This window comes from Roseateles sp. YR242, assembly GCF_900109745.1.
In the GTDB taxonomy this organism is placed as follows: domain Bacteria; phylum Pseudomonadota; class Gammaproteobacteria; order Burkholderiales; family Burkholderiaceae_C; genus Roseateles.
The window spans coordinates 344,431-400,748 of record NZ_FOAV01000002.1; the positions used below are offsets into that span (position 1 = coordinate 344,431).

The window sequence follows — 56,318 nt, forward strand, 5'->3', positions numbered from 1 at the left end:
AGGGCGCACCAGCCAACCGCCCCTCGATCCGTACATCGCCCTGGGGGTTGATCAGTGCCGGCAGATGTTCGCGGTTGGCGGCATCGCGCGGCACCCAACCCCGTTGCACCAGCAGGGCCTCTGACCGACCGGTCAGTTGGAATAGCGTCAGCACCAGAAAGCCGACACGGCCGTCCATCGGACGGTTATCAAGGTAGACGGTGTGGCGGGGGTCCGGGTCCCAGCGCCCTTGCAGCGAAGCACGCCGATGCAGCAGTGCCTCGGCCGGGGGGTCGTCAGCAGAGGGCAGGTCGCCGGTGGCCAGCGGCGCCAGGTTCCCCCGCAGCGTCAGCGCCTGCTGCAGCGCGATCTTTTGCGCAGCGCGGTCCAGCTGCCAGGTGCCCAGCGCGGCCGCCACCACCACGCCCAGCAGGGTCGCTACCAGCACGGGCCAGCGCGGCCTATGCATAATCACTTGTCATGAAGATCATCGTCATCCTGGCGTTCGTCGGCATCCTCGCCGCCCTCTTTGGGGCCGGCGTGCTGATGCTGCGCCGGAACAAGGGCAAGGCCAGCATGGCCCATGCCCTGGCGTGGCGGGTGGGGCTGTCGGTGGCGCTGTTCCTGTTCCTCATGTTCAGCGCCTACATGGGCTGGATCAAGCCGGGCGGCGTCCCCGTCGCCAACTAGGGAACCCACCAGCGAAGCGCCGGTGGGATCGGCCACGGGCTCAGAACCAATACACGATGACGTAGAGACCGAGCCAGACCACGTCCACAAAGTGCCAATACCAGGCGGCGCCTTCAAAGCCGAAGTGCCGGTCCGGTGTGAAGTGGCCCTTCATCAGCCGCAGCGTGATGAACAACAGCATCAGCATGCCGACAAACACGTGGAAGCCGTGGAAGCCGGTCAGCATGAAGAAGGTGGAACCGTAGACGCCGGAGGAGAGCTTCAGGTTGAGCTCCTGGTAGGCGTGCATGTATTCATAGCCCTGGAAGCCCAGGAAGGTGATGCCCAGCAGCACCGTGAGCCACATGAAGCCGATGGTCTTGGCGCGCTGGTTGGCAATCAGCGCATGGTGCGCGATGGTCAGCGTCACGCCCGACGTGAGCAGCAGCGCGGTATTGATGGACGGGATGGGCCACGGACCCATGATGTGGAAGGGCTCCACCGTGCCGGCCGGCGAACCGGTGGCGCCAGGCGCAGTGCTGGGCCACAGGCCATTGAAATCAGGCCACAGCAGCGCGTTATCCAGGCTGCCCAGCGTGGGAATCGAATACCCGCGTGACCAGAACAGCGCGCCGAAGAACGCAGCGAAGAACATCACCTCCGAGAAGATGAACCAGCCCATGCTCCAGCGGTAGCTGGCGTCGATGCGGTCACTGTAGAGCCCGCCCTCGCTTTCATGGATGGCCTGCCCGAACCACTGCTTGAGGACAAAGGCCCACCACAACAGGCCGAACAGCAGTGACCAGGCGCCCCAGTCATGCCCATTGACCCATTGCCCCGCGCCCAGAATCACCCAGAACAGGCCGAAGGCGGCCATGGCTGGGTGGCGCGATGGCGCCGGCACAAAGTAATAAGGGGTCTTGCCGTGAGTCGTTGCCGACATACCTTGTTCTCCTCGAATGCCTGTGATGCTCTCGTCGATTCCGGTACTGCGTTCTCAATGCCTGAAGCGGCGTGCCGCGATTGCGCCGGCGGGCGTCATGACCCGGCCACGCCGCTGGCCACCACCCAATTCACCAGCAGCAGCAAACCCACCACGAAGATCGCCGCGCCCAGCACGCCCGCGACGATGACATGCAGCGGGTTGAGCTGCGACACATCCTTGTCGTATTCCGATCCCTTGCGCACACCAAAGAAGGACCAGAGCACGGCACGCACCGTCCCCCAGAAGGAGCCGGTGCGCCGCATCGCTTCCTTCAGATCGTCGCCGGGGCGCGGCGTGGTCATGTGCTGGGCTCCTTACCCGGCTCTTTACCTGGCTCCATGACCGGCGCCTTGCCCGGCTCCTTGTGCTTCCCCGCCACCTCGAAGAAGGTGTAGCTCAGGGTGATGGTCTTCACATCCTTGGGGATCTTCGGGTCGATCACGAACACCACTGGCCAGGCCTTCTGCTCGCCAGGCTGCAGCGTGTATTCATTGAAGCAGAAACACTCCAGCTTGTTGAAGTAGGGCGTGGCCTGCTTGGGGGCATAGCTGGGAATGGCCTGCGCCGACATGCTGCGGTCCTGCACATTCTGGAAGGTGTACATCACCGTGGTGAGCTGGCCCGGGTGCACGTCCATGTGGCGCACCGCAGGCTTGAAGTCCCACGGGCCACGCGCATTGGTGTCGAACTCCACGCTGATGCTGCGGCTGTAGTCCACCTGCGTGTTGCGCACGTCCTCGCGCTTGACCACATGCTGGCGCTCGCCCAGGGCCAGCACATTGATGCCCAGCGCCGTGCAGACCGCGCGGTAGATGGGCACCAGCGCATAACCGAAGCAGGACATCATGGCCACCACCACCACCAGCTTGCCGGTCATCCGCAGGTTGTCCCTGCGGATCCAGGCGGCCAGTGGACGGCGGCTCATGGCGGGCCCCTCAGTGGCTCAGCCAGACGATCTTGGCCACGAAACCCAGGCCGAACACCAGCGCCACGCTGAACAGGATCAGCGCCAGCTTCAGGTTGCTCTTCCGCTGCTGCTTCGATGTGCTCATACGTCTGTTCCGGACCCCAGTTTCAGCCGATCACCTTGGTGGCGGTCACGTCCAGCTTGGGTGGGTTCTCGAAGGTGTGGAACGGTGCCGGCGACGGCACTTCCCACTCCAGGCCTTCAGCGCCTTCCCAGGGGTTCTGCGGCGCCTTTTCGCCCTTGCCGCGCATCATCGGGATGACCACGAAGACAAAGAAGTAGACCTGCATCAGGCCGAAGCCGAAGGCGCCGATCGAGGCCACCATGTTGAAGTCGGCGAACTGCATGGGGTAGTCGGCATATCGACGGGGCATGCCGGCCAGACCCAGGAAGTGCATCGGGAAGAAGGTCAGGTTGAAGGTGATCAACGAGCCCCAGAAGTGGATCCTGCCGCGCGTCTCGGAATACATCACACCGGTCCACTTCGGCCCCCAGTAGTACACGCCGGCAAACAGCGCATACAGGGAACCGGCCACCAGCACGTAGTGGAAATGGGCCACGACGTAATAGGTGTCCTGGATCTGGATGTCGACCGGCGCCACCGCGCAGATCAGGCCGGTGAAGCCCCCCATGGTGAACACGAAGATGAAACCGACCGCCCACAGCATCGGGGTCTCGAAGGTCATCGAACCGCGCCACATGGTAGCCAGCCAGTTGAAGATCTTCACGCCGGTGGGCACCGCGATCAGCATGGTCGCGTACATGAAGAACAGTTGGCCCGTCACCGGCATGCCGGTGGCAAACATGTGGTGGGCCCACACAATGAAGGAGAGGATGGCGATCGAGGCGGTGGCGTACACCATCGATGCATAACCGAACAGCCGCTTGCGGGCAAAGGCCGGCACGATCTGGCTCACGATGCCGAACGCCGGCAGGATCATGATGTAGACCTCGGGGTGGCCGAAGAACCAGAAGATGTGCTGGTACATCACCGGGTCACCACCGCCGGCGGGTGTGAAGAAGCTGGTGCCGAAGTGGCGGTCCGTCAGCGTCATCGTGATGGCACCGGCCAGCACCGGCATGACCGCGATCAGCAGGTAGGCCGTGATCAGCCAGGTCCAGGCAAACATCGGCATCTTCATCAGCGTCATGCCGGGGGCCCGCATGTTGAGGATGGTCACGATGATGTTGATCGACCCCATGATGGAGGAGGCGCCCAGGATGTGCATGGCAAAGATGCCGGCATCCATGGAGGGGCCCATCTGCAGGGTCAACGGCGCATAGAGCGTCCAGCCGGCGGCGGGGGCGCCCCCCGGCATGAAGAACGAACCCACCAGCATCAGCGCTGCGGGGATCATCAGCCAGAAGCTGAAGTTGTTCATCCGCGCGAACGCCATGTCGGAGGCGCCGATCTGCAGCGGGATCATCCAGTTCGCGAAGCCCACGAAGGCCGGCATGATGGCGCCGAACACCATGATGAGGCCATGCATGGTGGTGAACTGGTTGAACTGCTCCGGATTGAAGAACTGCAGGCCGGGCTGGAACAGCTCGGCACGGATGCACAGTGCCAGGATGCCGCCGATGATCAGCATCGTGAAGCTGAACAACAGGTACAGCGTGCCGATGTCCTTGTGGTTGGTGGCGAACACCCAGCGGCGCCAGCCGGTCGGGGCGTGGTGATCGTCATGATGGTCATGAACGTGACCAGACGGGTGGTCAAGCACTGCACTCATGGGGATTCCTCGGTTCCTCGGATGGGCGTCCGGATTATTTGGCGCGCTCGGCCACGACTTCGGCGGGCTGAACGATCTGGCCAGTCTTGTTGGACCAGCTGTTCTTGGTGTAAGTGACCACGGCAGCGATCTCGCTGTCCTTCAGGATGGACTTCCAGGCCGGCATCTGGTTGCGGCCGTTGAGCACCACATGCAGCTGCTCGGCATGGCTGTCGGCCAGCACCACCTTGGAACCATCCAGCGGCGGGAACTGCCCGGCGCCCTTGCCATCAGGCCGGTGGCAGACCGCGCAGTTGCTGTTGTAGACCTTCTCGCCACGGGCCAGCAGCTCTTCCAGCGACCAGACCTTGGCGGGGTCGTCCGCCTTGGCGGCCAGCTTCTTCTGCTCTTCCTGCACCCATGCGGTGTAGGCCTGCGCACTCAGCACCTTCACATGGATGGGCATGTACGCATGCTCCTTGCCGCAGAGCTCGGCGCACTGGCCGTAGAAGTCGCCTTCCTGCTCGGCCTTGAACCAGGTGTCGCGCACGAAACCGGGGATGGCATCCTGCTTCACGCCGAAGGCCGGCACCATCCACGCGTGGATGACGTCCTGCGCCGTGGTGATGATGCGAACCTTTTTGTTGACCGGCACGATCAGGGGGTTGTCTACCTTGAGGAGGTAGTTGTCCACATCGCCGGGCTTGCCGGAGTCGGACAGGGCCCGCTGCGACGCATCCAGGGTGGAGACAAAGCCGATGCCTTCGCCTTCTCCCTTGACGTAGTCGTAGCCCCATTTCCACTGGTAGCCGGTAGCCTTGATGGTGAGGTCGGCATTGGTGGTGTCCTTCATGGCCACCACCACCTTGGTTGCCGGCAGCGCCATGAGGATCACGATGATGAACGGCACCACCGTCCAGGCAATTTCCACCTTCACGCTTTCATGGAAGTTGGCCGGCACCGCGCCCTTGGACTTCCGGTGCTTGAAGATGGAATAGAACATCACGCCGAAGACGGCAATGAAGATGGCCAGGCAGATGACCAACATCATGTTGTGCAGCCACGCCTGCTCATGGGCGATCTTGGTGACCGCCGGCTGCAGGTTGAGCTGGTTGACCGCCGGACCACCCGGCAGGTCATTCACCGCCAGGGCCGACTGGCTGGCCAGCGCGACCACTGCGGTCAACGCCAGCTGGCTCCATCGGCGCCCCAGCTGATGCACATCACTGTTCATCATCGTCATGGTTCGTCTCTTTATCCAGTCTCTCTCAAGCTCTCGTCACCCGGATCTCCACCAGGGTTGGGGCCAGCAGACGTCTTCCAGTCGGGGGCGGATTTTAGCCCACGCCCCTTTTTGGCCCTTCCCGCGCCTTCACTCGCGGAGAACCGTGCACCAAAGCCGGACTATGACTGCCACCGGGGGCGCCAACCGCCCAGGATTACCCTCAGAGCGCACCCGGGTTTCGCTGTACGCATCACTGGTGTTGGTGCGACGTTCGCACGGCCAGGGGTCAGTGCTTGCCTTGCCCGCGCACCATGGCCCGCATCTGATCCAGCGAGACCGCCGTCTGCGCCGCCATCTTCAGCCGCGGTTGCGGCTTGAAGGCATGGCCATACACCAACTCGACACTCAGCCCCAGCCGTCCATCCGCCCCGCGCAAAGACTCCAGGGCCGCCAACAGCCGCTGGCGCCAGGCGCGGCTGCGCAAGCCCGCGCCCCGCAGTACCGACACATTGCCCCCCAGTGCCCGCAGGTCCGCCAGCAAGGCGTCCGGCGTGCCCCAGGTCAGGCGCAGGTGTTCCTGATCCATCACCGGGTCGGCAAAGCCGGCGTGCACCAGCATGTCGCCCAGGTCATGCATGTCCACCCATTCCGGGGTGGGCACACCGAGGCCTTCGCGCTCGTACAACGGGCGCAGCTCGATGAAGCTGTCCGGCCCGAAGCAGGAGAACATCAGAAATCCGTCCACCGCCAGCGCGTCATGCCACTGATGGATCAGCGCGGGCTTGTCCGTCTCGGCATGCAGTTCCATGTTGGACCACAGCAATTGCGAGGCGCCGGCAGGGGCCTGGGCCACCAACTCGGGCGTGAAGGTGCCGCGCAGCTTGTCCATCATCGTCTGCATGGCCGATGGCAGCACCGATTGCGCCACCGAGCCTATCCAGCCCCGCTTGAACCGTTGCTGCAATTGCGCGCGCACGCGGTCGTCCGGCTCACACCAGACCTGCGTGGCCTGCGGATACTGCTGCCGCAGCCCGGCGTCGCCGCCGCCCACGGAAGGCCGCCGTTGCAGCACCTGGGCGGGCTGCAGCTTGATCACCGGCAGGCGCTCCAGCATGCGTTGCGCCACCTCCTGGTACAGCCAGGGCGGTTGGTCGGCCAAGGCCAGTCGACGGCGCTGCCGCCGTGCCGCCGCCGCATCAATCTGCTGTGTGCCAGGCGGCTTGGCCTCGTTCCCACTCATGGGGCCGAATTGTAGGCGGCCATGCGAAATCTCGTCCGCCGCTGGGGTTTGTCGTCGCACGGGTCTGTGGGGAACTGGTGGGAATGGGCCGGTCCGGCGGGTTGGCCGGGGCAATGCCTGTTGTGCCGGCAGTGGTGCCGGGGCCGGTGGTGTGCAGCCTGCCGAGAACGTTTTGCAGCGGCGGACGTCTGGCGCTGTGCGACCTGCGGGCTGGCGTTGCCCGTACCGACCCACGCAGACCCCAACACCCCTCTCGAGAGGAAGCGCAACGCCACCACAGCCCGGCCCCGGTGCGGCAAGTGCCTGGTCCATGCGCCGCCGCTGGCGCACTGTGTTGCCGCGCTGGACTACGCCTTCCCCTGGGACCATTGGCTGCAGGCGCTCAAATTCCACGCCCGGCTGGAGGTCCTGCCCTTGCTCGGTGAATTGCTGGGCGGAGCGTTAGCCCGGGCTCACTTACAGTGGCCGCAGCTCCCCCCACCGGACCTGGTCCTGCCCATCCCGCTCTCCACCGAACGGCTGCGAGAGCGTGGTTTCAACCAGAGCCTGGAGATCGCGAGGCACCTGCCGACGCAGCGACAATACCGGCTGTGCGCCCACACGCTGGTCCGTGTACGCCACACGGGCCGCCAGTCGGACCTGCCCCTGGTGGATCGCCGGGGCAACCTGCGGGCAGCCTTTGGCGTGGTCCGTCCGGTGCAAGGCCTGCGTGTCGCCCTGGTGGACGATGTGATGACCAGCGGGGCCACGCTGTTCGAGGCCGCGGCCACGTTGCACGAGGCGGGCGCCTTGGCGGTGCAGGCCTGGGTGGTGGCGCGCACGCCCTGAAATCAAGGAAGGTCTGCTGTCCCATGTTCAACATCGTGCTGGTGCATCCGGAAATCCCGCCCAACACCGGCAATGTCATCCGCCTGGCCGCCAACACCGGCTGCCGGCTCCACCTGATCGAGCCCCTGGGCTTCTCGATGGAAGACCGGCTGCTGCAACGCGCCGGGCTGGACTATCACGAGTACGCGCCGGTGATGCGCCACGCCCACTGGAATGCCTTCCTGGACGCCGAGCAGCCCGAGGCCTCGCGGCTGTTTGCGTTCACCACACGCGGCAGCCGCCTGCTGCCAGAGGTGGCCTTGCAGGCCGGTGACTATCTGGTGTTTGGTTGCGAGACCGCCGGCCTCCCGGCCGAGCTGCGCGATCAGTTTCCGCTGGCGCAACGGGTGCGGCTGCCAATGCGTGCCGGCCAGCGCAGCCTCAATCTCAGCAATGCGGTGGCGGTGGCCGTCTTCGAGGCCTGGCGACAGAACGGCTATGCAGAAGGCGGCTGAGGCTGGGCAGGACGCTGGCGCCTATCCAGAACTTCAACTCGGCTTCTGCCGAGCCCTTGGCGTACTCACCGCACCTACCACTCGGACTTGGCTTGCCGCCCCATCAGCGCTTCCATGGCGCCATGCGCGTCCATGCGACCTTCCAGCACGTCGACCACCGCTTCGGTGATCGGCATGTCCACGCCCAATGAGCGGGCACGGGCCAGTACGGTCGGGGCGCTATAGACGCCTTCGGCCACATGGCCCAGGCGTTGCAGGATGGCCTCCAGGCTCAGGCCCTCGGCCATCAGCAAGCCGACGCGGCGGTTGCGGGAGAGGTCACCCGTGGCCGTCAGCACCAGGTCACCCAGGCCGGCCAGACCCAGCAGGGTTTCCGGCTGAGCGCCCAGCGCCAGCGCCATGCGCTGCATTTCCGCCAGGCCGCGCGTGATCAGCGCGGCGCGGGCATTCAGGCCCGGGCCCTTGCGCCCGGCCATCTCGGCCGCCAGGCGCAGGCCATCGGCCATGCCCACGGCAATGGCCATGACGTTCTTGACGGCGCCGCCCACCTCCACGCCCACAGGGTCGGCAGACGAATACACACGCAGGCGCTCGCTGTGGAAGGCCGTGACCCCCAATTGCGCCAGCGCGGCGTCTTCGGATGCGGACACCAGGGCGGTCGGCTGGCCGGCAGCCACCTCCTGCGCAAAGCTGGGGCCGGAAAGTACCCCAGTGGCCAGTTGCGGCACCACTTCGCGGGCAATTTCATGGCCGAGCCGGCCGGTGCCGGCCTCGAAGCCCTTGCACAGCCACAGGCAACGTGCCCCTGCGGGCAGCGTGGCCAGCATGCCGCGCAAAGCGGCCATGGGCGTGGCGATGACGATCAGCCCGCCGCGGCCATGGGCCAAGGCGGCCTGAAGGTCGCCCGTCAGGCCCAGCGAATCCGGCAGGGGCGCATCCGGCAGGTAGCGTGCATTGCGGCGCTCGGCCTGCATGGCAGCCACACCGTCGGCATCACGGGCCCACAACAACACCTCGTGCCGCGCACTGGCAGCAATGGCCAGCGCCGTACCCCAGGCGCCAGCGCCAAGCACACTGATCTTCATGCGCAGGACTTGATCGGACATGGATGACGGGAAGATGTCAGTCCCCACCGGACCCGAGGGTTCCAGACAACGACGCCGGCCAAGCGGAATCCGCGGGGCCGGCGCACTGTGGGGAGGCGACGCTCAGTTGGGCGCGGATTCGCCGTTGATCTGGCTTTGGGCCTGCTGGGCTTCAAACATGGCCTGGAAGTTGACTTCCGTCAGCAGCACGGGCGGGAAGCCGGCGCGGGTGCACACGTCGGAGACGATGGCGCGCAGGTAGGGGTAGATCATCTGCGGGCAGACGATGGCCAGGATGCCTTCGAGCTGTTCCTGCGGCACATTGCGGATCTCGAAGATGCCGGCCTGCTTGGCCTCGATCAGGAACAGGGTCTTGTCCTGGACGGAGGTGGTGACGGTGCCGGTCACGCTCACTTCGAACAGGCCTTCAGCGACCGGTTCAGCGGCCAGGGCCAGCTTGATGTCAACCTGCGGCTGTGCCTGCTCCAGCAGGATCTGCGGGGCATTGGGCTGCTCCAGCGACAGATCTTTCAGGTACATGCGCTGAATCTGGAACACGGGGGTGCTGTTGTCGTCGGCCATGGTTATTCCAAAAATGAGAAGGCCCGCAGGCGCGGGCCGTGAAAGCATTATGGCAGGGTGCGACGGCACCCCGGCCGGTGACAAAAAGCCTCAGACGCCGTTGAGCAGCGGCTGCAGCCCGCCGCGCTGATCCAGCGCGATCAGGTCGTCGCACCCACCGACGTGGGTGTCACCAATGAAGATCTGCGGCACGGTGCGGCGGCCGGTCATCTGGATCATGGTGTCCCGCTGGGACGGATCCAGGTCCACCCGCACTTCTTCGATCTGGTCAACGCCACGCTGCTTGAGCAGCGACTTGGCCCGCACGCAGTAGGGGCAGACCAGGGTGGTGTACATCTTCACGGCGCGCATCGCCAATTCTCCAAAGTGTCAGGTCGAGGGGTCGTTGCAACCGGCCAGGGCGATCAGGCTGCGGACTTCTCTACCGGCAAACTTGCCTCCCGCCAGGCGGCGAGACCGCCCCCCAGCGCAACGGCATTTGCATAGCCCTGTTGGCGAAGAATGCCAGCTGCGCGCGAGGCGCGTGCGCCGCTCTTGCACATCAGCACCAGCGGCAGGGCCTTGTTGGTGGGCAGTTGCTTGATGGGGCCACCCGTGTTGAGCAGCGCCAGCGGCACATTGCGGGCGCCGCCGGCATGGCCCTGGGCGAATTCCTCGGGCTCGCTCACGTCGATGAGCACACCCTTTTCACGGTTGAGCAGGCGCACCGCTTCAGCGGTGGACACACCACCGGCCTTGCCACGGAAGGTTGTCCACAGCAGCAAACTGCCGGAAATCACCGCCGTCAGCACCAGATACCAGTTGTCGATCAGGAATTTCAAAGCCAGGGCCCAACCAAAGAAAAACGCGATTATAGGTTTCGACCTGAAAGGCCAAGGGCCCGCCGGCGGTGAGGCGGGCGGGCCCTTGGGGAACGCTGCGACGTTCAGAGACGGAAGGTCGACACCGAGGTCTGCAAAGCCCGCGCCTGTTGCTCCAGGCTGCTGGCCGCCGCGGCGGCTTCTTCCACCAGCGCGGCATTTTGCTGCGTCATCTGGTCCAGCTGCAGCACCGACTCGTTCACATGGCCGATGCCCTGGCTCTGCTCGGCCGAGGCGGCAGTGATCTCGCTGATGATGTCGGACACCCGCTGCACGCTGGCCACGATCTCATCCATCGTTGCGCCGGCGTTCTGCACCAGGCGCGAACCGGATTCCACCCGTTCCACGCTGGCACCGATCAGCGTCTTGATCTCACGGGCGGCTTCGGCGCTGCGCTGCGCCAGCGAACGGACCTCGCCCGCCACCACCGCAAAACCGCGCCCCTGCTCACCAGCCCGGGCCGCTTCCACGGCCGCGTTCAGCGCCAGGATGTTGGTCTGGAAGGCGATGCCGTCGATCACGCCGATGATGTCGCCGATCTTGCGCGAGCTGGCGGTGATCTCATCCATCGTCGAGACCACCTGCCCCACCACCTCGCCGCCCTTGCGGGCGACCGTGGCGGCGGAACCGGCCAGCTGGTTGGCCTGGCTGGCCGCGTCGGCACTCTGGCGCACCGTCTCGGTCAGGTGCTGCATGTTGGAAGCCGTCTGCTCCAGCGAGCCGGCCTGCTTTTCAGTGCGGGTGGAGAGGTCCTGGTTGCCCACGGCGATCTCGCGGGAGGCCACCGTCATGGAATCCGTGCCGTTGCGCACTTCGCTGACGATCGCCTTGAGCCCCTGGGCCGTGTCGCGCACGGCGGCCAGCAGGCTGTTGTTCGCGCCCGGCGCCACCACGATGTGCTGGGCCAGGTCGCCCTCGGCCATTTGCTGCATCACGTGACGCGCATATTCCGGCTCACCGCCGAGTTGGCGCCACACGCTGTTGATCAGCAGCCAGGAACCGAAGCCCAGGCACAGGACCACGATCACCCCGCTGCTCACCGTCACCCACACGCTGGCCGACACCCCGCCTTCGGCCTTGGCCAGGGAGGCGTCGAAGCTGCCGCGCGCATCCTTGGCGGATTCGGCCAGCAGGTCGGACAGCACCTTTTGCGCTGCCTGCATCTTGGGGATGGCACCGGCCTGGTCGCCCTGCTTGATGCCCAGGAACAGCTGCGCGGTGTCCACCGACGCGGCGTAGTAGGCCTCGAAGGCCGACGCCAGCTTGCCGCCCACGTCGCGCCGGCCAGGAATGGCCTGGATGGAGGCGATCACCTTGCGCATGGCTGCGGCGCGCTCGCCGGCTTCGTCCAGGCGTTTCTTCTCGCCTTCGGCGACCGCACTCTGGATGGTGCCGCTCAGGTTTTCCAACTGCGAGGACAGTTGGTTGGTGGCCACCAGATAGGGATAGTCCGCCTCGCCCAGCGCATGGATCGCGCCCGAGGTGCGGGTGGAATAGAACAGCACCACCGCGATGCCGACGGCAAAGATCAGCGCCGCCAGTACCGGCAACATCGCGATTCGGGTCTTCAGGTTCATCTTCAGTCTCCAGCAACGCCACAGGCGCCACCCCGGCATGGGGAGGCGCCTGCCAGTCTTACGCCGTGGTGGGCGTATCAGTCAACGCTGAGCACCACCTTCACCGAGCCGTCGACCGCCGACTTCTCGATGTAGCCAATGGCATCGGGATTGCCCGCCACGAACTTCTTGACGTCGGCGGCACTGCCCAGTTCCTTGGGCGGCGTGCCCTTGCCCGAGAACACCAGGCGCGACCACGCGGCCTTCACCTGGGCCGAGGACTTGCCCGTGGCCTTGGTGTAGAAGGTTTCACGGGCAGCTGCCGCTTCCGGCAGGTCCACCGCCACGGCGGCGCTGCCATTGGGCAGCGCATTGCTCTTGCCCAAGAAGATGGCGGAGACCTGGTCGGCCGTCATGTTGCCCACCGGGCTCTTCGCGCTCACCACCACGGCCACCTGGGCCTGCGCGGCAACACCTGCCACCATCAGGGTGGCGCCCATCAGCATCTTGTTCATCTTGAATTGCATATCTGCCTCGCCCGCTTAGAACACGAAGTCAACGGCCAGGCTGTACACGCCCACACGCTCGTTGCTGAAGCCGGTCTGCACGTTGTAGAACTGGCCGCCACCGGTGGTCTTGATGCTGTCGTACTGTGCCTTCACCGCGATGTTGCGCCAGGCGTCCCAACGCACGCCCAAACCGATGGTCTTTTGCGGGGTGCTCTGCGAGTTGGCCGCGATGTCGACCAGCGAATGCAGCGTCGAAGGCGACGGCACGGTGTTGTTGACGTTCAGGCTGTCGGTCTTTTGCTGCGACAGCGTGGCGTACGGCGTGAACTTGCCAACGCGGTAACCCAGCGTCGTGTACCAGCCGGTGGTGTCCGGCACGAAGGTGTCGGTCTTGCGCTTGGTGTATTCCGCCGATGCCACCCAGTTGCCTTCATCGTAGGTCAGGCCGATGCTGGAGAAGGTGGCGTCCTTGCTGTTGGGGTCCAGCTGGTCGCCCACGCTGGCGTAAGGCGTGCCGCGCAGGGTCGCGACCAGGGTGTTGAGCGACGCGTTGTTCACCGTCAACTTGCCCATCACGTGGCCCAGGCGCAGCGTCAGGCCGTCCATCAGTTCGGCCGAGGCGTTCAGGCCGTACATGTCCTTCAGCTCGATCTTCACGTTGCGCACGTAGGAGGAGCTCTGGCCCGCGAAGCCACCCAGGGTCACGGCGTGGCCGGCGACCTGGGTCGTCCAGTTCACGTCGGCACCGTCGAAGTGGCTGACCGGCACCTGGCCGTAGACGTCGATGGGCGGGCGCAGCCAGGTGTTGGCATAACCCACGTCACGGAAATCCGACACGGCGAAGAACGGGGCACCCATGCGGCCCAGGCGGAAGGCCAGGCCCGGGGTGGCCTGGTACTTGGCAAATGCCCATTCGATCTGGGGCGTCCAGTTGCCCTTGCCGTTCTGCTTGGTCAGCACCTGCACCGTGGCAGAGAACTGGCTGTTGAACTTGGCACCGGCCTGCACACCCAGCTTGGTGTCGACTTCGCCGCTGAGCGACTTGTCGGCGCCCTGCGTCTGGCCCGGGATCACGTACTCGGCGCCGCTCTTGGTGGTGCCGACCACGCCCACCGTGCCGAAGCCCGACAGGGAGAACATCGACTCGCCCTGAGCCTGCGCCTGGGCGCCCACGGCAGCCAGCGTCAGCGCGGCACCCAGGGCCAGAGGCGTCAGACGCCAGTTCTTCACAACCATCATGGAGTACTCCTCATTCTTCGTTACCAACAACCATCACAACGACATCCGTCCGTGTCGGGGAGCGCAGGCCTTGGCCGCCTTTCGCCAGACACGAACCAGTTGTCGGTTCTTCAAAAACCTTCTTGAGCCCGCGGTGCCAGAGGGCTGCCTCTAGAATCCGCGCAGCCCCGCCGGAGACCGGCAAAACTTCACAGATCCACCATGTACAAGCTCGTGCTCATTCGCCATGGCGAATCCACCTGGAACCTCGAGAACCGATTCACCGGTTGGACCGATGTGGATCTCACCCCCACGGGCGTCGCCCAGGCCCAACAGGCCGGACGCCTGCTCAAGGAAGCGGGTCTGGACTTCGATGTCGCCCATACCTCTGTCCTCAAGCGCGCCATCTGGACCCTGTGGCATTGCCTGGATCAGATGGACCGCCAATGGCTGCCCGTGCGCCACTCGTGGCGCCTGAACGAACGCCACTACGGCGGTCTCCAGGGCCTCAACAAGGCCGACATGGCCAAGCAGTACGGTGACGAACAAGTGCTGGTCTGGCGTCGCAGCTATGACACCCCGCCGCCGGCACTGGAAGCCACCGACCCGCGCAGCGAGCGTGGTGACATCCGTTATGCCGGCCTGGAACCCTCTCAGATTCCGTTGACTGAATGCCTCAAGGACACGGTCGCCCGGGTACTGCCTTACTGGAACGAGCAGATCGCACCCGCCATTCTGGCCGGTAACCGGGTGTTAATCGCAGCCCATGGCAACAGTATTCGTGCCCTCGTGAAATATTTGGACAATATCGCCGACGACGCCATCGTTGGCGTGAATATTCCCAACGGGATTCCGCTGGTCTATGAACTGGACGCGGATTTGAAACCCATCAAGAGCTATTACCTGGGTGACGCCGAAGCCGCCGCCAAGGCCGCAGCGGCCGTGGCCAGCCAGGGCAAGGCCTGAGCCTCTTTCCGGGGACGTGAGCCAACATTCCGCATTTATTCGCCGATTGAACATATCCGGAATATTGCTGCCATAGAGTAGACACCCCAAACAAAAAGCCCCGCAGTGCGGGGCTTTTTTATTGACCGAAACGTTCGGACCTTATGGGTTTATTCCGGTTTATTCCCGCAGCCCAGAATTCAGATATTCATTGAAATCATCAAAGTCAATGAGTTTCAGCGGCATTCATTCACGCCGCATTCAATGATTTCGCTACCATCGCCGCCACGCAGACCGCGTTGCTTTCATGCGGGATGGCATTGCTGCTCCAGACATGGCGCACCCCTGCGGCGCGCAGGGCGGGCAAGGCATCGCCGTTGAACAGCGCATGGGTCACCGCCACATCAACCGAACTGGCCCCCCGTGCCAATGCCTCCTTGGCGGCGCCGATCAGGGTGCGGCCGGTAGAGGCCATGTCGTCCAGCAACACCACAGGCCGGCCTGCCACCGCGACATCGGGGAAGGCCAGTTGCACCTGGGTGTCCCCGTGGCGCACCTTGCGGCCCACGGCGAAGTCCAGGCCCGCATCACGCGCGGCCTCGGCCACCCATTGGCCGGACTCCTCGTCCGGACCCACCAGCACGGCGCCGGGTACCTGAGCCGCGATCCATCGGCCCAGCAAGGTGGCGGCGGACAGTGCGATGCCCACGCCTGCGGGCATCACCTCGTCCAGGCTGTGGATGCGGTGAAGGTGCGGGTCCACGGTGACGACCTGGTCGAACTGCGTGGCCAGCAACGCGGCGATATGGCGCTGGCTGACGGCCTCGCCGGGGGTGAACTCCATGTCCTGCCTCATGTAGGCCAGGTAAGGGGCCACCAAGCCCAGCCGTTGCGCGCCCCAGGCACGAGCAGTGGGCGCGGCGATCAACAATTCCACCAACCGATCGTTGGGCTGGTGTTGCATGCCCCGCAGCAGCCACACCTGTGCCGGCAAGGGCTTGGGCAGGACCAGGCGGAGCTCGCCGTCCGGAAACCGGTGGCGGGTGATGAGGCCCAGTGGGCATTGCAGCTCAGCGGCCAGGCGCTGCGCCAGCCCCTGCTCGTCTTCGAATGCCAGCAACATGGGCGGCCTTTCTGAAAGCGATTGCGGACATGCGCCAGGCTCAGGCCGGCGGCAGCGCGGCTGACAGGCGCTGGCTCAGCGCCTCGGCCAAGGCGCGGCGCTCCTGGCCATGGGTCTCCATCAGTGGCAGGCTCTCCACCCGCACATGAAGATCGCGCGCGGTCAGAATGCGCCACAGACTCTGCATCAGGGTCATCTGGCCGATGTAGCAGGCGGCCTCGCTGTAGGGCTGGCCCGGCTGATGCCAGCGCAGCACCACGGGCTGCAGCGGCGCGTTCACGCTGATGGCCGCCTGCAGCAGGTTGGCATGCAGGGGCAGCAGCGGATAACCGGCCCCGGTGGTGCCTTCCGGGAAGACCGCCACCGTCTCGCCGCGCGACAGCGCCTCGGCCGTCTGGTGGACCACCCGCAAGGCATCCCGCTTGCTGGCCCGCTCGATATAAAGCGTGCCCACGGCGGTGGCCAGGCCACCCACCAGCGGCCAGTGCTTGATGTCGGCCTTGGAGACAAACCGTGCCTCAGGGATCACTGCATGGATGGCCGCGATGTCCAGCCAGGACACGTGGTTGGCCGTGATCAGCCGGGCGGTGGTGGTGGGCGCGTGCAGCGGCTGCAGGGTCACGCCCAGCACCCGCAGCAGCTTGCCGGACCACCAGCCCACATACGCCTGTCGTTGCGGGGCATCCAGCTTCGACCAGCGCGTATTGATGATCCACAAGCCGTGCAGGATGTGTCCGAGCATGCCGGCGGCCCGCCCCATGGCGACCAGCCCACGTGGCAGGCCCGACATCAGGCCGCCGCCTCCGTCAGCAGGGACTCATACGCCACCGTGCCCGCCACCAGCGTGTAGCGGACCTGGCCCGGCAGCTCGAAGCCTGTGATGTCGAAGGCGAACGGCGTGTGCTTGCCCTGGCTGACCAGGCGCTCCGGCGTCACGGCGCCGGAGGCGGCAGCGTCGAAGATACAGACGTCGCCGACACCGCCTTCCACCAGACGGCCGGCGCTGGCGGACAGCGAGCCGAGCGCCTGGCCCAGCACCTTGACCGGCCGGGCCGTGATCACGTCCAGTGCGCGGGCCAGCGGCAGGCCTTCGTCCTGCGCCCAGCGCAATGCCAGGCTCAGCAGCAGCTCCAGGCCGGTGGCACCGGGGGTGGCCTCGGCGAACGGCAGGTGCTTTTCGTCGGTGGTCACCGGGTTGTGGTCGCTCACCAGCGCGTCGATGGTGCCGTCGGCCAGCGCCTGCCGCAGCGCGTCGCGGTCGCGTTGCTGGCGCAGCGGCGGTTGCAGGCGGAAGGCCGGGTTGAAGTAGCCGATGTCCACATCGGTCAGGTGCAGCGAGTTGATGGACACGTCCGCCGTCACCGGCAGGCCTTCGTGCTTGGCACGGCGCACCAGGTCCACGCCAGCGGCGCTGCTGATGCGGCACAGATGCACCCGGGCGCCGGTGGCACGCACCAGTTCCAGGATGGTGTGCAAGGCCACCGTCTCGGCCGCCACCGGTTCACCGGAAAGCCCCAGGCGGGTGGCCACCGAGCCGCTGGCGGCCACGCCGCCGCTCAGCCAGGGGTCCCGCGGATGCAGCCACAGCGCGTAGCCGAAGCTGGCGGCGTATTGCATGGCGCGCTGCATGGTCAGCGTGTTGCGGATGGGCACGGCCGCGTGGGAGAAGGCCACGCAGCCGGCTTCAGTCAGTTCCGCCATCTCGGTCAGCGCTTCGCCCTGCAGGCCGCGGGTGATGGCGCCCAGCGGGAACAGGCGGCAGCGGCTGAGCTTGCGGGCGCGGAACTTCAGCATCTCCACCAGGCCCGGTTCGTCCAGCGTGGGATCGGTATCGGGCGGGCAGACCAGGCTGGTCACGCCACCGGCAGCGGCGGCGGCCAGTTCGCTTTCCAGCAGGCCTTCGTGCTCATGGCCAGGCTCACGCAGGCGCGCGGCCAAGTCCACCAGGCCCGGGGCGACCACCAGGCCGGACGCGTCGATGACGCGGTCGGCGCTGAAATCACCCACCCGGCCCACACCCACGATGCGGCCGGAGGCGATGGCGAGGTCACCGGTCTGGTCCAGGCCCGAGGCGGGGTCCAGCAGGCGTCCGTTCTGAATCAGGATCTTCATACAGTGCTCCAGCCTCTGCTCAGGCCTCGTTGCCGGCCAGAATGGACATCACCGCCATCCGTACCGCAATGCCGAAAGTGACCTGCGGCAGGATCACGCTGTGCTGGCCGTCGGCCACGCTGGACGAGATCTCCACGCCGCGGTTGATGGGGCCCGGGTGCATCACGATGGCATCCGGCTTGGCCAGGGCCAGCTTCTCCGGGGTGAGCCCGAAGCTCTTGAAGTATTCACCCGCGCTGGGCAGCATGGCGCCGGTCATGCGCTCGTTCTGCAGGCGCAGCATGATGATGACGTCGGCGTCGCGCACGCCTTCGGCCATGTCGTGGCACACGCGCACGCCCATGTCCTTGAGGTCACCCGGCACCAGGGTCTTGGGGCCGACGGCGCGGATCTCGGGCACGCCCAGGATGCTGAGCGCGTGGATGTCGGAGCGCGCCACGCGGGAATGCACGATGTCGCCCACGATGGCCACGGTCAGGTTGGTGAAGTCCTTCTTGTAGTGGCGGATGGTGTACATGTCCAGCAGCCCCTGGGTGGGGTGGGCATGACGGCCGTCACCGGCATTCACCACATGCACATGGGGTGCGCAGTGCTGGGCGATCAGGTAGGGGGCGCCGGACTCGCTGTGGCGCACCACGAACATGTCGGCATGCATGGCGGAGAGGTTGGCCACCGTGTCCAGCAGCGTTTCACCCTTGGCGGTGCTGGAGCGCGCGATATCGAGGTTGATCACGTCCGCCGACAGCCGCTTGGCGGCGATCTCGAACGTGGTGCGGGTGCGGGTGCTGTTCTCGAAGAACAGGTTGAACACCGACTTGCCTCGCAGCAGCGGCACCTTTTTCACTTCCCGGTCGTTCACCGACAGGAAGGTTCCCGCCGTGTCCAGGATCTGGTGGATGACCGCACGCGGCAGGCCCTCGGTGGAGAGCAGGTGGATCAGCTCACCGTGCTTGTTCAGTTGAGGATTTCGTTTACTCAGCATGGTCATTTCACGTCAAAGCTGAAGCGGCCGTTGTCGTCCTTGGCCAGGCGCAGCCGTTGTTCGGGCGCGAGGGCGACGCGTGCGGCGGAGAAGGCCGGTTCGATGGGGAGCTGGCGGCCGCCGCGGTCCACCAGCACTGCGAGGGTGACGCTGGCGGGGCGGCCGAAGTCGAACAGCTCGTTGATCACGGCGCGGGTGGTGCGGCCGGTAAAGAGCACGTCGTCGATCAGCACGATGTGACGGTCGGTGATGTCGAAGGGCAGTTTGGTGTGGTCGGCGGCGGCGCTCATGCCCTTGGAGCCGAAGTCATCGCGGTGCAGGGCACTGGAGATGACGCCGTGCTGGCCCTCGAGTTGCAGGTCTTGCTGCAGGCGCTCGGCCAGCCAGGCGCCGCCGGACCAGATGCCCACCAGCACGGCCTGCGGCTGCAGCAGGCGCTGCACGCCGCGGCGGAGGTCGCCATAAAGCGCTTCGGCATCGAGATGGAGTGTGCTCATGAATGTTCCCGGAAGTATTGTTCGAGGATGAGTGCGGCGCTGGCGGCATCCAGGTCGCGAGCGCCCTGGGACTGGGCCTCGGCGCTGGTGTAGCGTTCGTCCACCTCCACCACGGGCAGGTGGTAGCGCCCGCGCAGCTGGCCGGCAAAGCGCAGGGCCCGCTGTGTCATCTCATGCGGTTGGCCATCGGGATGGCGTGGCACGCCGATCACCAGCGCATCCGGCTGCCACTCGGCGATCAGCTTCGTGATTGCGGCGAATCGCGCATCCCCCTGCTCCGTGATCGTCCGCACGCCGCGCGCGCTGCCCAGCAGCCGATTGCCCGACGCCACACCGATCCGTTTGGTACCGAAATCAAAAGCCAGCAGGGACACAGGAAGAGAAGTGCTCATATCAGCGCCCCACTCATACCCCCAGCGCCTCCCCCCAGTAGCCAAAAGCAAAGCGACTGGGGGGCCATTCTTGACCAAGCCAGCCCAGGCGAAGGGCCGTCCCGAGCCTCGGGCAGCGCCCCTTGGGGGCAGGAGCGAAGCGACTGGGGGGCCATTTTTCATCAAGCCAGCCCAGGCGAAGGGCCGTCCCGAGCCTCGGGCAGCGCCCCTTGGGGGCAGGAGCGAAGCGACTGGGGGGCCATTTTTCATCAAGCCAGCCCAGGCGAAGGGCCGCCCCGAGCCTTGGGCAGCGCCCCTTGGGGGCAGGAGCGAAAGCGACTGAGGGGCCAACATCCATCATGCGTGGCCGGCTTCCGGGCTGAGCATGCGGGGGTCGATGCCGAGTAGGGCCAGCGCTTTTTCATAGCGCTCCTCGATCGGCGTGTCGAAGATGATCTCGGGGGTCGCGTCCACCGTGATCCAGCCGTTGCGGCCCAGCTCTTCTTCCAGCTGACCCGCGGCCCAGCCGCTGTAGCCCAGCGTGATCAGTACCCGCTTGGGGCCGGCACCACTGGACAAGGCTTCCAGCACATCCCGGCTGGTGGTCATTTCCAGCCCACCTGGCACGGCCAGCGTGGCGTTGTAGTGGTTGCCCTGCTCATCCAGCGGCTCATGCAGCACAAAACCGCGCTCGGTCTGGACAGGGCCCCCATAAAAGACAGGGCGGGCCGCCATCGATTCGTCCGGCAGCTCCAGTTCGACCTTCTCGAACAGGTTGCCAAGCGTCAACGAAATCGGCTTGTTGATGACCAGGCCCAGGGCACCCTTCTCGTTGTGCTCGCACAGGTAGACCACTGACCCTGCAAAGGTCTCGTCCACCATGCCCGGCATGGCGATCAGGAACTGGTTGGTCAGATCGATGCGTTCCTTGGACATGGCGGCATTCTATTTCACCGACACTCCCCGTCCATGAAGACCGCCCCTTCTCGCAGCACAGCCCGTACCGCTCCTGATCCGGACACCGCCCTGGTCTGGTTCCGCCGGGACTTGCGCGCCGACGACCATGCGGCGCTCTATCACGCGCTCAAGCACCACCCCCGCGTGTACTGTGCTTTTGTACTGGACACCGACATCCTGGACGCCCTGCCCCGCGCGGACCGTCGCGTCCCTTTCATCCTGGACGCCCTGCGGGTGCTGGACGCCGACCTGGGCCGGCTGGCCCTCGGTGCCGGGCTGATCGTCCGCCACGGCAGCGCCGCGGCCTTGCTGCCGGCGCTGGTGGCCGAACTGGGCGCGGGCGCGCTGTATTTCAACCATGACGACGAGCCGCAGGCGCTGCAGCGAGACGCCGCCGTGGGCGAAACCCTGCTGGCGCGCGGCGTGGCGGTCCACAGTTTCAAGGACCATGTCATCTTCGAGCGTTCGGAGATCCTGACCGCCACCCGGCAGCCCTACGGCGTCTTCACGCCCTACAAGAACAACTGGCTCAAGACGCTGACCGACTTTTATGTCCGCGCCTATCCGGTGCGCCCATACGCCGCCCATCTGGCACCAGCCCCCGGCCCGCAGGCGCCACGCATCCCCAGCTTGACGGACATCGGTTTCGACCCGGTCGAGCTCAGCCCCACGCTGCGCGACGGCAGCGACGGTGCTCAGCGGTTGCTGAAGGATTTCCTGACCCGTATCGACCGTTATGGCGAACAACGGGACTTCCCCGCCGTGAAGGGCCCCAGCTACCTGAGCGTGCACCTGCGCTTTGGCACCCTCTCGATCCGCCAATGCGCGCGCGAGGCCTGGCTGCGTGCTCGCCAGGGGGATGAGGGCGCCCAGATCTGGCTTTCCGAGCTGGTCTGGCGGGATTTCTACCACCAGGTGATGCATCACCATCCCCATGTGGTGGGCCACGCCTTCCGGCCGGAATACGACAACATCCGCTGGGAAACCGGCCCCGAGGCGGAAGAACAATTCCGGGCCTGGTGTGAGGGCCGCACGGGCTTCCCCATCGTGGACGCGGCCATGCGCCAGCTCAACGAGACCGGCTACATGCACAACCGGCTACGGATGGTCACGGCCAGCTTCCTGATCAAGGACCTGGGCATCGACTGGCGGTGGGGGGAAGGTTATTTCGCCCAGCAGTTGCTGGATTTCGACCTGGCCGCCAACAACGGCGGCTGGCAGTGGGCCGCCTCCAGCGGCTGCGATGCCCAGCCCTATTTCCGCATCTTCAACCCGGTCAGCCAGAGCGAGAAGTTCGATGCGCAGGGCAAGTTCATCAAGCGTTATGTGCCCGAGCTGGCGAAACTGCCTCCCAAGCTGATTCACGCCCCGTGGACGGCGCGCCCCGTGGAGTTGGAAGCTTGTGGCGTGGCCATGGGCCGGGACTATCCGCTGCCCATCGTGCGCCACGAGCTGGCGCGGATGGCAACGCTGGACCGCTACGCGGTGGTCAAGGACCGGCGCCTGCCCGAATAGGGGTGTGGCACGCGGCCGCCTGGGGGGTCAGTGCACCACCGCGCTGCCATCGGACGGCAGGCATTCGCCATGGGCCCGGGATTCCGCCAGGTTCAACAGGCCACGGGCACTGATGGCATCGCGGGGATAGATGGCCATGCCCACCGAGCAATGCAGCCGGATCGGCTTGCCGGCCAGCTCGAAGGGCAAGCTCAAGGCGTCGTCCAGCCGGTGCGTCAGCGCGTCGGCGTCGTGGGTGCTGTCCACACGGGTGACGACCAGGGCGAACTGCTCGTCGGCATGGCGGGCCAGCAGGTCGGCATCGCCGGTGCAGCTCTTCATGCGCTGCCCCAGTTCCACGAGCAAGGGGGCCGTGGCCGCAGGGCCGTGCGAGAGCAGCAGCGCCTGCAGGCCGCGCAGCACCACCACCGCCACCGCCACCGGCTGGGGGTCAGCCCGAAGCATGCGCAGGACCTGATCCAGCCGTTCCAGCAAGGCCACCTGGCCCAGCAGGCCGGTCACCGTGTCGCGCAGCAGCGGCGAGAAGCGCAGTTGCTTGCCGCTGGCCCGCTCGCTTTGCAGCAGTTCGTCCAGATCCCCGAACAGGGTTTCCAGACCGGTGCCCTTGTCGTAGAAGCCATCCGCGCCGGCCTTGATGCACCGGTCGCGGTAGATGTCGGAGCACTGGCTGCTGAGCATCAGGATGCGGCCTTTGTAGCCCCGGCCCCGCAGGTCTCGCAGCACATCCAGCCCGGTACCGATGGCCAGATTCATGTCCAGCAGTACGGTGTCCGGCTGCAGCCAGTCAATCAGCGCCACGGCTTGCGGCGCACCTTCCGCTTCCCCGACCACACGGGTGCCCGGCAGGCTGTCGAGCCGGCGGGCCAACAGGCGGCGGATCGCGGAAGAGTCCTCGACGAGGAAGATATCCATGGGACGCTTTCTCCAAGCACCGTTCCTGAGTGAACGGCATGGAGCGCATCTTGGCCCGCGGGGATCGAATCAGTCAGCGGCAGCCCGCGCAAGCTCGTGTCGGAAGCTCGCGGCAGGGTTTGTGCAGCAATCACCTACAGCGTTGGGACAGCGGTACCAACGTTAAATAGCATCGGTCAATCCATGCTGTACGCAGTATTTCGTCAGTTCCGTGTTGTTGCGCCAGCCGGTTTTTTCCAGGATGCGGGCGCGGTAGGTGCCCACCGTCTTGGCCGACAGGTGCATGGTGTCGGCGATCTCGGCCGGCGTCTTGCCGGCGGCGATCAACAACATCACGCGGTGCTCCTGGGCCGACAGCTGCTCATGCGGCAGCTGGTTGGGGGCCTGGCCGCTGAGCAGGCCCAGCAGGTGGTCCGCCATCGCCGCCGTGACATACCGGCCCCCCACCAGCAGGCGCTGCAGTGCCAGCACCAGTTCATCGGTGGCCTTGTCCTTGGGCAGGTAGCCGGACACGCCCATCTGCAGCAGCCGGGCTGCATAGGCGGACTCGGCATTCAGGCTGAGCACCAGCACCGGCACCGTCTTGATGGCGCGCAGGATGCGGCTGGCGCCCTCGGTGCCGCTGGCGTCGGGCAAGGACAGGTCCAGCACGATCGCCGAAGGCGCATGGGCCTGGCCGAGCTGCAGTGCTTCGGCAATGGTGGACGCTTCATCGATCACGGCGTCGGGCCACTGGGCGTGGATCAGCTGCTTGACCCCCAGCCGCATGATCGGATGGTCATCAACGATCAGAAACCTCATCCCAACCCTCCTCTTTTTCAATCGCGGGCGCTCCGGCGGCCGCTGCGGCCACTGGTGCTTCCGCAGCCTTCAACGGCACACGCACTTCAACCCGTGTGCCCTGCCCCGGTGCCGGGCCGAAGCTCATCTCGCCTCCAGCCAGCACGGCGCGCTCTCGCATGTTTCGCAAGCCCGAAGCATCGGCCCGGACATGCCCGGGCCCGACGCCATCATCCTGGATACGCAGGCAGTAGAAACCGTCGTCCAGATGCGATTCAATCACCAGCTCCTGCGCGTTGGCATGGCGCAGCACATTGGTGGCGGCCTCCTGCAGCAGGCGGAACAACTGGTTGTGCTGCTCCGGCGTGAGGTCGTCATCCGAGGCCAGGTCGAGCATGACCGTCAGGCCCGCCTGCCGCTCCAGCCCTTGTGCGTAATGCTGCACGGCGGCGGCAAAGCCGAAGTCATCCAGCAGCGGGGGCCGCAGGCTGGAGGCAATGCGGCGGGCCGCGCCAATCACATCGTCGGCAATGCCCAGCATCTCTTCGAGCATCGGCTCCTTCACGGGCGCCATCTTGCGGGTCAGCGAGATCACCAGCATCTTGCTGGCCGTGCCCAGTTGCCCCAGATGGTCATGCACCTCCCGCGCCAGCCGGCGGCGCTCGGTCTCCACGCTACGGTCCAGCTCCGCCGCAAAGCTCTGGATCCGGTCCAGAGCCTCCCGCAGGGCCTGCGTGCGCTGGTCCACCATCGATTCCAGCTGCGCATGGCTGTCTCGCAGCGCCCGTTCCGCTTCGTCGCGCCGTTCCCGCTCCAGCCACAGGGCCGCCAGCGCCGCCGCCACCAACGCCCCGCCGACCAGCGGCAGCACCTGCGCCAATCGGGCCGTCTGCGCTTGCTGTTGGGCCACTTCCGTCTCGATGCCGTCAATGCGCTGTTGCTGCAGCGAATCCAGCCGGTCCAGCTCCCCGCGAATTTCATCCATCAATTGCTTGCCCGCCACCCAGGCCTGCACATTGCGAATCGCCGCCTCCCCCAGCTTCCAGCGACTGTCCACGTTCTGCGCCAATTGCACGCGTCGGTCTGCAATCAAGCGGTCCAGACGTGCAAACGCAGCCTCCTGGGGGTCACCAGAGGTTTGCAGGGCGACCTTGAGCTCGGTGTAGCGCGGGTCAAGTTCGCGCATCCCATGGTCGTAGGGTTCCAGGAAGCTTGCGTCCCCCGTGATGAGGAACCCGCGCTGACCGGTCTCGAGATCCACCAGCAAATGATTGAGACGGCTGATCAGCACCTGCGTGCCCAACGCGTGGGCGCGCAGATTCTCCAGGCGCGTCAGCTCGCCCAGACTCCTGTACTCGCCGTAGGCCGTGGCCACGAAGGCGACGCAGCCGGCCAGCAGCAGGGCTGCAGCCACCGGGAAGCTCAGAAAACGCATGCATCGTGGGGCATTACGGCCCTCTTTAACTACCCCGCAGGCATTGGCCTTGTGCGACTGAATCGCCATGACATCGGCGCAATGCCCACCTGGCGTTAGAGGCCGCCCTCTGCGACAGCCTGTTACGCGTACCCCAACGCTAGGGGTGCTTGCTCAGAAAAGCAAGCCCACACCCACATGGGCGTGCCTGAGAAGCGACGCCGGCCCTGCGCAGAACGCTGTCCGATAGGTCCCACCGGGAAGCGCTGCTCATTGCAGCGGGTGGGGGGCAAGTCTTGCATCGGGGTGACCCGCCTCGGTGGCCGGGCGCATGCCACGGCCCGCGACCTTGGTGTTCATGGGCGATTCCCAGCGCGACAGCAGCGCGCCATGCTGCGTCTGCCACGTCTGCAGCGGCCCGTCCTGCTCATTCAGCACCAGGCGCAGCCAGGCCACACTCAATGTGGCCGTTGCCGCTTTCACCTGGGGGTTGAGGGCTTCGCCCCCCGTGTTCAAGCGGTCGGTAAAGATGCTGTGCGAGCCGCCCTTGAACATGGCCAAGGCCTTGCGGGGTCCACCCGTGGCCTCAAACAGCTGCACGCGGTCCGAAGGGCCGGAGTAATAGCCCGGAATGCGGATCTCGTCCATGGTGGCACTAATGTGCAGCGTGGGCACGGTGATGCCGCCCACGATGGGGCCGGGATCGCCTTCGCCGTAAAACGGCGGCGCGGAGATGAGGATGGCGGCCCGGATGCGCGGGTCATTCAGCACCATCTCGGCCTGCCCGGCCTGGAAACGCTCCGGCGCGCCGACGCGCGCACCGGCCAGCAGCAGGCTCGTATTGGCCCCATAGGAGTGGCCGGCCACGATGATCTGTCGGGTATTGAGCCGGGTCGCCAGCTCGCCGGTCAGAAGCTTGTCGAGCGCAAATTGCATATCCCGCACACGGTCGATGGCTTCGCGAGGCTGGGCGGCCTGATTCAGCCGCCACATCAGGGCCACCGAATTGCTGGCGCCGAAGCCACCGGCCCAGAGGCGGCGGTCACTGCCGACATGCTGCACATGCAAGGCCACAAAGCCCTGCGAGGCCCAGTAGTGGCCCAGATAGCTGTAACCCCGGCGGGAGCCGCCCAGGCCATGGGAGAAGATGATGACGGGCCAACCACCCGCGGGTGGTTCGGCCTGGGGGCCGGCGGGCCAATACACCCGCACCGGCACCGCGCGGTGGCGCTGGTCATCGCGCCAGTCGAGGTCCTGCCATTGGTGGCTGCCATCCTCGGCGGTCTCGATGCCGGGCACGGCGGGCTGGTCGGGTTCCAGGAGGCTGGGCACGGCAGGGCCGGCGCAAGCCGTCAGCACGGATGCCACCACCAGCGCCAGCAACACCACAGGTAGCGACCGGGTCAGGTCTTTCAGCATCGAGACTCCCTGTCGGCGGGAGCCGGCTCAGAACAGTTCGACGTCGCTGAGATGGGTCGCTTCGGACATCTGGCCCTGAGCGATCAGCGTGGCGTGGCTCTGCACCTGGTTCCGGCCCGCGCCCTTGGCGTGATAGACAGCCTTGTCAGCGCGCTCAAAAGCACCTGCGGGCGAATCACCTGCACGGATCTGCGTGAAGCCGATGCTCACCGTGATGCGGCCCACCTGCGGGAATGCATAGTGCTCGGTGTTGTGACGGAAGCGTTCGAACGCCTGGGCCGCGTCCTCTTCGTTCTCGCAACGCATCAGCACCACGAACTCCTCGCCACCAAAGCGGTAGAGCAGGTCGTTGAAGCGGAAGGTGCTGCGCATCAGGCGCGAGAGCAGCAGCAGCACTTCGTCACCGATGAGGTGGCCGAAGCGATCGTTGATCGACTTGAAGTGGTCAATGTCCAGCACACCCAGCCAATAGCGCGGATGCACTTCGGCCTGGCGACGTTCGTCCTGTGCGGCGGAGGCCCGCAGCGGCAGTTCGGAAACGGCCTTGAGGAAACTCTCGTCGAAGGTCTTGCGGTTGAGCAGGCCCGTGAGGGTGTCGCGCTCGCTGTAGTCCAGCAGACCCTGGAAGTTGTGATAAATCCGCAGCACGCTGGTGACCAGGCGCTGGGAGGCCGGACGGGGCCGGCTGGCGGTGTGCAGTTCCAGCACACCGATCACGTCGCGTTCAGTGGCCAGCGGGAAGTAGGTCACCCACTGCGAACCTTCCCGGTCCTGGATGACGGCGCGTTCCTTCAAAGACTGAAGACGGCGCGGAACATCGTCCAGGCGGGGCAGCGTGTCGGGATCGACCCACAGCGAATCTGCCGTGGCGACGGTGTCCTCGACACGCAGGCGGGCCCGCGTGAGCCAGCGTTGCTGGCCGGGTTCGCCGACGCAACGGTAGATCGCCACCGAGGCGGGTGTTTCAAGCAGATCCCGCAGGGCCGTGACCAGAGTGACGTCCATGACGTCACGGTCACGAAATCCTGTGAGCTCGGCGAGATGATCAACGACCTGAGGCATGGCGCTGTTTCAATCCACGCCCATACGTCGGGCGTTTACGACACTACCGCCTGACCGGCGAGGTTCTGGGAAGTGTATCGAGCGATGAGGCCCAGAAGGTGCTCTTCGTCGTACGGCTTACCCAAATAGTCATCAACCCCCAATTGCTGCGCATAGTCGCGATGCTTTTGCGCGATACGGGAGGTGATCATGATGACCGGCAGGGCCCGCAGACGGCCGTCCGCACGCAGGTTGCGCACCAGGTCGAACCCGTCCATGCGTGGCATCTCGATGTCGGAGAGCACCACGGCCGGCAGTTCATCACCTGCCAGGCGCTCCATCGCATCCAGACCGTCCTTGGCCAGCAGCACGCGGTAGCCTTCACGCTCCAGCATGCGCTGCGTGACGCGGCGCACCGTGAGCGAATCGTCCACCACCATCACCAGCGGAGGCAGGGGCTCGCGAGGCGTCTCCACCACCACATGGGAGGCCGCCGCACTGTCATGCACGCGCTGTTGCGCAGCATGGCCGTAGCGGTTGGCCAGCGCCACCGGGTTGTAGATCAGCGCCACGTCACCGGAGGCCAGCAGGCTGATACCCGCCAGACCCGGCACCTGCATCAGCTGCGGGCCGAGGTTCTTGACCACGACTTCCTGGTTGCCCAGCACTTCGTCCACGTGCAGCGCCAGGCGCTGCTGCGCGCTGTGCACCAGCACCACGGGCAAGGTCTTGCCCTGGGCCAGGCCACGCTCGCTGTGGTGCATCAGCCCGCCCAGCCAGTAGAAGGGCAGTTGCTCGCCGGCCGCCGTGATGAAGCCATCCTGGTAGGCCTTTTCCACCTGCTCGGCGGTGAGGCGCTGCACGGAGAGCATCAGGCTGGCGGGGACCGCCACCCGACGATCGCCATAGCGCAGCACCACCACCTGCGTCAGCGCCGTGGTGAGCGGAACGCGCAGCTCGAAGCTGGCGCCCTGCCCCGGCGTGGAGTCGGTGATGACATAGCCACCCAGCGTGTTCACTTCGGAACGCACCACGTCCATGCCCACACCACGGCCGGCCATTTCGGTCAGCGATTCGGCGGTGGAGAAGCCCGGCTCATAGATCAGTTCCATGAGCTGCTTGTTGGTCAGCGTCTGGCCGGCCTGGATCAGGCCCTGGCTTTCACCACGGGCGCGGATGCGGTCCAGCGGGAGGCCTGCGCCGTCATCGCTAAAGCGCACCTGGATCTCGTTGCCTTCCTGGTGCAGGCTCAGCGTGATGCGGCCTGTGGGCGTCTTGCCAGCCGCTTCACGGGTGGCTGCCGGCTCAATGCCGTGCACCACGCTGTTGCGCAGCAAGTGCTCGAAGGCACCGGTCAGACGCTCCAGCACGGAACGGTCCAGTTCCACGCCACCGCCACGGACTTCCAGCTGGGCCTGCTTGCCGCTTTCGCGGGCGGCCTGCCGCACCACGCGGTGCAGACGTTCGCCGAGGCTGCTGTCGAACTCCACCATCCGCGTGCGCAGCAGGTCGTCCTGCAGTTCGCGCGTCAGACGGGATTGGCCCGCCAGTTCGTCTTCGCCAGCTGCCACGTTGCGTTGCAGGCCGCGTTGGACGGTGGCCACGTCGTTGACCGACTCGGCCAGCATCCGGGTGAGTTCCTGGAAGCGGGTGTAGCGGTCGAATTCCAGCGGGTCGAAGTCCTTGCCAGTGGCCTGGGCGGCTTCCTGCCGGGCCGCGATACGGGCCTCGGCCTGCAGTTCCAGCTCACGCAGCTGGGTCCGCAGACGCTCCAAGTTGTCGTCCAGGTCGCCCAGCAGGGTGCGCATCTGGCCCAGCTCGGATTCCAGACGGGCGCGACGGATCGCGACTTCGCCGGAGAGTGCGGCCATGCGTTCCAGCAACACACCACGCACACGCACTTGCGCGGCAGGGGCCACCGGGGCGCTTTCCATCGGCTGGCCGAGGTCGGCCACTTCGCTGAAATGCGCCCAGTCGATTTCGATGTCCGCCGGTGCGGTCGGGCTGGCCACCACCGGTGCGGCGGCCGGGACCGGCGCGGCCACGGCCGGCGCAGGGGCCTGCACCGCTGCGGCAACGGGTTCGATCGCGGGAGCGGGGATGGCGTCGGAGCCTTCCACCGGCAGTTCCGCCGGGGCTTGCACCACGGCAGGCACTTCGATGGCTTCGACCACTTCAGGCGTTGCTGGCGCTTCCACCACCGGGGCCGGCGCCGCGACCGGCGCAGGCGCAGGCACGGGAGCTGCCACCGGGGCCGCCATCGGTGCAGGCACCACCGGCGCGGGATTGCGCCAATCGCGTTGCAGGGTCTGGAAGCTGAACTCCAGCGCATCGGCCAGGTCCTGCAGGGCAGTCACCTCGCCGTGGTCGGCCTTGCCGTCCCCGATCAGGCGCTCGATCTGCGATTCCAGGTTGTGCGCCTGTTCACCCAGGCGCATGGCGCCTGCCAGACGGGCACCACCCTTGAAGGTGTGCAGCACCCGCATGCAGGCCGATGCCCGCGAGGAATCCTGCGGCTGGGCCGCCCACTCGCGCAGGCTGGCATGCAGCTGGCGCAGCAGGTCTTCGGCCTCTTCCTCGAAGATCGGCATCAGCTCCGGCTCGATCTGGTCGGGCAGGCTGAAGTCGAAATCGTCGTCGGCCAGAAGGTCGTCGGGCTCATGCGCCACGACCGGCGCCGCAGCGGCCAGATAGGCCGGGGGCACGTGGGCGTCGCTGCTCTGGGCGGCGGTAGACACCTCGTCCAGCGTCATGGCCAGCAGGCCTTCGTCGCTGTCCTGTGCGCCATCGGGCAGCGGCGCGCCCGGCTGGAACAGTTGCAGCTCAGCCAGCAGTTCGGCTTCGACTTCCTTCAGGAAACCGGCGGCGAACTGATGCAGCAGACGGCGGATTTCGTCCGAACCACGTTGGAACAGCGTCGGGTCGGCCACCTCATGGCCTTGGGCACGGCCCAGGGCATGTTCCAGCGCACGGGAGAGCGTGGAGAGGTCATCGAAGCCCACCGTGGCGGCGCTGCCGGCCAGGGCGTGGGCCAGGGGCTCGGCATCCTGCGGCAGGGGCGACTGCGGCAGCAGCGACCATTCGGTCAGTTCCACCTGCAGGCGACGCGAGCGCTCATCCGCCTCATTGAGGAAGATGTTGAACAGCGCAATGCTCAGGCGCAGCGGGCCGATGACCTTGATGCCTTCGTCGCTTTCCTCGGCCAGGGCGTCGTCAGCTTCGGAGGCTTCCACCGACGTGCCACCCACCAGGCTCAGCACCGGGGCGGCATGGTCCACGGTTTCCGGCGCAAACGCCTGCTCGATGATGGGCTCGCCCGCTGGCGGCAGTTCTTCCGCCGTGGGCGCGCTGATCAGCTCGCTGGTCAGGTCCAGTTCCAGATCGATCGGCTCGGCGGCGGGCGCGGCGCCCAGGTCCAGGCCGGACAGGTCCAGCTTGTCCAGGTCGAGCTCGTCGGCGGCTGCCACCGGCAGGCCGTCGTCCAGCGGCACCGGCGCGGTGGCTTCGACTTCGACCGGCGTCACGTCATCAGGCCAGCCTTCCGGCATGTCGAGCGACTGCGTCGGCTCTTCAACAATCGAAGCGACCGGCAGTTCCACCAGTTCCGGAACTTCCACCAGCTCCGGCACTTCGAACGACAGCGGTTGCGCATCGGCGGAAACCGCGGCAGCGGTCAATGCGGGCAGGTCCAGCGCCGCATCGAGTTGCGGCACGTCGCGGGTGAGTTCCGGCACTTCGGAGGGGAAGTCCAGCGACAGATCCAGCGTGGGCTCGTCCACGGCGGTGGGCACCGCCAGCGGCGGCACATCCAGGCCAGGCAGTTCCAGCGCAGGCAGACCGTCCACGGCGGCAGGCGCCGGGGCAGCAGCCAGGGGCGACAGTTCGATCTCGTCCAGCGTCTCGATGGCGCTGGGCAGCTCGGCGACCTCGATGATCTCCGGCACTTCGACCAGTTCCGGCACGTCGGCCGGGACCACCACCGGCGCGGCCACCGGGGCAGCAGCCACGGGGGCCACCACCGGCGCCGCAGCCACGGGCGCGGCCGAGACCTTCAGCGGTTCATAGCGGTTGTTCAGGCGCAGTGCATCGGCAGCGGCACGGAACGGCGCGCTGTGGAAGCCATGCGGGCGCTTCTCGCCAATGGCGGATGCCCAGGCCTGGAAGGCATCCAGCGACTCATTGCTGAGGCGCAGCAGGTCGGCGTCGGCCTGCGGATGTTCAGACAGGCGATGGTTGAAGAGCTGTTCAAAGGCCCAGCCCGCTTCACCAAACTCGTTCAGCCCGACCATGCGGGAACTGCCCTTGAGCGTGTGGAAAGCGCGGCGGACAGTCGTCAGCTCTTCGCGGTTGTTGCTGTCGCGGGCCAGCGTGGCCAACGCATCGCGAGCGGTGGTGACCACCTCGGACACTTCTTCAAGGAAGATTTCCAGCATCTCCTCGTCGACAGCGGCCTCTTCCTGCGGAATCGGGGCGCTTTCGGGCACGGCGGGCGGCGCCACCGGGGCCGAAGCCTCGATGAACTGCTGCAGCGACGTGGCGGCGGAGGTGCTTTCCGGGCCGGCGGTCAGCAGTTGCTGCTGAGCCTGCTGGGCGGCCTGAGCCAGGCCCAGGTCGTCGGCGGCACGGGCTTCCTGCGAGATGCGTTCGAGGTCGCGTGCCAGGTCTTCGGCCGGGCGCTCGCCCTGGGCCACCGCCTGTGCGGTCGCCTGGAGCTGGTCCATCAGCTGCGGGGCGGCAGCCGGCTCCTCGTTGGCCGGTTCCTGCACCGGGTGATGCTCGCTCTCGCGGCCCACCAGGGATTGCAGCAGGCCGGTCGCATCGTCGAAGCGGAACATCCGCTTGGCCAGATGCGGCTGGACACTCAGCATGTCGATCAGGAAACCGAGCGCACCCAGGTTATTGGCCAGGCGGTCGAACTGGGCACGGGAGCCGGGCAACGCCGGGTCCACTTCCGTCTGCGCCAGTTCATCCACCTGGTCACGCATGCGCAGCGCGGCCTGGGCGGCTTGAGACAGCCCCAGCACGCTGAACACACCACGCATGGTCTGCAGTTGGCCCGGGACCGGGATCAACTGGTCGCGCTTGGTGGGGTCGCGGAAATATTCGTCGCACTGGCGCTCGACCTCGGAGAGGCTGGCGCGCAGTTCATGCACCACGGAGCCCAGGGTCTGGCGGTCCGCCACGCGGCGGTACAGCTCTTCCATCCAGGCTTCGAGCGGCTCGGGCGGCTGGCCGTGAGCCACCGCTTCGATGCGGCGCGACAGGCTGCTCACCCGTTCGGCCTGCTCGGGCTGGTCGAAGGCCTCGTCCTCGAGGGCCGCTTCCAGATAGAGCATCGCCGTGGCGATTTCCATGGCCAGCGTGGGTTCGGGCGGACGGCCCGAACGCAGCGTCGTCACGACGGCACGGCGCAGGGTGTCGCCCAGCACATCCCCGTTGGGGAAGAGCTTGGTCAGCGACTCCGCCACACCGGCGAATTGTTCGTCCAGGCCACCGAGGCGGTGGGTCTCGCCTTCAGCGGCAGAGCCCCACGATTCCTTGGCGGTGGCCACCCGGCGCTTGGCCGCCTGCACCCAGGTCGGGTCGATCTTGCCCAGGGTGTCGTCGCGGTAATCCACGACCGGCGCTTCCACCAGGCCATAGGCCACCTGCACCGCCTCCAGGCGGGGGGCGGTACCGGCGGCCGGGTGCTTGGCAGCGGCGGCGAAGAACAGCAGGTCCTTGGCCAGACGTTCGGACGGCGCGGCATCACGGCCGGCGCGCAGTTGCGCCAGCAGGCGCGAGCCCAGACGCTTGACCAGCGTGTCCACCGGCAACAGTCCGCGGGACTGCGCTTCGAACTGGGCCGAGGCCAGCATCCACAAAGTGCGACCATGCGGCTGGGTCTGCGTGAGGGCCAGGCCGGCGCACAGGTCGCTCAGCAACTGGCCCTGGCCCGGGGCGGGGGCACGCATCTGCTTGAGCAGCAGCGCCTCGAAGGGCGCACGCATCTGCTCCGGCGTCAGGGCACGCACCGCCTTGTCGGCCGGCAGGTCACGCCAGCGGAACTCCTGCGTCCACAGGTCGGCCGGGTGAATACGGCCCGCGCCGTTGAGTTCCTGCAAGGTCTGGTAGGCCGGGAACAGCGCCAGCGAGCTGGGCTGGCCGCCGGCCAGGGTCTTGGCGATAAAGGCCAGGACGGCAAAGTCGGCCCGCTCGACCGCCTCCACCTCCGCCACCGACACCGTCGCCGGGTTTTCGGCCAGGCGGAACAGGGTGGCCTCGGCGGCACGCAGCAACTGCGCCGCCGCCGGCAGGCTGACCACCGACAGCACGCCGGCTGCCTGGTGCATTTGTTGGGCTGCTCCCTGCAGCGCCGGGCTGGGCTGGCCTTCGCCGCCCAGGGTGGTAGCGCGCGCGTCGGTATCGCGGAGCACACGGCGCATGGCCTTGTGCACCGATTCCAGCGTGCGACGCAGTTCCTCCTGGACCCAGGCCAAGGGGCTCAAGTCTGCGGGGAACTCGGATTCGCGCGAAAGGTCCATGCTCGCTCTTTATTGTCGCTTTGTTGTGGTGGGCGCTGTGGTGGCCGTGATCCCTGTGTGGCGATGGCCGCTCAGGGTCAGTTGACCACCTTGAATCGCGCCACCGACTGCTTCAGCGCTTCAGCCGACCGTGACAGTTCATGCACCATCTGGGCCGTGGAACGCGTACCTTCGGAGGTCTGCTCGGTCACCGCGAAGATGTGCTGGATGTTCGCACCGACTTCGTTGGCTGCGCGGGCTTCGTTCTGGGTAACGTTGGTAATTTCACCAATCAGTTCGTCCAGGCGACGAGACACCGAGTCAATGTCTTCCAGCGCGCGACCGGCCGCATCGGACAGCTTGGTACCTTCCACCACACCCAGCGTGGAGCGTTCCATAGCGGCCACGGCGTCGTGCGTGTCAGTCTGAATGGTCTTCACCAGCGCGGCAATCCGGCGTGTCGCGTCAGCGGAACGTTCCGCCAGACGCTGCACTTCTTCCGCCACCACCGAGAAGCCGCGGCCGGCTTCACCGGCGGACGCTGCCTGGATGGCCGCGTTCAGCGCCAGCACGTTCGTCTGCTCGGTAATGTCCGAGATCAGCTCCGTGATCTCGCCAATTTCCTGCGACGACTCGCCCAGACGCTTGATCCGCTTGGAGGTTTCCTGGATCTGGTCACGAATCTGGTTCATACCGCCGATGTTGTTCTGCATGGCCTGCAGACCCTGTTCAGCGGCTTGACGGGATTGGCGGGCCACGTCGGCAGTGGACTGCGCCTGCGCGGACACGTCGTTGATTCGGTGCGCCATCTGCAGCACGGCCTCACCAGTGGCACGAATCTCGTGCAGCTGTTCGGTCGAAGCGGCCAGCAGCTCGGTGGACGTCTGGTCGACCTGAGCGGTCGTGTCCGTCACCCGTACGGCCGTGGTTTGCACTTGGTGCACCAGGCTGCGCAGTTCTTCCACGGTGTAGTTCACCGAGTCGGCGATCGCGCCCGTGATGTCTTCCGTCACCGTGGCCTGGTGGGTCAAGTCACCTTCAGCCACCGTCTGCAGTTCGTTCATCAGACGCAGAATGGCGGCCTGGTTGGCGTCATTGACGCGCTTGGCTTCCTGCTCCTGGGCTTCCGCTTCGCGACGCTGTTCGTCGGCGAGCTGGGCACGACGGGCCTGGTCGTTCACGTACAGACGCAGGAACCCGACCGAACCGGCCACCAGGGCCACCAGCGACAGCACCATGCCGATCAGCAGCAGCGGGTTCAGGCCACCAGCAGAAGCCAGGCCGTTGGACAGCTCGCCCAGGTCCTTACGCAGCACTTCGCTGTCGTTCAGGATGGCGGTCTGCGCTTCCCGCGAGGACACCAGGCCTTGCAGGTTGGACAGAATGGCGGTCGCCTGGGTACGGGTCTGGTCGTACTGGCCCAGCAGCACCTTCAGGCGCTCACGCACCTGCGGGTCCTTGGCACCGTTCAGGCGCAGTTCGGGGTTGCCGTCCAGCAGGGCCTGGGCGATTTCCCGGAAGGCGTTCAAGTCCTTGCCCAGCAGGAACACGGCCTCGGGGCTCACGCCGTCCTGGGTCAGGAATTCGTTGGCGGACTTGCCGATACGCTGGGTCAGCATCACCAGCTGGCCCACCGCGGCCACTTCACCGGTGGAGGCATTGCCCTGGATGGACAGCGAGGCCACGGCCTCGGCGCTTTCCAGCAGGTCGGACGACTGGCGGTTAATGGCGCGCAGCGCGGCACCCACCTGCGTCAGCACCTTTTCCTGGGCCAGCATCACCTTGGTGTTCTTGTCGGCGCGCTCCACCATGGGGGCGATCTTGTCGAGCAGCGGCTTGACCGAGCCCGGGGCTTCGGACAGCGTGTCGGAGCCTTCACGCAGGCCGGCGATCACGCTCGTCAGCACCTGCGAGCTTTCCTTCATTTCGGGGAAGGCGTTCTTGTTGCCCAGCAGGGCCGTCGAGACCGCCTTGGCCAGACGCTGCGATTCCGTCATCGCCTGACCGGCGCCGGCCACCTGGTCGGCGGCGCGGTTGGAGCCCACCAGGCTCAAGGTCACGGTCAGCACGGTGCCGACCAGACCGGCCGCCACCAGGGCGGTCAGCAAGCCGGTACGACGCGGCGCCTGCGGGGGCAGCTTGGGCATCGGGCTGGACGGCTTTTCCGTGGCCGAAGCGGTCGGCTGGAAGCCGGCGCCCGTGTCCTGGAACTCGGCAGTGGGCTGCGCCGTGGTGATGATCGAGGGCTGGAAGTCCTGCGATTCATCAGCGCCCGAGGTGGCCTCGGTCGTCGGGCCGGTGTCGTCGATATCGACGTCCGCCTTGCCCTCGTTTTTGCCCTTGTTCTTGATTTTGTCCAGGAAGCTCATCACACCCTCGTTTGGTCTCGTTTCGTCGAAGCTGGCCCGGTCAGGCCGCCTTGAGGCATCAGTTCAAAACAATGCGCAGGAATTGGGGATGCAGGATCAATGCATCCAGGTCCAGCACCTGCCAGCGTCGACCTTGTCCGTCACGCATGCGCGTGGGGGCGAAGTCGGGATGGCCGGCCGTATCCGGCTCGGCCTGAAGCTGTTCGTCGCCGCGCAGGCCGAGGAGCTGGTCCACCAGCAGCGCGCAGTTGATACCCAGCTCCGGGTTGATCGACACCAACCGATGGGCAGGCGTCAGTGAAGTGGCGCCCCGCAGGCCCAGGAAGGCCGACAGGTCCACCACCGTATGCAAGCCGCCCCGCAGGTTGGCCACGCCCAGCATCCACGGCTGGGTGTAGGGCACCTGCTGCAGCGGCACAGGGGTAAAGATTTCGCCGGACTGTTTCAGGGGCAGCAGCAAGCCCAGGCCGGCGCATTCGACGGCCAGCCAATTGGCGGCTTGCGGCGCTTCACGCGCCGCCTGCATCCGTTGCGCCAGACGTTGCTGGAGATCGCGCAGGGCTTGCTTGTTGGCCATAGGTCAGCCCAATGCCTTGATCTTGGCGATCAGTTCGTCGGCCTTGACCGGCTTGACGACATAGTCGCGCGCACCTTGACGCATGCCCCAGACCTTGTCGGTTTCCTGGTTCTTGCTGGTGCAGATGACCACCGGCACGTCGGCATAACGCTCGTCACGGGTGATGGCGCGGGTCAGCTGGAAGCCGTTCTGGCCGGGCATGACCACGTCCATCAGGATCAGGTCGGGCTTTTCCTCTTCCAGGCGCTTCATGGCCTCTTCGCCGTTTTCGGCGGTGCGGACGGTATACCCGCGCTTGGTCAGCAACTCGGTGAGGTGGTGCAGCTCGGTCTTCGAATCATCGACGACCAGGATTTTTTGGATGGACATGAATGCTCCCAGGTAACGCGGCCAGACTTCGGCCGCGATGGCCTTTTGTCGGGGATGATGAGATTGACAGGAAACTCGGAAGATCAAACGCCGCGAAGTCGCGGCGGTGTGATGTTGTTGACGTTCAGGCCTCGCGCCTGTGTTGCTGTACCGCCTGTAGCAACTGGTCCTTAGTGAACGGTTTGGTCAGATAGTCCTGCGAGCCCACCATCCGGCCGCGGGCCTTGTCGAACAGGCCGTCCTTGGAGGACAGCATGATCACGGGCACCGACGCGAACTGCGGGTTGCGCTTGATGATGGCGCAGGTCTGGTAACCGTCCAGGCGAGGCATGAGGATGTCGCAGAACACGAGGTCAGGCTGGTAGTCGCTCAGCTTGGCGAGGGCGTCGAAGCCATCCTCCGCCAGCACCACCTGATGCCCGCCCTGCTTCAGAAAGATTTCTGCGCTTCGGCGGATGGTGTTGCTGTCGTCGATGACCAGCACCTTGGTGGCCTTGGATTCCAAGCTGTTCTCCGTAAATGTCAGACCAGGGTCGTCAGTGTTGTTGCGAATCGGGGCCGGGCGAAATTCGAACGGACAGGTTCCGTGATCCGTTCCGCACTCGGCACCGCTTTGTGTCAGTCTGGCGGGCGAGCTTCAGGGGGCTGAGGCCTCCCCGAGCTCGAATCCGCTCAGATCTGGACCATTTCGAAGTCTTCCTTGCGGGCACCGCACTCCGGGCAGGTCCAGTTCATGTTCACATCTTCCCAACGCGTGCCGGCGGCGATACCGTGCTCGGGGTCTCCCGCGGCCTCGTCATAAATCCAGCCACAGATCAGGCACATCCAGGTCCTTGCTTCGCTCACGATGGGTTGACTTTGCATCACTACAATGATCGAAAGATTGTAGCCAAGCCCCCTGGGTATCCCGGAGGGCAGAAGTACCGATGAAACAACAGTTAAAAGCGGTCCTTCGTCACATTTCGCGCATCAGTTCACGGCTTCCCGCCGACCATCCATGAGCCGTCAAGACCCATCTCCCCAAGATCCCGACCAGCCTGGCGCCCAACCCGGTGAGGAACAGGAATCTCCGCCGCCGGCGTGCGTCATGAGCTTCAACGCGAGTGACCCCAGTGGTGCCGGCGGCAGCGCGGGCGACGTGGCCACCATTGCGGCCATGGGCGCCCACGCCCTGCCGGTGGTGACCGCTATTGTGATGCGCGACACCGCCGAAGTGTTCGACCACCAGACACTGGACGGCGACTGCATCGTCGAGCAGGCCCGCTCCATCCTGGAGGATGTGCCCGTGGCCGCCTGGAAGGTGGGGTTCCTGGGCAGCGCCGAGGGCATCTCCTCGGTGGCCGAGGTGCTGTCCGACTATCCGGACGTGCCGCTGGTGGCCTATCTGCCCAGCATTGCCTGGCTGGACGAAGAGCAGCAGCAGAGCTACCTGGATGCCTTCCGGGAACTGGTGCTGCCCCAGACCCTGGTGCTGGTGGGGAATCACAAGACCTTGAGCGACTGCCTGCTGCCTGACTGGGACGCGGACCGTCCGGCCTCACCCCGCGAACTCGCGGTGGCCGCCCACCAGCACGGTGCGGCGCATGTGCTGGTGACCGGTATCAGCCTGCCCAACCAGCACCTGGACAACGTGCTGGCGGGCCCGCAGGGCGCCATCACTGGCGAGAAGTTCGAACGTTTTGAAGCCAGCTTCGTCGGCGCTGGCGACACGCTGTCGGCGGCGTTGGCCGCCCTGCTGTCGGTAGGGTCCGAGCCGCATGACGCGGTCGGCGAGGCGCTGGCCTTCCTGGACCAGGCACTGGAAGCGGGCTTCAGGCCCGGCATGGGCAACGTGGTGCCAGACCGCTTCTTCTGGGCCCTGCCGCCCGGCGAAGAAGGCGAACCTGGCGAGGGCGAGCCCGTCGCCGCAGAAGAGCCCCACATCGAAGAGCCGCCCAGCCGCGGCCCCCGTCGTATCCACTGATTTCCCGCCATCATGAGCCAGAACGATTCCCTCTTCGAACGCGCCCAGCGTGTCATCCCCGGCGGCGTGAATTCGCCTGTGCGGGCCTTCCGTGCCGTGGGTGGCACGCCCCGCTTCATCGCCCGGGGCGAAGGCGCCTACATCGTTGATGCAGACGGCAAGCGCTATATCGACTACATCGGCTCCTGGGGTCCGATGATCCTGGGCCACGGCCATCCGGCCGTGATCGAGGCGGTGCAGCGTGCCGTCACCGAAGGCCTGTCCTTCGGCGCCCCGACGGAGCGCGAGGTCGAACTGGCCGAGGAAATCCTGCAACTGGTGCCCAGCTGCGAACAAATTCGCTTGGTGAGCTCCGGCACGGAAGCCACCATGAGCGCCATCCGGCTGGCGCGCGGCGCCACTGGCCGCAACAAGTTCATTAAATTTGAAGGCTGCTACCACGGCCACACCGATGCGCTGCTGGTCAAGGCCGGCTCCGGGCTGGCCACCTTCGGCCACCCCACCAGCGCCGGCGTGCCTGAGGCGACCGCCCAGCACACCCTGGTGCTGGAGTACAACAACGTGGCGCAGCTGGAGGAGGCCTTTGCCCTGCACGGCAAGGACCTGTCCTCGGTCATCGTTGAACCGATCGCGGGCAACATGAACTTCATGCGCGCCAGCGTGCCCTTCATGACCCGGCTGCGCGAGCTCTGCAGCGAACACGGTGCCCTGCTGATCCTGGACGAAGTCATGACCGGCTTCCGCGTGGGTCTGCGCAGCGCGCAGGGGCACTATGCCGACCTGATCCCCGGGTTCAAGCCGGACATCAGCGTCTTCGGCAAGGTGATCGGCGGCGGCATGCCGCTGGCGGCCTTCGGTGCCAGCCGCGACATCATGAAGCACCTGGCACCGCTGGGTGGCGTCTATCAGGCCGGCACCCTGTCGGGCAACCCCGTGGCCACGGCCTGCGGTCTGGCCACGCTGCGCGAGATCCGCAAGCCGGGCTTCTTCGAGGCCCTCTCGGCCCGCACCCAGCGCCTGGTGAAGGGCCTCGCGGCCGTGGCCGCCGACAACGGCGTCCCTTTCAGCACGGACAGTGAAGGCGGCATGTTCGGCTTCTTCCTGCTGCCCAGCCTGCCGCACAACTACACCGAGGTCATGCGCACCGACAAGGAGCGTTTCAACCGCTTCTTCCACGGCATGCTCGAAGCCGGGGTGTACCTGGCACCGGCCCTGTACGAGGCGGGCTTCGTCTCTAGCGCCCACACGGACGCCGACATCGACCAGACCCTGGCCGCTGCGCGCGAAGCGCTGCGCTAGGCAAAGACCGCGCCGGACCTGTCGCCAAGCACCAACCGTGAGACAGGTATTACTCTTGCTTACCCTTTGGTACAGCAGCTGAAGCACGAACCATGCATATCCATATCCTGGGCATTTGCGGCACGTTCATGGGGGGCCTGGCCGCCCTGGCGCGCGAGGCCGGCCACCGCGTGACCGGTTGCGACGCCAACGTGTATCCGCCGATGTCCACCCAGCTGGAAGCACTGGGCATTGAGCTGATCGAGGGTTTTGGCGCGGACCAACTGGCGCTGAAGCCCGACCTGTTCGTGGTGGGCAATGTGGTGACACGCTCCTCCGAGGGGCGGTTCCCGCTGATGGAGGCCATCCTCGACGCCGGGCTGCCCTACACCAGCGGCCCGCAGTGGCTGGCCGAGCACGTGCTGCAAGGGCGCCATGTGCTGGCGGTGGCCGGTACCCATGGCAAGACTTCCACCAGCTCCATGCTGGCCTGGATCCTGGAGGCCGCCGGGCTGGCCCCGGGCTTCCTGATCGGTGGTGTACCCCAGAACTTCGGCGTCTCGGCGCGGCTGGGGGCGGCGGACAAGGACCGCTTCTTCGTGATTGAAGCGGACGAGTACGACACCGCCTTCTTCGACAAGCGTAGCAAGTTCGTGCATTACCGGCCGCGCACCGCCGTGCTCAATAACCTGGAGCACGACCACGCAGACATCTTCCCGGACCTGGCAGCCATCGAGACCCAGTTCCATCATCTGGTGCGCACGGTGCCGCCGTCGGGGCGGCTGGTCGTGAACGCCCGTGAGGAGGCCCTGCAACGGGTGCTCGCACGCGGCTGCTGGAGCGAAGTGCAGCGCTTTGGTGCCCGCAAGGAAGAGCCCGGCGCATTGCGGGCCCGCGGCGAGCCGACCTCCTTCGACGTGCTGCGCGGCAGCCTGAAGGTGGGCCACGTGAGCTGGGAGCTGCTGGGCGAGCACAACCAGCTCAATGCCCTGGCGGCCATCGCGGCAGCCGAACATGTGGGCGTGGACCCGGAAGTGGCCGCCACGGCACTGGGTGGGTTCAAGAGCGTGCGTCGGCGCCTGGAACTGCGCGGGGAGGTCCGTGGCATCAAGGTCTATGACGACTTTGCCCACCACCCCACCGCCATCCACACCACCATCGACGGCCTGCGCCGTCGCATTGCCCCGGCGGAGCGCATCCTGGCCATCTTCGAGCCGCGTTCCAACACCATGAAGCTGGGCACCATGAAGGCACAACTGCCTTGGGCACTGGAAGAGGCGGACCTGAGCTTCTGCAACCAGGACGGCCTGACCTGGGACGCCAGGGAAGCCCTGGCGCCACTGGGCGAGCAGGGCGTGGTGGGCGCCAACGTGGACGCGCTGGTGAAGCTGATCAAGGCGGTGGCCAAGCCTGGCGACCATCTGCTGTGCATGAGCAACGGTGGTTTCGGCGGCATCCACGAGAAGCTGCTGGCGGCACTGGCGTAGCGCTGAAGTAAGCTCGCGTCCGCCGCACCCACCGTTGGGCGCGGCGCACAACCATCCTTTGATCGAGGAGCACAGACAAGATGAGCCTTTCCGGCAAGCAGGTTCCGGCGTTGCAGAACCGTTCCTTCCTCTGTCTGTTGACACTGGTCACCGTGGGGTTCGGCTGGATCCTGTGGCCCATGCTGGGCGCCATCCTCTGGGGGGTGGCGCTGGCCATCGTGTTCCGGCCGCTGTACCTGCGCCTGCTGCGCAAGGTGAAGCGGCCCAACGTGGCGGGGGTGCTGACCATCCTCATCATCATGCTGCTGGTGGTGCTGCCCATGGTCTACGTGACCGCCGCGCTGGTGCGCGAAGCCACGGTACTCTTTGAGCTCTTCAAGTCCGGCCGTTTTGATTTCCACACCTACGTGCAGCAGGTGTATGCCGCCACGCCGCGCTGGATGATGGATGTGCTGGAGCGGCTGGGGCTGCAGAACCTGAGCAGCCTGCAGGACCGCCTGGGTGCTGCGCTCAACCAGATCAGCCAGTTCGTGGCGACCAAGGCCCTGGGGTTCGGGCAGGACACTTTTGACTTCGTGGTCAGCTTCTTCGTGATGCTGTATCTGCTCTTCTTCCTGATGCGCGATGGTGAGCAACTGTCCAAGCGCATCCGCGATGCCTTGCCGCTGCAGGACGCCTACAAGCGCCAGTTGGGCGACAAGTTCCGCACGGTGATCCGCGCCACGGTCAAGGGCAACATCGTGGTGGCGGCGCTCCAGGGCGCGCTGGGCGGCCTCGCCTTCTGGGTGCTCGGCATCCATGCGCCGGTGCTGTGGGCGGTGCTGATGGGCTTTCTTTCGTTGCTGCCTGCGGTGGGCGCGGCACTGGTGTGGGCACCGGTGGCCATCTATCTGCTGGCGGCCGGTTCGGTAGGCGCTGGCGTTGGCCTCATCCTGTACGGCACGCTGGTGATCGGGCTGGTGGACAACGTGCTGCGACCGTTGCTGGTGGGCAAGGACACCAAGATGCCGGACTACGTGGTGCTGATGACCACCATCGGCGGCATGGCCGTGTTCGGCATCAACGGCTTCGTCATCGGCCCGCTGATCGCCGCCATGTTCATCGCGGTGTGGGACATCGTGGCGGCGGAGCGGCGGTATCCGGACGATAGAACGGGCTGAGCCCGGGCCACGGCCCAACCACTGCTTCGGGCGTGAGCAAAAACAAAAAGGACCGGCATCGCTGCCGGCCCTTGCTTCATGCCGCGTCGGCCTGATCAGGTCCGCGTCATTGTTGCCTTCAGCACCGTGCTGAGCATGTCCAGGCTTTCGGCGATGTGGGCCCGGGTCTCGACCGACTGACCACCCTTGGCCTGGGCGGCTCGCAGGTCACCCTGCAGTTGTGTCGCATGCAGGCGCAGCATGGCGTAGGCATCGGCAAACTGACCGGTGGCCGCACTGCCGCGCGTCAGGTTGGCTTGCAGCCGGCGCAGGTACTCGCGCTGCAGGTTGCGACGCAGTCGGTCGATCTCGGCACCCGTCTTCAGTTCGCTAAAGATGGACGACTGCAGCGTGCCATACACCTCATTGAGCGAGATGATGCCCTTGCGCTCCGACGCCGGCACAAAGTTGGGCAGCTCCATCAGGCGGATGGCCGTGCTGGCGTTCAGCAGGCGGTCCAGCGCCACCAGTTGCACCCGCGACACCGCCGCCGGGATGCTCACCCACTCCGGCCGCGCGAACTCGACATAGTCCGCCGTCAACGAGGTCAGGAACTCCGGCTTGAACCGGAAGCTGTCCGCACTGAACAGCCCCGTGGCCAGGAAGCGCAGAGCCTCGCGCTGCTTGGCCGGCTCCACCGGCTTCAGCGTCGGATGCCCCGAGCCCGGCACGTCACGCATCGTGTACATGCCCCCCACATACTTGCCCACCAGCTCCGACGAACGCGCCAGCTGCGTGAAGCCATTGATCAGCGACCGGCGCTGACGCAGCGGATCCTCACCCGCCACCGGCTGACGGTTCTGCACCCGGTTCCACAGCTCCTGCGAGAGCTTCAAACGCTTCTTGTAATAGGCCAGCGGGTCGTCCCCGAGGTCAAAGCGGTTGATCATCGGGTCCATGCCGTCGTACGGGCCGAAACCCCCAGCATCGGTGTCATCGGCATACGCATGGCCGGGCTCCACATTGCGCGCGGCAATGCGCTTGAGCTCACCGTCTTCCTGGTCCTTGGGCAGTTGCTTGTAGGCGTACTCGATGGCCCAGTAGTCGTAGGCACCCAGCGTGGTGTTGTTGTAGGTGGTCGTCGCCTCGCCTTCCAGCGGAATGTTGTAGGCGTTGTAGTCCATCACCGAGCCGGAAATGCCGTGGGCATCGGTGTAGCCCTTGTCCTTGAGCTGCGCCTGCGTAACGGTGGTGGAGGCCTTGAAGTTGTGCTTCAGGCCCAGGGTATGACCCACCTCGTGCATCACCACATCCTTGATGCGGGCCTGCACAAAGGCGTCGGCCTCGGGACTCTCCGGGTCGATGTCGCCCCGTGCTTCGAGGATGTCCAGCGCGAAGTTCATCTCCGACGCTGCGTCGGTGGCGTAGGTGCAATAACTCGCATTGCGGCCCTCGCGCCAGCCCTGGTTCATCTGCGCCAGCGCAGCCTCCTCTTCACCAAAGCTGGTGAGGCGCGGGGTGTCCTCGCTGATGAAGGCGCGGCCACCGCGGGCAAAGACATCGCTCATGCCGATATCGGCATCCAGGATTTCACCGGTGCGCGGGTCCACATGGCTGGGGCCGATGGCAAAACCGACGTCCGCCCCCACGAACCAGCGAACGGAGGCGTGTTCGGCATCCATGTTGTCCCAGTCCGCGTCATCCGGCTGCTGCTTGGCCACCACCGCGTTCTTGAAGCCGATCTTCTCGAAGGCCTTGTTCCATTCCAGGATGCCGGCTTCCACCGCCGGGCGGTACTTGGGCGGAATGTTCTTGTCCATCCAGTAGACGATGGGCTGCACCGGTTCGGACAGTGCCGCGTCCGGGTCCTTCTTCTCCAGGCGCCAGCGGTTGATGTAGTGCACCCGTGGGTTGGCCTTGACGTCGTCGCTCAGGTCGGTGAACGACTCGGTGAAGTGGCCCAGGCGGCCGTCGGCGCGGCGCGTGTTCATCGCCGCTTCCGGCAGGGCGCGGAAGTTGTAGACAAAGCCCATGAACATCGAACGCGGGTCCGGCGTCACCATCGGCGGCGGTGGCACCGGCACCGGCAGGGCCACCAGCGGCGGGGCCGGAATACGTGGGGTGAAGTAGTGGACCCGCGCACTCAGGGTGCTGAGCGTGTCATCCGCCCGGGTGGTCTCGAAGAAGGAATTGCCCCGGTCCACCGCGTACGGCAGACGGAAGGCCGCCTCCATGCGGGTGCTCATGCCCGGGATGTCGGTCAGGAGGATGCCGGCATCCACCAGGAAGGACTTGCGCTCCGGATGGTCCGCACTGGCCACCGGGCCGGCAGCCAGCAGGCTGGGCGAAAACGCCTCTTCAGCCGCACGCTTGCCACCGCCTTCGGCGCGGAAGCGGGTGTTGAGCGCCACCAGTTGGATGTTGTTGCCCACCCGGCGCCATTCAGCCATCACGTCAGGACCCATCTGGCTGGCATAGAAGCCGCGTTCACCAATGGAGCTGGAGATGTTGATGGTGAACAGGAATGGCTTGTTCAGCATCGCCCGGGGAATTTCCAGCCAGACCTTCTCGTCCTTGCGCAGGATCGGGAAGAGACCGTCCTGACGCTTGGTGTCACGGGACACCTCGGCGAACGGCTTGGGGGCGGTCGGGTCGGCCGGGGGGCGGGCGGCCATCGGGGGGGTGGCGCCCGGCGAGCCTGGCGCACCAGAGGCGGCAGTGGATGGTGCCGAGGCGGCGGCGGCAGCAGCCGCCGCTGGCGCCGCAGCACCACCGGCCGTCGGCGGCGTGGCGCAGGCGCACAGCAGCAGGGAAGCCACAGCAATGGCGGACAGCTTGATCGAATCCGTGGAGGTCATAGGGCGGATCGTTGAAGTGAGCGCGACGGGTGGCGACGGCTGCCGGCCGCGTGCAGGTTGAGAAAAGACAGCCGCACCATACCGCACCGCAAGCCCAGTGACGGAAGTGATTCAGGGCCCACCCCTACACTCGCGGCCATGACTGCGTTTTCTCCCGCCCGCCGCACCCATCTGCTGTATCTGCACGGCTTCCGTTCCTCGCCGCGTTCCGCCAAGGCGCAACGGATGGCGCGCTGGGTGGCAGCGCACCGGCCGGACCTGGTTCTTGCCAGCCCGCAGCTCCCGCCGTCACCCCTTGACGCAGTGGCGCTGGTGAATGAGTTGGTGCAGGACTGGCCGCGGGACACGATGGCCATCATGGGCAGTTCGCTGGGCGGCTTCTACGCCACCCACCTGGCCGAGCGCACCGGTGCCCGCACGGCGCTGATCAACCCGGCCGTGGACCCGGCGCGGGACCTGGCCGACTACATCGGTGAACAGACCTGCTGGCAGAACCCGGACGAGCATTTCTACTTCCGGCCAGAGTTCGTCGGGGAACTGCGCGCGCTGGAGGTGGGGCCCCTCACCCATCCGGACCGCGTCATGGCGGTCATTGCCAAGGGCGACGAGGTGCTGGACTGGGAAGAGATGGTGGGCCGTTATCCCGGCAGCGAGATCCGCCTGCTGGAAGGCGGTGACCATGCGCTGTCCGATTTCGATGACCACCTGGAGGCCCTGACCGCCTTCCTGGGGCTCAGCGCGAAGGCTTCCTGACCGCCCAGACCAGCAAGCCGGTCACCACGACCGTCAGCACCACGATCAGGCTGACCACCACGACAAAACCGTGCGGATGGTCCAGGAAGGGCAAGCCGCCGACGTTCATGCCGAACAACCCCGAGATCAGGTTGATCGGCAGGGCCAGCACCGTGACCATGGTCAGCAGGTACAGGGTGCGGTTGTTTTCCTGAGCCACCCGGGCGGCTGTTTCGTCCTGCACCGCGCGGATGCGCTCCTGCAATGCCTGAATATCGCGCAGCACCAGGGAGAACTCTTCACTGGCCTGCTGCAACTGCTGCTTGTCCGACTCCGCCACCCAGGCGGGCGGGTTGGACAGCATGCGCAGCAAGGCACTGGGCTCCGGCGCCAGCAGCCGCTGCAGGCGCACCATCAGGCGGCGCAACTGGGCCACCTCGCTGTCGGCACCGGGCCGGCGACCGGCCAGCAGGGCATCTTCGATATCGTCCACCCGCTCCGTGGCCTGGCGGACGATGCGCTGCAGTTCATCGGCCTGGTCCCGCAGCAGGTGGTCCAGCAGGCCCAGGCTGGAATGGGGCCGCTCCCCGCGCTTGACCGCCATGCGCAAGCGGTCCACCGAGCGCAACGGCGAACGGCGTGCGCTCAGAACCAGATGCTGGCTGACCTGCATCCACAGCGTGGACACATCGCCCACGTCAAAGGCGAAGTCGAACGTGACGTCGTTCAGCACCGCGAAGAGCTGGTCGCCATCGCGCTCGATGCGGGAAGACCGTGAACCGGCCTGTTGCGCCTCGACAAAGCTGTCCGCCAGCGCCGCATGCTTGGCCAGCCAGGGCAAGGCCCCGGAATGGCTGAGGTTGAAATGCAGCCAGACGAAGCCACCCTCGGGCTGCTCCAGCCGCACCTGCGCTTCTGCCAGCGTGGGCAGGGCTTGCGTCTCTCGCTCGGGGTGGATCCAGAAGCCGCAGATCAGGCCTTGCTGGTCGCTGCCATAGGAAGACACCTGCGGCGCCAGCGATACCGGCGGCCTTCCCGCCGGGGCGGGGTCCGGTGAATGGCCAGGCAGCGATTCGGAAACAGGATCAGGCATCAGCACAAGGGGGTCCGGGCAGCCGCGCAATCGCCTGCCCCATGCGCAGCCGCTGGCCGGTGGTCAGGCCGGGCGTCAGATCGACGCCCGGGGGCAGGAACACGATGATCGTCGAGCCCTGTTCGAACCAGCCCATTTCCTCGCCACGTGTATGCGAATGGCGACACTCGAAGTGATGCGGGCCGGCCCGGTCTGGCCGCAAGGTCAGGTCGAGCGCATGCAAGCGCAGGCTGGCCACCAGGATGGCCGCCACCGGTACCAGCGCCATGGGGGTGCCGTCCGGCAGCCGCGCCTCCACCGCCGCCCGCACATTCCGGCAGAACAGCCGCTCCACCCGTTTGAGGGCAATCGGATTGACGTTCCAGGTATCACCGGCGATGTGGGTCACCCGCTCGATGGTCAGGTCCGCCGGGGCATGGAAGCGGTGGTACATGGCCGAGGTGAGCCGCAGCGTGAGAAAACTGCCGTTCAGATAGGGCGCCGCCCGCTGGGCGTCCCCGAACAGGTCGGCGATGCCATAGGCCATGCCCTTGGCCTGCAAGGCCATGCCGCGATGCACCGGACCGAAGGCGCCGACGATGGCATCACAGGGGCTGACCAGGGCGCCCGGCGCCGTCTCCACCGGCCGTGCCCCCGCGCGCAGCCGCCGGGTGAACACCTCCCGCAATGAACGGTAATGACGCGGCTCGGCCTCGTCCAGATCCAGCTCGGTGAACAGGCGCCACACCGCCACCGAGATGCGGGTCAGCAGTGGGCTGTCGATGCGGCTGTACCAGCCCATGAAACGCGTCAGCGCCAGGCGGGGTACGCGATTGGTGAGCAGAAAGTTCAGGTCTTCCTGCTGGGTGAGCCTGTCACGCCAGCGCGCCAGTTTCATAGACATGTCAATTGCGTCGGGTACGGTCGCCCGTAATTTGCCAACCCTGTGTGACAACAGACCCAGGGAACCTCTGCATCACTCCCGCGAGCCGAGGTGGCCCTTGCAGAGGTTCCCCAGCGCTTCGAGGCCATGCCGATGAATCCCGACCTGCTTTCCGCGCTGGCCGCCGCCGGCCTGCTGACCGCTGCTCTCGCCCTGGCGCCCAAGGGCTGGCGGCGGCTGCAGCTCTCGCGCGCCAAACATCCCTCGCTGGCCGGCCATTCCCGCATGGCGGTGCGCCTGGCACGGCTGATGCCCTCACGCCGCTTTGGCGACGAGCGCTTCTTCCGCGCCGATGATGTGCCGCTGGACGTGAGCGCCCGGCGCCGCGCCAGCTTTGCGGCCCTCTCCCACGAATTGCGGGAACGCCACGCCCTCAGCATTGCCGCCACCCGGTCGCTCAAGCCCGGCCTGCCGGACCTCCAGTTCACCAGCGGCTACCGCGTGCCGCCGCCCTTCAGCCCCCTGGTGCAGGAGACCCTGCCGCTGGGGGCGGTGATGGCCCGCAGCGAGGGCCACTGGCTGACCGACCTGGACGGCCAGCGTTTCATCGATCTGGCTGGCAGCTATGGCGTCAACCTGTTCGGCTATGCGTTCTATCAGCGCTGCATCGCCGAGGGCAGTGCCCGGGTGGCCGAGCTCGGCCCGGTGCTGGGCGTCTACCACCCGCTGGTGGAGCGCAATGTGCAGCGGCTGCTGGCGCTCTCCGGAATGGCGCAGTTGTCCTTTCACATGTCCGGCACCGAAGCGGTGATGCAGGCCGTGCGGCTGGCCCGTTATCACACCGGCCGCACCCACCTGGTGCGATTCTGCGGCGCCTATCACGGCTGGTGGGACGAGGCCCAGCCCGGCCCCGGCAATCCGCTGCCGGCCGAGCGCACCTACACGCTGCGCGATATGCATGCGCGCAGCCTGCAGGTGCTGCGCACCCGGCGCGACATCGCCTGCGTGCTGGTGAACCCGTTGCAGGCCCTGCACCCCAACAAGCCGGCGCCCGGCGACGGCTCGCTGGTGGACAGCTCCCGCCGCGCGGCCTATGACCGCGAGGCCTACGCCACCTGGCTGCGTGAGCTGCGCCAGGTCTGCACGGAGCGCGGCATCGCACTGATCTTTGACGAAGTCTTCATGGGCTTCCGCCTGGGGGTGGGTGGTGCGCAGCGCTACTTCGGCGTGCAGGCCGACCTGGTGACTTACGGCAAGACCCTGGGCGGCGGATTGCCGGTGGGCGTGGTCTGCGGCAAGGCGGCCTGGATGAAGCGCTACCGCGAACAGCGCCCGGCGGATATCTGCTTTGCGCGAGGCACCTTCAACACCCATCCGTATGTGATGGGCGCGATGTCGGTCTTCCTCGACGCGCTGGAAGACCCGGCCTGGCAACGCACCCTGGCGGACCAGGACCAGGTGCAGGACGCACGCCGCGCCCGCCTCAATGCCGCGCTGGAAACCGCCGACCTGCCGGTGCGGGCGGCCAACATGTCCTCGGTCTGGACGCTCTACTACCTGCAACCGTCCCGCTACAACTGGATGCTGCAGTACTTCATGCGGGCGCAGGGTCTGGCATTGAGCTGGGTGGGCACCGGCCGCATGATCTTCAGCACCGATTTCAGCGAACAGGATTTCGACGAGGTGCAGCGCCGCATCCTCGCGGCCGCCCAGGCCATGCGCGACGGCGGCTGGTGGGCCGCCCCTGCCGACCTCACCAACAAGGCGATCAAGCGGCAACTGCTGATGGAGACGCTGGGGCTGGCGCGCTGAGTGGCTCAGCAGCTCAGCAGCTCAGCAGCTCAGCAGCTCAGCAGCTCAGCAGCTCAGCAGCTCAGCAGCTCAGCTTCCGATGATCCGGTCAACGTGGCGCTGAGGCTGCGGGCTTCAGTGCAGGTGCAGGTGCAGGTGACGATGCAGCTCGGGTTGGCGCCGGCGTGCCAGCGCCACGGAGTTCTGTAGCTACAGATGACGCCGCAGAAGCTGCTGGCGCCACGGGGACTGCAGCTGCTGCGGACGCCGCTGAAGCCGCAGAGGCCGCAGAGGCCGCAGACGCCGCCGCAGACGCGGCCTCCGCCCGTGCGTGGATCTCCTGCACCACCTCATCCACGGCCTGCGCCACCACCTCCGGCTTGTCCCGCTGGATGTAATGGCCGGCGCCTGGCACCGGCTCGATGCGCTTGCCCCCCGTCAGCGGCAGCCAGTTCGGCTCCAGGCCATGCACCATGGCCTCGAAACCGCTGATCGTTTCCTCCGGCGTGTAGACGGTCCGCGTCAGCACCCGCACCGGCACATTGGGCCGCCGCTTGGGCAGCAGCGCGTCCACGCACTCGATCTGCATGTTGTATTCCACCTGCAAGATGCCCCGGAACACGCGCCGGCTCATGCTTTCCAGCATGTTGGCCATCAGGGGCACCTCCACCTGCATGCGGCGGGTGTGCATCGGGTGCACCGCATCCACCAGCACCAGGCCCGCCACTTCATCCGGATACAGCCGCGAAAACGCGTACTGGTAGAGGCCACCCATTGAATGCCCCACCAGCACGTAGGGCGGCTGGATGCCGGCGGCATGCAGCAGGTCGTGCAATTCCGTGGCGATGCCGCAGGGGTTGCGCGGCGTGGGCGGGGTGGCTGTGCTGTCGCCGTAACCGGGGCGGTCATAGGCGAAAACCGAATAACGGCCGCGCAGTTCGGACAGCACCGGAATCCAGGGGTCTCGCCCATCGCCGATGCTGGATTGCAGCACCACCACCGGCTTGCCCTGCCCCACCAGCGTGTAGACCACCGGCCCGCCGACCAGGCGTTGCATGCCGGTGTTGGGCATGGCGCTGCAGCCTGCAAGCAGCACGGGCAGCAAGGACAGGGACAGGACGGGTGCGGACCAGCGGCGCCAGCGCAACAAGGACATGCGAAAAACTCCTGAACAGCACGGATTTCCGGCGAGCCGTCCAGGCAGACGCCCCCTGTCCCACCGCCGGACCGATGCCGGCAGCGGGCAGGTGTTCGCCCGTTCAGGAACCCAGGCGCCTGCGCTCAGGCCGCCTGCTCACCGTGTCCTGCATTCTGCCGTTCCATGAGCACGTGATGCATGGGATCCATCCGTTCGCCGCGCAACAGATGCAACGGGGCGCGATGGTAGAGCTGGATGTCGTGGAAGGGGTCGGTGATGATCTTGGTGGCCCAGGCCAGGCCCGTGCGCAGGTCGCGGGTCACCGCCAACTGCAGCACGCGAAACAACAGGCCGCCCGCGCCCAACCAGAACCACACCAGCCCCAACTGGTGCAGGTAGTCCACGAAGCGGGTGGCGGGTGCCAACAGGCCCCACAGGCCGGGCTGCAGCCACAGCACCACCGGCGATGCGGCCCACAGCAGCATCAGCACCACCTTGCGGCGCAGGTTGTAGCCAATCTTGATGGCTTCCTTGTGGTCATGGGTGGCCTGGTTGACCTCATCGAATCCCTTGGGCTCGAAGAAGAAGTGGCCCGCCTGACGGCTGGTCATGGAGACTCCCCAGGCCAGCAGCGCGGCCCAGGCCGGGTCGACCAGCAGCAGGGCGTAGGCCACCACGAAACAGCAGGCGCTCAACAGATGCAGCGACTGGTTGATGCGGCAGTGGTGGTAGTAGCGGTGGTCGTCCCAACGCTGTTCATTGAGCAGATCCAGAAAGTCCTTCATGCAGCCCTCTTCCAGGTAGTGAGCAGGTGATGCACCCACGCTGCGCAGGCAATGCAGCGGCGGTGCAGGGGCGGGCCGTCCGCACCCCGGCCCGCTGGCCGCGCCGGCCGCTGCGCTGTGTCAGCGGCGTGGCAACGGTGTGGCAGTCGGGTGGCGCCTTCGCGACGGCAGCGTGGCGACTGTGTCAAGGCGCTGTTTCAGGCGCATGACGGTGGCGGGCGTCACACAACTGTTGCGTTGGCCGACCATCATGCAGGCCATGACCACCGCGCCTATCGAACTTGAAGTGGACGAGTTGCCTACCCGCCAACGGCATTTCCGCGTGGCCGTGGTGACGGAGACTTATCCGCCCGAGGTCAACGGCGTGGCCCGCAGCATCGCCAGTGTGGTGCAGGGGCTGCAGGCCCGCGACCATGCGGTTCAGCTGCTGCGGCCACGCCAGGGCGGCAGCGACACCGAGGCGCCACGAGTGGATGAAGTCCTCATGCGAGGCCTGCCGGTACCGCGTTATCCGCATCTGCGCATGGGCGTGGTGTCCAAGCGCACGCTGGTCCAGCTGTGGGCCAACCGCCGCCCTGATGTGGTGCACATCGCCACCGAGGGCCCGATGGGCTGGTCCGCGCTACAGGCGGCACGCCAGCTCAAGCTGCCAGTGGTGTCGGAGTTCCGCACCAATTTCCATGCCTATGCGCAGCATTACGGCATTGGTTGGCTGCGCCGGCCGCTGCTGGCCTACCTGCGCAAGTTCCACAACCGCTGCCACAGCACCATGGTGCCCAACGCCACGCTGGCGGGGGAACTGATGGCGCAGGGGTTCCGCCATGTCAGCGTGATCTCGCGCGGGGTGGACACGCAACTGTTTGATCCGGCCCGCCGGAGCGAGGCCCTGCGGGCGCAATGGGGGGCCGCGCCGCAAGACCCGGTGCTGATGCATGTGGGCCGGCTGGCAGCGGAAAAGAACCTGCAGCTGCTGGTGGACCTGTGGCCCGCCGTGCGCCGCCATCACCCGCGCGCACGCCTCGTGCTGGTGGGTGACGGCCCGGCGCGTGCGGAGCTGCAGCAGCAGTTGCCCGATGCGGTCTTTGCCGGCATGCGCCACGGGGCGGACCTGGCGGCACACTACGCCAGCGCAGACCTGTTCCTCTTCCCCAGCGTGACCGAGACCTTCGGCAATGTGACCCCCGAGGCGCTGGCGAGCGGGCTGCCGGTGGTGGCGTTCCACTATGCGGCGGCGGCCTTGCTGGTGCGTGATGGTGTCAACGGGGGTACGGTGCCGCTGGGCAGCGACACCAGCACCTTCCTGGAACGTGTGCTCGGCCTGCTGCGTGACCGCCACCAGTTGAGCGCCATGCGCAGTGCTGCTCGCGAAGGGGCCGAATGCATGGGTTGGGACGGCATCGTGCAAAGCATCGAGCAGATCTATGCCAACGCCGTTGATGCCACCAACGTCGCCCTTCACTTCACCTCTCAACTCTCTGGCATGGCGGCCCGACCGGCGCAAGGCGGCTGAGCGGCCAGGGTGCAATTAGGGCCGTGTCGCCAGCGACGGAGCATCAGGAGCAGCACACTCAGGCTGACGAAGGTGCCCAGCCCGCTCATCAGCCAGACCAGCGGCACCCCCGCAGCCTGCAGGGCGGCGTAGGTGCCCAGCATCAGCAGGATGCTGAGGTTCTCATTAAAGCCCTGCACCGCGATGGAACGGCCCGCGCTCAGCAGCTGCACGCCCCGGTGCTGCAGCAATGCATTCATCGGCACCACCATGGCCCCGCCCACGGCACCCACCAGCACCATGGCCGGCAAGGCCCAGCCCAGTGAGCGCACCCAGGGCGTGGCCAACATCAGCAGGCCCAGCATGAGCCCCAGCGGCAGGACCCGCACCGCGTGATGCAGCCCGATCCAGCGGCCCGCCAGCCCGGCGCCCGCCACCACGCCCACCGCCACCGTGGCCTGCAGGTAGGCGCCCTGGTTGAGCCGCAGGCCCAGCACATCCTGCGCCCACTGCAGCACCGCCAGTTGCAGCGTGGCGCCCGCACCCCAGAACAGTGTGGTCATGGACAAGGACAGACGACCGCCCAGACGGTCCCGCCACAGCGTGGCATTGGACGCAAGAAAATCCCGCAGGATCGCGAGCGGCCGCCGCGGCGCCCGGGCATAGACCGCGCCACTGTCCGGTACCCGCAGTTGAAGCCCGGCAGCGGCCGCGTAGATGAAGACCAGCGCCAGCAATGAACCCACCAGCGGGCTTCGCAACCCCCAGCCCCCGGCCGTCGCCATCCACCAGGGGCTGACCAGCAGCCCACCCGCCAGCGTGCCCAGCAGCACCGAACACACCACCGACACTTCGATCCAGCCATTCGCAGCCACCAGCCGGCTGGCCGGCACGATCTCGGTGATCAGGCCGTACTTGGCCGGCGCATAACAAGCCGCCGCCACGCCCACCAACGCAAAGGCCGCGAGCGGATCCAGCCCCAGCACCATCGCCCCCACACCCACCGCCTTGAGTGCATTCATCCAGCTCATCAGCGCCGCCTTCGGGACAGCATCCGCCACCAGACCCACCACCGGCGCCAACACCACATAGGCCAAGGTGAAGCAGAGCTTGAGCAGCGGCGCCCACCAGATGGGCTGCCCCATCTCCCGCAACATCGCAATGCCAACGATCAGCAGGGCGTTGTCCGCCAGCGCGGAAAAGAACTGGGCAGCGATGAGCGTGTAGAAACGATGTGGCATGGGCAGCGGCGGTCGGGGCCGCCGCAGTGTGGAAGCGCCAGGTGACCACCGCTTGACAAGGCTTTGACAGCGCCGTGACGCCGGCTTGTCCACTGCTGAACACAGCTTTCTGGCCAAACCGCGGCATTTCTTCGGTTTTCCGCGCTGTTTTGGCAGCTTTTCGCGCATTCGAGGGGAAACGCATCCACCGCACCCCCAACATGGCGCCGTGGGCCGGTCGCCACGACCGGAACGAATTGACACCGTGGCCACCGTGCCCCCATCCGGGGATCCCCGGGGATCAGCGACAATGCCGCCGCTATGTTTGCCCTCTTCGAAGAAGCCGGAAAATTTCTCGCCGGCCGCATCCTGTCCGAAGCCGAGTCCTCGATGCAGATCGAGCTGGATTCGGGCAAACGCGTCAAAGTCAAATCCGCCAATGTGCTGCTCAAGTTCGACAAGCCCTCACCGGCCGAACTGATCGCGGACGGCCAGCGCCTCGCCCAGGAGATCGACCTGGACCTGGCCTGGGAGTTCGCCCCGGATGCGGAGTTCGGTTTTGCCGACCTCGCCCGGGACTACTTTGACGAAAAAGCCACCCTCGGCCAGCAGGCCGGTGCCCTGTTCCGCCTGTTCGAGGCGCCGCATTACTTCCGGCGCATGGGCAAGGGCCAGTTCAAGAAGGCGC

52 protein-coding genes (2 of these 52 only partly in view) are annotated in these 56,318 nt (G+C 66.4%); 13 read left to right on the forward strand and 39 right to left on the reverse strand.

The features are described from left to right. Window positions 1–427, reverse strand: the 5' portion of a protein-coding gene (locus BMY53_RS05170; RefSeq protein ID WP_255370040.1) for an SURF1 family protein. Its footprint begins 329 nt before the window's first position; 427 of the gene's 756 nt are visible here — the first part of the coding sequence; the start codon lies at window positions 425–427; its stop codon lies off the left edge, out of view. A gap of 32 nt (window positions 428–459) precedes the next feature. Between BMY53_RS05170 and BMY53_RS05175 the strand changes: the two genes are divergently transcribed. Further along, window positions 460–669 (forward strand): DUF2909 domain-containing protein, encoded by a 210-nt coding sequence (locus tag BMY53_RS05175; protein WP_092944339.1) that lies wholly within the window; start codon window positions 460–462, stop codon window positions 667–669. 40 nt (window positions 670–709) lie between these two features. On the opposite strand, the gene BMY53_RS05180 is transcribed toward BMY53_RS05175, so the two are convergent. The 7 genes from BMY53_RS05180 to BMY53_RS05205 all read right to left on the reverse strand — a co-directional run bounded on the left by BMY53_RS05180 (window position 710) and on the right by BMY53_RS05205 (window position 6,777). After that, entirely contained in the window at window positions 710–1,591 is an 882-nt protein-coding gene (locus tag BMY53_RS05180) for a cytochrome c oxidase subunit 3 (protein WP_092944341.1), read from the reverse strand. 95 nt (window positions 1,592–1,686) lie between these two features. Continuing rightward, entirely contained in the window at window positions 1,687–1,935 is a 249-nt protein-coding gene (locus BMY53_RS05185; RefSeq protein ID WP_092944343.1) for a DUF2970 domain-containing protein, read from the reverse strand. After that, entirely contained in the window at window positions 1,932–2,558 is a 627-nt protein-coding gene (locus tag BMY53_RS05190; protein WP_092944345.1) for a cytochrome c oxidase assembly protein, read from the reverse strand. The genes BMY53_RS05185 and BMY53_RS05190 overlap by 4 nt, the downstream gene beginning before the upstream one ends. A 10-nt stretch (window positions 2,559–2,568) precedes the next feature. Next, window positions 2,569–2,685, reverse strand: coding sequence for a cytochrome oxidase small assembly protein (locus BMY53_RS26165; RefSeq protein WP_218151181.1), 117 nt, complete (start codon window positions 2,683–2,685; stop codon window positions 2,569–2,571). A 22-nt stretch (window positions 2,686–2,707) separates the two neighbouring features. After that, a complete protein-coding gene (gene ctaD / locus BMY53_RS05195; protein ID WP_092944347.1) occupies window positions 2,708–4,333 on the reverse strand; it encodes a cytochrome c oxidase subunit I in 1,626 nt (541 codons plus the stop codon). Window positions 4,334–4,367: 34 nt separating this feature from the next. Beyond that, window positions 4,368–5,555: a cytochrome c oxidase subunit II gene (coxB, locus tag BMY53_RS05200; protein WP_092944349.1), complete on the reverse strand. Its 1,188-nt coding sequence runs from the start codon at window positions 5,553–5,555 to the stop codon at window positions 4,368–4,370. A gap of 268 nt (window positions 5,556–5,823) precedes the next feature. Continuing rightward, window positions 5,824–6,777: a biotin synthase gene (locus tag BMY53_RS05205; protein ID WP_255370041.1), complete on the reverse strand. Its 954-nt coding sequence runs from the start codon at window positions 6,775–6,777 to the stop codon at window positions 5,824–5,826. Between the two features lie 216 nt (window positions 6,778–6,993). On the opposite strand from BMY53_RS05205, the gene BMY53_RS05210 reads away from it, so the two are divergent. Together BMY53_RS05210 and trmL are read left to right on the forward strand one after the other, a co-directional pair. Continuing rightward, on the forward strand, window positions 6,994–7,605 hold the full coding sequence (locus tag BMY53_RS05210) for a ComF family protein (protein WP_092944351.1): 612 nt from the start codon (window positions 6,994–6,996) through the stop codon (window positions 7,603–7,605). A gap of 23 nt (window positions 7,606–7,628) precedes the next feature. Further along, window positions 7,629–8,099, forward strand: a complete 471-nt coding sequence (gene trmL / locus BMY53_RS05215) for a tRNA (uridine(34)/cytosine(34)/5-carboxymethylaminomethyluridine(34)-2'-O)-methyltransferase TrmL (RefSeq protein WP_092944353.1) — start codon at window positions 7,629–7,631, stop codon at window positions 8,097–8,099. 74 nt (window positions 8,100–8,173) lie between these two features. On the opposite strand, the gene BMY53_RS05220 is transcribed toward trmL, so the two are convergent. The 7 genes from BMY53_RS05220 to BMY53_RS05250 all read right to left on the reverse strand — a co-directional run bounded on the left by BMY53_RS05220 (window position 8,174) and on the right by BMY53_RS05250 (window position 13,930). Further along, window positions 8,174–9,184: an NAD(P)H-dependent glycerol-3-phosphate dehydrogenase gene (locus BMY53_RS05220; RefSeq protein WP_092945123.1), complete on the reverse strand. Its 1,011-nt coding sequence runs from the start codon at window positions 9,182–9,184 to the stop codon at window positions 8,174–8,176. A 123-nt stretch (window positions 9,185–9,307) separates the two neighbouring features. Then, on the reverse strand, window positions 9,308–9,766 hold the full coding sequence (gene secB / locus BMY53_RS05225; RefSeq protein ID WP_092944355.1) for a protein-export chaperone SecB: 459 nt from the start codon (window positions 9,764–9,766) through the stop codon (window positions 9,308–9,310). Window positions 9,767–9,856: 90 nt separating this feature from the next. Continuing rightward, window positions 9,857–10,117, reverse strand: a complete 261-nt coding sequence (grxC, locus tag BMY53_RS05230; RefSeq protein ID WP_092944357.1) for a glutaredoxin 3 — start codon at window positions 10,115–10,117, stop codon at window positions 9,857–9,859. A gap of 53 nt (window positions 10,118–10,170) precedes the next feature. Beyond that, window positions 10,171–10,587 (reverse strand): rhodanese-like domain-containing protein, encoded by a 417-nt coding sequence (locus tag BMY53_RS05235; RefSeq protein WP_092944359.1) that lies wholly within the window; start codon window positions 10,585–10,587, stop codon window positions 10,171–10,173. 104 nt (window positions 10,588–10,691) lie between these two features. Beyond that, window positions 10,692–12,203 carry a methyl-accepting chemotaxis protein gene (locus tag BMY53_RS26675; RefSeq protein WP_092944361.1) on the reverse strand — a complete coding sequence of 504 codons (1,512 nt, stop codon included), beginning with the start codon at window positions 12,201–12,203 and terminating at the stop codon, window positions 10,692–10,694. A gap of 77 nt (window positions 12,204–12,280) precedes the next feature. Further along, window positions 12,281–12,697 (reverse strand): type 2 periplasmic-binding domain-containing protein, encoded by a 417-nt coding sequence (locus BMY53_RS05245; RefSeq protein ID WP_092945124.1) that lies wholly within the window; start codon window positions 12,695–12,697, stop codon window positions 12,281–12,283. A gap of 27 nt (window positions 12,698–12,724) precedes the next feature. Continuing rightward, on the reverse strand, window positions 12,725–13,930 hold the full coding sequence (locus tag BMY53_RS05250) for a porin (protein ID WP_092944363.1): 1,206 nt from the start codon (window positions 13,928–13,930) through the stop codon (window positions 12,725–12,727). Between the two features lie 201 nt (window positions 13,931–14,131). Between BMY53_RS05250 and gpmA the strand changes: the two genes are divergently transcribed. Continuing rightward, on the forward strand, window positions 14,132–14,875 hold the full coding sequence (gpmA, locus tag BMY53_RS05255; protein ID WP_092944365.1) for a 2,3-diphosphoglycerate-dependent phosphoglycerate mutase: 744 nt from the start codon (window positions 14,132–14,134) through the stop codon (window positions 14,873–14,875). A 229-nt stretch (window positions 14,876–15,104) separates the two neighbouring features. Here gpmA and BMY53_RS05260 read toward each other — a convergent pair whose 3' ends face one another. The 7 genes from BMY53_RS05260 to BMY53_RS05290 form a co-directional block, all read right to left on the reverse strand. Continuing rightward, window positions 15,105–15,977 carry a ribose-phosphate diphosphokinase gene (locus BMY53_RS05260; protein WP_092944367.1) on the reverse strand — a complete coding sequence of 291 codons (873 nt, stop codon included), beginning with the start codon at window positions 15,975–15,977 and terminating at the stop codon, window positions 15,105–15,107. Window positions 15,978–16,017: 40 nt separating this feature from the next. Continuing rightward, window positions 16,018–16,767 (reverse strand): lysophospholipid acyltransferase family protein, encoded by a 750-nt coding sequence (locus tag BMY53_RS05265; protein WP_177200726.1) that lies wholly within the window; start codon window positions 16,765–16,767, stop codon window positions 16,018–16,020. Then, entirely contained in the window at window positions 16,767–18,089 is a 1,323-nt protein-coding gene (locus BMY53_RS05270; RefSeq protein ID WP_092944370.1) for a dihydroorotase, read from the reverse strand. The genes BMY53_RS05265 and BMY53_RS05270 overlap by 1 nt, the downstream gene beginning before the upstream one ends. 19 nt (window positions 18,090–18,108) lie before the next feature. Next, window positions 18,109–19,071: an aspartate carbamoyltransferase catalytic subunit gene (locus BMY53_RS05275; protein ID WP_092945126.1), complete on the reverse strand. Its 963-nt coding sequence runs from the start codon at window positions 19,069–19,071 to the stop codon at window positions 18,109–18,111. A 2-nt stretch (window positions 19,072–19,073) separates the two neighbouring features. Further along, complete coding sequence (gene pyrR, locus BMY53_RS05280; RefSeq protein WP_092944372.1) at window positions 19,074–19,568, reverse strand: bifunctional pyr operon transcriptional regulator/uracil phosphoribosyltransferase PyrR; 495 nt, start codon at window positions 19,566–19,568, stop codon at window positions 19,074–19,076. Continuing rightward, on the reverse strand, window positions 19,565–19,960 hold the full coding sequence (ruvX, locus tag BMY53_RS05285) for a Holliday junction resolvase RuvX (RefSeq protein ID WP_092944374.1): 396 nt from the start codon (window positions 19,958–19,960) through the stop codon (window positions 19,565–19,567). Before ruvX ends, pyrR begins: the two co-directional genes overlap by 4 nt. Window positions 19,961–20,296: 336 nt before the next feature. Continuing rightward, the gene (locus BMY53_RS05290) at window positions 20,297–20,875 is read right to left on the reverse strand and encodes a YqgE/AlgH family protein (protein ID WP_092944376.1); all 579 of its coding nucleotides are present in this window, start codon (window positions 20,873–20,875) and stop codon (window positions 20,297–20,299) included. 33 nt (window positions 20,876–20,908) lie between these two features. On the opposite strand from BMY53_RS05290, the gene BMY53_RS05295 reads away from it, so the two are divergent. After that, complete coding sequence (locus BMY53_RS05295; protein WP_092944378.1) at window positions 20,909–22,411, forward strand: cryptochrome/photolyase family protein; 1,503 nt, start codon at window positions 20,909–20,911, stop codon at window positions 22,409–22,411. Between the two features lie 27 nt (window positions 22,412–22,438). Here the strand turns inward: BMY53_RS05295 and BMY53_RS05300 are convergent, their stop codons facing one another. From BMY53_RS05300 to BMY53_RS05350, 11 genes are all read right to left on the reverse strand, one after another. Beyond that, window positions 22,439–23,323 carry a response regulator gene (locus BMY53_RS05300; protein ID WP_092944380.1) on the reverse strand — a complete coding sequence of 295 codons (885 nt, stop codon included), beginning with the start codon at window positions 23,321–23,323 and terminating at the stop codon, window positions 22,439–22,441. A 162-nt stretch (window positions 23,324–23,485) separates the two neighbouring features. Beyond that, the gene (locus BMY53_RS05305) at window positions 23,486–24,124 is read right to left on the reverse strand and encodes a response regulator (RefSeq protein ID WP_092944382.1); all 639 of its coding nucleotides are present in this window, start codon (window positions 24,122–24,124) and stop codon (window positions 23,486–23,488) included. Further along, on the reverse strand, window positions 24,105–25,538 hold the full coding sequence (locus BMY53_RS05310) for a CHASE3 domain-containing protein (RefSeq protein ID WP_177200727.1): 1,434 nt from the start codon (window positions 25,536–25,538) through the stop codon (window positions 24,105–24,107). The genes BMY53_RS05305 and BMY53_RS05310 overlap by 20 nt, the downstream gene beginning before the upstream one ends. A gap of 249 nt (window positions 25,539–25,787) precedes the next feature. Beyond that, entirely contained in the window at window positions 25,788–26,936 is a 1,149-nt protein-coding gene (locus tag BMY53_RS05315) for an alpha/beta hydrolase family protein (protein ID WP_092944386.1), read from the reverse strand. Window positions 26,937–26,963: 27 nt separating this feature from the next. Further along, complete coding sequence (locus BMY53_RS05320) at window positions 26,964–27,941, reverse strand: GGDEF domain-containing protein (protein ID WP_255370042.1); 978 nt, start codon at window positions 27,939–27,941, stop codon at window positions 26,964–26,966. A 92-nt stretch (window positions 27,942–28,033) separates the two neighbouring features. Next, window positions 28,034–34,501, reverse strand: coding sequence for a hybrid sensor histidine kinase/response regulator (locus BMY53_RS05325; protein WP_092944390.1), 6,468 nt, complete (start codon window positions 34,499–34,501; stop codon window positions 28,034–28,036). 77 nt (window positions 34,502–34,578) lie between these two features. Next, window positions 34,579–36,849, reverse strand: a complete 2,271-nt coding sequence (locus BMY53_RS05330) for a methyl-accepting chemotaxis protein (protein ID WP_092944392.1) — start codon at window positions 36,847–36,849, stop codon at window positions 34,579–34,581. A gap of 58 nt (window positions 36,850–36,907) precedes the next feature. After that, window positions 36,908–37,426, reverse strand: a complete 519-nt coding sequence (locus tag BMY53_RS05335; RefSeq protein ID WP_092944394.1) for a chemotaxis protein CheW — start codon at window positions 37,424–37,426, stop codon at window positions 36,908–36,910. A 3-nt stretch (window positions 37,427–37,429) separates the two neighbouring features. Further along, complete coding sequence (locus BMY53_RS05340) at window positions 37,430–37,795, reverse strand: response regulator (protein WP_092944396.1); 366 nt, start codon at window positions 37,793–37,795, stop codon at window positions 37,430–37,432. Window positions 37,796–37,919: 124 nt separating this feature from the next. Next, a complete protein-coding gene (locus BMY53_RS05345) occupies window positions 37,920–38,300 on the reverse strand; it encodes a response regulator (protein ID WP_092944398.1) in 381 nt (126 codons plus the stop codon). A gap of 167 nt (window positions 38,301–38,467) precedes the next feature. After that, window positions 38,468–38,659, reverse strand: coding sequence for a rubredoxin (locus BMY53_RS05350; protein ID WP_092944400.1), 192 nt, complete (start codon window positions 38,657–38,659; stop codon window positions 38,468–38,470). A gap of 133 nt (window positions 38,660–38,792) precedes the next feature. Between BMY53_RS05350 and BMY53_RS05355 the strand changes: the two genes are divergently transcribed. From BMY53_RS05355 to BMY53_RS05370, 4 genes are all read left to right on the forward strand, one after another. Continuing rightward, window positions 38,793–39,758 carry a bifunctional hydroxymethylpyrimidine kinase/phosphomethylpyrimidine kinase gene (locus tag BMY53_RS05355; protein ID WP_177200728.1) on the forward strand — a complete coding sequence of 322 codons (966 nt, stop codon included), beginning with the start codon at window positions 38,793–38,795 and terminating at the stop codon, window positions 39,756–39,758. Between the two features lie 12 nt (window positions 39,759–39,770). Then, a complete protein-coding gene (gene hemL / locus BMY53_RS05360) occupies window positions 39,771–41,057 on the forward strand; it encodes a glutamate-1-semialdehyde 2,1-aminomutase (protein ID WP_092944404.1) in 1,287 nt (428 codons plus the stop codon). A 92-nt stretch (window positions 41,058–41,149) separates the two neighbouring features. Further along, window positions 41,150–42,523, forward strand: a complete 1,374-nt coding sequence (gene mpl / locus BMY53_RS05365; RefSeq protein WP_092944406.1) for a UDP-N-acetylmuramate:L-alanyl-gamma-D-glutamyl-meso-diaminopimelate ligase — start codon at window positions 41,150–41,152, stop codon at window positions 42,521–42,523. A gap of 80 nt (window positions 42,524–42,603) precedes the next feature. Continuing rightward, window positions 42,604–43,683 (forward strand): AI-2E family transporter, encoded by a 1,080-nt coding sequence (locus BMY53_RS05370; RefSeq protein WP_092944408.1) that lies wholly within the window; start codon window positions 42,604–42,606, stop codon window positions 43,681–43,683. A gap of 95 nt (window positions 43,684–43,778) precedes the next feature. Here the strand turns inward: BMY53_RS05370 and BMY53_RS05375 are convergent, their stop codons facing one another. Next, complete coding sequence (locus BMY53_RS05375) at window positions 43,779–46,520, reverse strand: zinc-dependent metalloprotease (RefSeq protein WP_092944410.1); 2,742 nt, start codon at window positions 46,518–46,520, stop codon at window positions 43,779–43,781. A gap of 138 nt (window positions 46,521–46,658) precedes the next feature. On the opposite strand from BMY53_RS05375, the gene BMY53_RS05380 reads away from it, so the two are divergent. Next, a complete protein-coding gene (locus BMY53_RS05380) occupies window positions 46,659–47,273 on the forward strand; it encodes a YqiA/YcfP family alpha/beta fold hydrolase (protein ID WP_092944412.1) in 615 nt (204 codons plus the stop codon). On the opposite strand, the gene BMY53_RS05385 is transcribed toward BMY53_RS05380, so the two are convergent. Then, a complete protein-coding gene (locus BMY53_RS05385) occupies window positions 47,254–48,345 on the reverse strand; it encodes a transporter (protein ID WP_092944414.1) in 1,092 nt (363 codons plus the stop codon). The genes BMY53_RS05380 and BMY53_RS05385 overlap by 20 nt on opposite strands. Continuing rightward, window positions 48,338–49,228, reverse strand: coding sequence for an archaetidylserine decarboxylase (gene asd, locus BMY53_RS05390; protein ID WP_177200729.1), 891 nt, complete (start codon window positions 49,226–49,228; stop codon window positions 48,338–48,340). The genes BMY53_RS05385 and asd overlap by 8 nt, the downstream gene beginning before the upstream one ends. A gap of 90 nt (window positions 49,229–49,318) precedes the next feature. On the opposite strand from asd, the gene BMY53_RS05395 reads away from it, so the two are divergent. Beyond that, window positions 49,319–51,019 carry an aminotransferase class III-fold pyridoxal phosphate-dependent enzyme gene (locus BMY53_RS05395; RefSeq protein ID WP_255370043.1) on the forward strand — a complete coding sequence of 567 codons (1,701 nt, stop codon included), beginning with the start codon at window positions 49,319–49,321 and terminating at the stop codon, window positions 51,017–51,019. A gap of 88 nt (window positions 51,020–51,107) precedes the next feature. On the opposite strand, the gene BMY53_RS05400 is transcribed toward BMY53_RS05395, so the two are convergent. Beyond that, complete coding sequence (locus BMY53_RS05400) at window positions 51,108–52,154, reverse strand: alpha/beta fold hydrolase (RefSeq protein ID WP_092944420.1); 1,047 nt, start codon at window positions 52,152–52,154, stop codon at window positions 51,108–51,110. 125 nt (window positions 52,155–52,279) lie between these two features. Further along, the gene (locus BMY53_RS05405) at window positions 52,280–52,921 is read right to left on the reverse strand and encodes a hypothetical protein (RefSeq protein WP_092944422.1); all 642 of its coding nucleotides are present in this window, start codon (window positions 52,919–52,921) and stop codon (window positions 52,280–52,282) included. Window positions 52,922–53,180: 259 nt separating this feature from the next. On the opposite strand from BMY53_RS05405, the gene BMY53_RS05410 reads away from it, so the two are divergent. Beyond that, window positions 53,181–54,431, forward strand: a complete 1,251-nt coding sequence (locus BMY53_RS05410) for a glycosyltransferase family 4 protein (protein WP_255370044.1) — start codon at window positions 53,181–53,183, stop codon at window positions 54,429–54,431. Here BMY53_RS05410 and lplT read toward each other — a convergent pair. Continuing rightward, window positions 54,389–55,651, reverse strand: coding sequence for a lysophospholipid transporter LplT (gene lplT, locus BMY53_RS05415; RefSeq protein ID WP_092944424.1), 1,263 nt, complete (start codon window positions 55,649–55,651; stop codon window positions 54,389–54,391). The genes BMY53_RS05410 and lplT overlap by 43 nt on opposite strands. A gap of 300 nt (window positions 55,652–55,951) precedes the next feature. Here lplT and BMY53_RS05420 point away from each other — a divergent pair, with 300 nt between their 5' ends. Beyond that, on the forward strand, window positions 55,952–56,318 hold the beginning of the coding sequence (locus tag BMY53_RS05420; protein WP_092944426.1) for a ribonuclease catalytic domain-containing protein. 1,676 nt of this gene lie beyond the right edge of the window; 367 of the gene's 2,043 nt are visible here — the first part of the coding sequence; its start codon is at window positions 55,952–55,954; its stop codon lies beyond the right edge, outside the window.

Bases quoted from the DNA above. Each gene is read 5' to 3' on its own strand.
- pyrR (WP_092944372.1), bottom strand. From the start codon at position 19,568: ATGAGCACACTCCATCTCGATGCCGAAGCGCTTTATGGCGACCTCCGC.
- BMY53_RS05385 (WP_092944414.1), bottom strand. From the start codon at position 48,345: ATGCCTGATCCTGTTTCCGAATCGCTGCCTGGCCATTCACCGGACCCC.
- BMY53_RS05355 (WP_177200728.1), top strand. From the start codon at position 38,793: ATGAGCCGTCAAGACCCATCTCCCCAAGATCCCGACCAGCCTGGCGCC.
- BMY53_RS05220 (WP_092945123.1), bottom strand. From the start codon at position 9,184: ATGAAGATCAGTGTGCTTGGCGCTGGCGCCTGGGGTACGGCGCTGGCC.
- BMY53_RS05190 (WP_092944345.1), bottom strand. From the start codon at position 2,558: ATGAGCCGCCGTCCACTGGCCGCCTGGATCCGCAGGGACAACCTGCGG.
- mpl (WP_092944406.1), top strand. From the start codon at position 41,150: ATGCATATCCATATCCTGGGCATTTGCGGCACGTTCATGGGGGGCCTG.
- BMY53_RS26675 (WP_092944361.1), bottom strand. From the start codon at position 12,203: ATGAACCTGAAGACCCGAATCGCGATGTTGCCGGTACTGGCGGCGCTG.
- BMY53_RS05315 (WP_092944386.1), bottom strand. From the start codon at position 26,936: ATGCTGAAAGACCTGACCCGGTCGCTACCTGTGGTGTTGCTGGCGCTG.
- BMY53_RS05305 (WP_092944382.1), bottom strand. From the start codon at position 24,124: ATGAGGTTTCTGATCGTTGATGACCATCCGATCATGCGGCTGGGGGTC.
- coxB (WP_092944349.1), bottom strand. From the start codon at position 5,555: ATGACGATGATGAACAGTGATGTGCATCAGCTGGGGCGCCGATGGAGC.
- BMY53_RS05335 (WP_092944394.1), bottom strand. From the start codon at position 37,426: ATGGCCAACAAGCAAGCCCTGCGCGATCTCCAGCAACGTCTGGCGCAA.
- lplT (WP_092944424.1), bottom strand. From the start codon at position 55,651: ATGCCACATCGTTTCTACACGCTCATCGCTGCCCAGTTCTTTTCCGCG.
- BMY53_RS05275 (WP_092945126.1), bottom strand. From the start codon at position 19,071: ATGCTGAGTAAACGAAATCCTCAACTGAACAAGCACGGTGAGCTGATC.
- BMY53_RS05405 (WP_092944422.1), bottom strand. From the start codon at position 52,921: ATGAAGGACTTTCTGGATCTGCTCAATGAACAGCGTTGGGACGACCAC.
- grxC (WP_092944357.1), bottom strand. From the start codon at position 10,117: ATGCGCGCCGTGAAGATGTACACCACCCTGGTCTGCCCCTACTGCGTG.
- BMY53_RS05270 (WP_092944370.1), bottom strand. From the start codon at position 18,089: ATGAAGATCCTGATTCAGAACGGACGCCTGCTGGACCCCGCCTCGGGC.
- BMY53_RS05260 (WP_092944367.1), bottom strand. From the start codon at position 15,977: ATGTTGCTGGCATTCGAAGACGAGCAGGGGCTGGCGCAGCGCCTGGCC.
- gpmA (WP_092944365.1), top strand. From the start codon at position 14,132: ATGTACAAGCTCGTGCTCATTCGCCATGGCGAATCCACCTGGAACCTC.
- hemL (WP_092944404.1), top strand. From the start codon at position 39,771: ATGAGCCAGAACGATTCCCTCTTCGAACGCGCCCAGCGTGTCATCCCC.
- ctaD (WP_092944347.1), bottom strand. From the start codon at position 4,333: ATGAGTGCAGTGCTTGACCACCCGTCTGGTCACGTTCATGACCATCAT.
- BMY53_RS05180 (WP_092944341.1), bottom strand. From the start codon at position 1,591: ATGTCGGCAACGACTCACGGCAAGACCCCTTATTACTTTGTGCCGGCG.
- BMY53_RS05410 (WP_255370044.1), top strand. From the start codon at position 53,181: ATGACCACCGCGCCTATCGAACTTGAAGTGGACGAGTTGCCTACCCGC.
- BMY53_RS05340 (WP_092944396.1), bottom strand. From the start codon at position 37,795: ATGTCCATCCAAAAAATCCTGGTCGTCGATGATTCGAAGACCGAGCTG.
- BMY53_RS05205 (WP_255370041.1), bottom strand. From the start codon at position 6,777: ATGAGTGGGAACGAGGCCAAGCCGCCTGGCACACAGCAGATTGATGCG.
- BMY53_RS05330 (WP_092944392.1), bottom strand. From the start codon at position 36,849: ATGAGCTTCCTGGACAAAATCAAGAACAAGGGCAAAAACGAGGGCAAG.
- ruvX (WP_092944374.1), bottom strand. From the start codon at position 19,960: ATGAGCACTTCTCTTCCTGTGTCCCTGCTGGCTTTTGATTTCGGTACC.
- BMY53_RS05245 (WP_092945124.1), bottom strand. From the start codon at position 12,697: ATGAACAAGATGCTGATGGGCGCCACCCTGATGGTGGCAGGTGTTGCC.
- BMY53_RS05175 (WP_092944339.1), top strand. From the start codon at position 460: ATGAAGATCATCGTCATCCTGGCGTTCGTCGGCATCCTCGCCGCCCTC.
- BMY53_RS05320 (WP_255370042.1), bottom strand. From the start codon at position 27,941: ATGGACGTCACTCTGGTCACGGCCCTGCGGGATCTGCTTGAAACACCC.
- asd (WP_177200729.1), bottom strand. From the start codon at position 49,228: ATGTCTATGAAACTGGCGCGCTGGCGTGACAGGCTCACCCAGCAGGAA.
- BMY53_RS05350 (WP_092944400.1), bottom strand. From the start codon at position 38,659: ATGCAAAGTCAACCCATCGTGAGCGAAGCAAGGACCTGGATGTGCCTG.
- BMY53_RS05250 (WP_092944363.1), bottom strand. From the start codon at position 13,930: ATGATGGTTGTGAAGAACTGGCGTCTGACGCCTCTGGCCCTGGGTGCC.
- BMY53_RS05310 (WP_177200727.1), bottom strand. From the start codon at position 25,538: ATGCGTTTTCTGAGCTTCCCGGTGGCTGCAGCCCTGCTGCTGGCCGGC.
- BMY53_RS05265 (WP_177200726.1), bottom strand. From the start codon at position 16,767: ATGTCGGGCCTGCCACGTGGGCTGGTCGCCATGGGGCGGGCCGCCGGC.
- BMY53_RS05370 (WP_092944408.1), top strand. From the start codon at position 42,604: ATGAGCCTTTCCGGCAAGCAGGTTCCGGCGTTGCAGAACCGTTCCTTC.
- BMY53_RS05300 (WP_092944380.1), bottom strand. From the start codon at position 23,323: ATGGATATCTTCCTCGTCGAGGACTCTTCCGCGATCCGCCGCCTGTTG.
- BMY53_RS05290 (WP_092944376.1), bottom strand. From the start codon at position 20,875: ATGTCCAAGGAACGCATCGATCTGACCAACCAGTTCCTGATCGCCATG.
- BMY53_RS05400 (WP_092944420.1), bottom strand. From the start codon at position 52,154: ATGTCCTTGTTGCGCTGGCGCCGCTGGTCCGCACCCGTCCTGTCCCTG.
- BMY53_RS05380 (WP_092944412.1), top strand. From the start codon at position 46,659: ATGACTGCGTTTTCTCCCGCCCGCCGCACCCATCTGCTGTATCTGCAC.
- BMY53_RS05295 (WP_092944378.1), top strand. From the start codon at position 20,909: ATGAAGACCGCCCCTTCTCGCAGCACAGCCCGTACCGCTCCTGATCCG.
- BMY53_RS05325 (WP_092944390.1), bottom strand. From the start codon at position 34,501: ATGGACCTTTCGCGCGAATCCGAGTTCCCCGCAGACTTGAGCCCCTTG.
- BMY53_RS05375 (WP_092944410.1), bottom strand. From the start codon at position 46,520: ATGACCTCCACGGATTCGATCAAGCTGTCCGCCATTGCTGTGGCTTCC.
- secB (WP_092944355.1), bottom strand. From the start codon at position 9,766: ATGGCCGACGACAACAGCACCCCCGTGTTCCAGATTCAGCGCATGTAC.
- BMY53_RS26165 (WP_218151181.1), bottom strand. From the start codon at position 2,685: ATGAGCACATCGAAGCAGCAGCGGAAGAGCAACCTGAAGCTGGCGCTG.
- BMY53_RS05185 (WP_092944343.1), bottom strand. From the start codon at position 1,935: ATGACCACGCCGCGCCCCGGCGACGATCTGAAGGAAGCGATGCGGCGC.
- trmL (WP_092944353.1), top strand. From the start codon at position 7,629: ATGTTCAACATCGTGCTGGTGCATCCGGAAATCCCGCCCAACACCGGC.